At 65.1% G+C, this 56,259-nt stretch carries 54 protein-coding genes and 1 riboswitch (2 of these 55 running past the window's edge); of the genes, 24 read left to right on the top strand and 30 right to left on the bottom strand.

What is annotated here, in order from left to right; all coding sequences use genetic code 11:
- The 7 genes from rimI to F3W81_RS12615 all read left to right on the top strand — a co-directional run.
- Positions 1 to 156, top strand: the 3' portion of a protein-coding gene (gene rimI, locus F3W81_RS12585; RefSeq protein WP_193079501.1) for a ribosomal protein S18-alanine N-acetyltransferase. Its footprint begins 273 nt before the window's first position; the window shows 156 of its 429 coding nt (coding positions 274-429); the start codon falls outside the window, past its left edge; its stop codon occupies positions 154 to 156.
- Between the two features lie 156 nt (positions 157 to 312).
- Positions 313 to 1,320 (top strand): BMP family lipoprotein, encoded by a 1,008-nt coding sequence (locus F3W81_RS12590; RefSeq protein WP_193079502.1) that lies wholly within the window; start codon positions 313 to 315, stop codon positions 1,318 to 1,320.
- A 94-nt stretch (positions 1,321 to 1,414) separates the two neighbouring features.
- Positions 1,415 to 3,019 (top strand): ABC transporter ATP-binding protein, encoded by a 1,605-nt coding sequence (locus F3W81_RS12595; protein WP_193079503.1) that lies wholly within the window; start codon positions 1,415 to 1,417, stop codon positions 3,017 to 3,019.
- On the top strand, positions 3,012 to 4,106 hold the full coding sequence (locus tag F3W81_RS12600; protein WP_193079504.1) for an ABC transporter permease: 1,095 nt from the start codon (positions 3,012 to 3,014) through the stop codon (positions 4,104 to 4,106). Before F3W81_RS12595 ends, F3W81_RS12600 begins: the two co-directional genes overlap by 8 nt.
- 3 nt (positions 4,107 to 4,109) lie before the next feature.
- Positions 4,110 to 5,072: an ABC transporter permease gene (locus F3W81_RS12605; RefSeq protein ID WP_193079505.1), complete on the top strand. Its 963-nt coding sequence runs from the start codon at positions 4,110 to 4,112 to the stop codon at positions 5,070 to 5,072.
- Positions 5,073 to 5,237: 165 nt separating this feature from the next.
- Positions 5,238 to 6,152, top strand: coding sequence for a sulfite exporter TauE/SafE family protein (locus F3W81_RS12610; protein WP_193079506.1), 915 nt, complete (start codon positions 5,238 to 5,240; stop codon positions 6,150 to 6,152).
- Positions 6,152 to 6,928, top strand: coding sequence for a TIGR02186 family protein (locus F3W81_RS12615; RefSeq protein WP_193079507.1), 777 nt, complete (start codon positions 6,152 to 6,154; stop codon positions 6,926 to 6,928). Before F3W81_RS12610 ends, F3W81_RS12615 begins: the two co-directional genes overlap by 1 nt.
- Positions 6,929 to 7,034: 106 nt before the next feature.
- On the opposite strand, the gene F3W81_RS12620 is transcribed toward F3W81_RS12615, so the two are convergent.
- From F3W81_RS12620 to F3W81_RS12650, 7 genes are all read right to left on the bottom strand, one after another.
- Positions 7,035 to 7,904, bottom strand: a complete 870-nt coding sequence (locus tag F3W81_RS12620) for a lysophospholipid acyltransferase family protein (protein WP_193079508.1) — start codon at positions 7,902 to 7,904, stop codon at positions 7,035 to 7,037.
- A 74-nt stretch (positions 7,905 to 7,978) separates the two neighbouring features.
- On the bottom strand, positions 7,979 to 8,257 hold the full coding sequence (locus F3W81_RS12625; protein ID WP_193079509.1) for an HPr family phosphocarrier protein: 279 nt from the start codon (positions 8,255 to 8,257) through the stop codon (positions 7,979 to 7,981).
- A 6-nt stretch (positions 8,258 to 8,263) separates the two neighbouring features.
- A complete protein-coding gene (locus F3W81_RS12630; RefSeq protein ID WP_193079510.1) occupies positions 8,264 to 8,656 on the bottom strand; it encodes a PTS sugar transporter subunit IIA in 393 nt (130 codons plus the stop codon).
- A 32-nt stretch (positions 8,657 to 8,688) separates the two neighbouring features.
- Positions 8,689 to 9,591 (bottom strand): RNase adapter RapZ, encoded by a 903-nt coding sequence (rapZ, locus tag F3W81_RS12635; protein WP_193079511.1) that lies wholly within the window; start codon positions 9,589 to 9,591, stop codon positions 8,689 to 8,691.
- A 49-nt stretch (positions 9,592 to 9,640) separates the two neighbouring features.
- The gene (locus tag F3W81_RS12640) at positions 9,641 to 10,105 is read right to left on the bottom strand and encodes an HPr kinase/phosphorylase (RefSeq protein WP_193079512.1); all 465 of its coding nucleotides are present in this window, start codon (positions 10,103 to 10,105) and stop codon (positions 9,641 to 9,643) included.
- A 9-nt stretch (positions 10,106 to 10,114) separates the two neighbouring features.
- A complete protein-coding gene (locus tag F3W81_RS12645) occupies positions 10,115 to 11,728 on the bottom strand; it encodes a sensor histidine kinase (protein WP_193079513.1) in 1,614 nt (537 codons plus the stop codon).
- A 69-nt stretch (positions 11,729 to 11,797) separates the two neighbouring features.
- Positions 11,798 to 12,499 (bottom strand): response regulator transcription factor, encoded by a 702-nt coding sequence (locus tag F3W81_RS12650; protein WP_193079514.1) that lies wholly within the window; start codon positions 12,497 to 12,499, stop codon positions 11,798 to 11,800.
- A 388-nt stretch (positions 12,500 to 12,887) separates the two neighbouring features.
- On the opposite strand from F3W81_RS12650, the gene F3W81_RS12655 reads away from it, so the two are divergent.
- Complete coding sequence (locus F3W81_RS12655; protein ID WP_193079515.1) at positions 12,888 to 14,486, top strand: phosphoenolpyruvate carboxykinase; 1,599 nt, start codon at positions 12,888 to 12,890, stop codon at positions 14,484 to 14,486.
- Between the two features lie 327 nt (positions 14,487 to 14,813).
- A complete protein-coding gene (locus F3W81_RS12660) occupies positions 14,814 to 15,392 on the top strand; it encodes a DUF3859 domain-containing protein (protein WP_193079516.1) in 579 nt (192 codons plus the stop codon).
- Here F3W81_RS12660 and F3W81_RS12665 read toward each other — a convergent pair whose 3' ends face one another.
- Positions 15,393 to 16,166 (bottom strand): sulfite exporter TauE/SafE family protein, encoded by a 774-nt coding sequence (locus F3W81_RS12665; RefSeq protein WP_193079517.1) that lies wholly within the window; start codon positions 16,164 to 16,166, stop codon positions 15,393 to 15,395.
- Positions 16,167 to 16,312: 146 nt separating this feature from the next.
- Here F3W81_RS12665 and F3W81_RS12670 point away from each other — a divergent pair, with 146 nt between their 5' ends.
- Both F3W81_RS12670 and F3W81_RS12675 read left to right on the top strand, forming a co-directional pair.
- Positions 16,313 to 17,998: an acyl-CoA dehydrogenase family protein gene (locus F3W81_RS12670; protein ID WP_193079518.1), complete on the top strand. Its 1,686-nt coding sequence runs from the start codon at positions 16,313 to 16,315 to the stop codon at positions 17,996 to 17,998.
- A gap of 470 nt (positions 17,999 to 18,468) precedes the next feature.
- Positions 18,469 to 19,554 carry a Hint domain-containing protein gene (locus tag F3W81_RS12675; protein WP_193079519.1) on the top strand — a complete coding sequence of 362 codons (1,086 nt, stop codon included), beginning with the start codon at positions 18,469 to 18,471 and terminating at the stop codon, positions 19,552 to 19,554.
- 84 nt (positions 19,555 to 19,638) lie between these two features.
- Here the strand turns inward: F3W81_RS12675 and F3W81_RS12680 are convergent, their stop codons facing one another.
- Positions 19,639 to 20,214 carry a fasciclin domain-containing protein gene (locus tag F3W81_RS12680; RefSeq protein WP_193079520.1) on the bottom strand — a complete coding sequence of 192 codons (576 nt, stop codon included), beginning with the start codon at positions 20,212 to 20,214 and terminating at the stop codon, positions 19,639 to 19,641.
- Between the two features lie 185 nt (positions 20,215 to 20,399).
- A complete protein-coding gene (locus tag F3W81_RS12685; protein ID WP_226941673.1) occupies positions 20,400 to 21,023 on the bottom strand; it encodes a trimeric intracellular cation channel family protein in 624 nt (207 codons plus the stop codon).
- A 129-nt stretch (positions 21,024 to 21,152) separates the two neighbouring features.
- Between F3W81_RS12685 and F3W81_RS12690 the strand changes: the two genes are divergently transcribed.
- A complete protein-coding gene (locus F3W81_RS12690) occupies positions 21,153 to 21,986 on the top strand; it encodes a BKACE family enzyme (protein WP_193079521.1) in 834 nt (277 codons plus the stop codon).
- 145 nt (positions 21,987 to 22,131) lie between these two features.
- Here F3W81_RS12690 and F3W81_RS12695 read toward each other — a convergent pair whose 3' ends face one another.
- The 16 genes from F3W81_RS12695 to F3W81_RS12770 form a co-directional block, all read right to left on the bottom strand.
- Positions 22,132 to 23,004 carry an amidohydrolase family protein gene (locus tag F3W81_RS12695; RefSeq protein WP_193079522.1) on the bottom strand — a complete coding sequence of 291 codons (873 nt, stop codon included), beginning with the start codon at positions 23,002 to 23,004 and terminating at the stop codon, positions 22,132 to 22,134.
- Between the two features lie 11 nt (positions 23,005 to 23,015).
- Positions 23,016 to 24,806, bottom strand: coding sequence for a feruloyl-CoA synthase (locus tag F3W81_RS12700; RefSeq protein ID WP_193079523.1), 1,791 nt, complete (start codon positions 24,804 to 24,806; stop codon positions 23,016 to 23,018).
- Entirely contained in the window at positions 24,790 to 25,320 is a 531-nt protein-coding gene (locus tag F3W81_RS12705) for a MarR family winged helix-turn-helix transcriptional regulator (RefSeq protein ID WP_193079524.1), read from the bottom strand. The genes F3W81_RS12700 and F3W81_RS12705 overlap by 17 nt, the downstream gene beginning before the upstream one ends.
- Entirely contained in the window at positions 25,320 to 26,084 is a 765-nt protein-coding gene (locus F3W81_RS12710; RefSeq protein WP_193079525.1) for a crotonase/enoyl-CoA hydratase family protein, read from the bottom strand. Before F3W81_RS12710 ends, F3W81_RS12705 begins: the two co-directional genes overlap by 1 nt.
- Before the next feature lie 12 nt (positions 26,085 to 26,096).
- Positions 26,097 to 26,864, bottom strand: coding sequence for an SDR family NAD(P)-dependent oxidoreductase (locus F3W81_RS12715; protein ID WP_193079526.1), 768 nt, complete (start codon positions 26,862 to 26,864; stop codon positions 26,097 to 26,099).
- A gap of 105 nt (positions 26,865 to 26,969) precedes the next feature.
- Positions 26,970 to 28,292 carry a TRAP transporter large permease gene (locus tag F3W81_RS12720; protein WP_193079527.1) on the bottom strand — a complete coding sequence of 441 codons (1,323 nt, stop codon included), beginning with the start codon at positions 28,290 to 28,292 and terminating at the stop codon, positions 26,970 to 26,972.
- Positions 28,289 to 28,879 carry a TRAP transporter small permease gene (locus tag F3W81_RS12725; RefSeq protein WP_319022259.1) on the bottom strand — a complete coding sequence of 197 codons (591 nt, stop codon included), beginning with the start codon at positions 28,877 to 28,879 and terminating at the stop codon, positions 28,289 to 28,291. The genes F3W81_RS12720 and F3W81_RS12725 overlap by 4 nt, the downstream gene beginning before the upstream one ends.
- A gap of 124 nt (positions 28,880 to 29,003) precedes the next feature.
- Positions 29,004 to 30,038: a TRAP transporter substrate-binding protein gene (locus F3W81_RS12730; protein ID WP_193079528.1), complete on the bottom strand. Its 1,035-nt coding sequence runs from the start codon at positions 30,036 to 30,038 to the stop codon at positions 29,004 to 29,006.
- Between the two features lie 311 nt (positions 30,039 to 30,349).
- Positions 30,350 to 30,769 carry a hypothetical protein gene (locus tag F3W81_RS12735; RefSeq protein ID WP_407692444.1) on the bottom strand — a complete coding sequence of 140 codons (420 nt, stop codon included), beginning with the start codon at positions 30,767 to 30,769 and terminating at the stop codon, positions 30,350 to 30,352.
- Between the two features lie 126 nt (positions 30,770 to 30,895).
- Entirely contained in the window at positions 30,896 to 31,672 is a 777-nt protein-coding gene (gene cobM, locus F3W81_RS12740) for a precorrin-4 C(11)-methyltransferase (RefSeq protein ID WP_193079529.1), read from the bottom strand.
- 111 nt (positions 31,673 to 31,783) lie between these two features.
- Positions 31,784 to 33,583, bottom strand: coding sequence for a precorrin-3B C(17)-methyltransferase (gene cobJ / locus F3W81_RS12745; RefSeq protein ID WP_193079530.1), 1,800 nt, complete (start codon positions 33,581 to 33,583; stop codon positions 31,784 to 31,786).
- Complete coding sequence (gene cobI / locus F3W81_RS12750; protein ID WP_193083851.1) at positions 33,574 to 34,272, bottom strand: precorrin-2 C(20)-methyltransferase; 699 nt, start codon at positions 34,270 to 34,272, stop codon at positions 33,574 to 33,576. The genes cobJ and cobI overlap by 10 nt, the downstream gene beginning before the upstream one ends.
- 73 nt (positions 34,273 to 34,345) lie before the next feature.
- Positions 34,346 to 35,548: a precorrin-6y C5,15-methyltransferase (decarboxylating) subunit CbiE gene (gene cbiE, locus F3W81_RS12755; RefSeq protein ID WP_193079531.1), complete on the bottom strand. Its 1,203-nt coding sequence runs from the start codon at positions 35,546 to 35,548 to the stop codon at positions 34,346 to 34,348.
- Positions 35,545 to 36,183, bottom strand: a complete 639-nt coding sequence (locus F3W81_RS12760; RefSeq protein ID WP_193079532.1) for a precorrin-8X methylmutase — start codon at positions 36,181 to 36,183, stop codon at positions 35,545 to 35,547. Before F3W81_RS12760 ends, cbiE begins: the two co-directional genes overlap by 4 nt.
- A 76-nt stretch (positions 36,184 to 36,259) precedes the next feature.
- Complete coding sequence (locus tag F3W81_RS12765) at positions 36,260 to 37,411, bottom strand: sirohydrochlorin chelatase (RefSeq protein ID WP_193079533.1); 1,152 nt, start codon at positions 37,409 to 37,411, stop codon at positions 36,260 to 36,262.
- A gap of 5 nt (positions 37,412 to 37,416) precedes the next feature.
- A complete protein-coding gene (locus F3W81_RS12770; protein ID WP_407692445.1) occupies positions 37,417 to 37,656 on the bottom strand; it encodes a DUF6732 family protein in 240 nt (79 codons plus the stop codon).
- Between the two features lie 352 nt (positions 37,657 to 38,008).
- Here F3W81_RS12770 and F3W81_RS12775 point away from each other — a divergent pair, with 352 nt between their 5' ends.
- The gene (locus F3W81_RS12775) at positions 38,009 to 39,013 is read left to right on the top strand and encodes a glutathione S-transferase family protein (protein WP_193079534.1); all 1,005 of its coding nucleotides are present in this window, start codon (positions 38,009 to 38,011) and stop codon (positions 39,011 to 39,013) included.
- 69 nt (positions 39,014 to 39,082) lie between these two features.
- Here F3W81_RS12775 and F3W81_RS12780 read toward each other — a convergent pair whose 3' ends face one another.
- Positions 39,083 to 39,457, bottom strand: coding sequence for a DNA-binding transcriptional response regulator (locus F3W81_RS12780; protein WP_193083855.1), 375 nt, complete (start codon positions 39,455 to 39,457; stop codon positions 39,083 to 39,085).
- Positions 39,458 to 39,763: 306 nt separating this feature from the next.
- Here F3W81_RS12780 and F3W81_RS12785 point away from each other — a divergent pair, with 306 nt between their 5' ends.
- The 4 genes from F3W81_RS12785 (at position 39,764) to F3W81_RS12800 (ending at position 43,227) form a co-directional block, all read left to right on the top strand.
- Positions 39,764 to 40,138: a DUF1636 family protein gene (locus F3W81_RS12785; protein ID WP_193079535.1), complete on the top strand. Its 375-nt coding sequence runs from the start codon at positions 39,764 to 39,766 to the stop codon at positions 40,136 to 40,138.
- Positions 40,135 to 41,076: a threonine-phosphate decarboxylase gene (locus F3W81_RS12790; RefSeq protein ID WP_193079536.1), complete on the top strand. Its 942-nt coding sequence runs from the start codon at positions 40,135 to 40,137 to the stop codon at positions 41,074 to 41,076. The genes F3W81_RS12785 and F3W81_RS12790 overlap by 4 nt, the downstream gene beginning before the upstream one ends.
- Complete coding sequence (cbiB, locus tag F3W81_RS12795; protein WP_193079537.1) at positions 41,073 to 41,981, top strand: adenosylcobinamide-phosphate synthase CbiB; 909 nt, start codon at positions 41,073 to 41,075, stop codon at positions 41,979 to 41,981. Before F3W81_RS12790 ends, cbiB begins: the two co-directional genes overlap by 4 nt.
- Before the next feature lie 70 nt (positions 41,982 to 42,051).
- Positions 42,052 to 43,227 (top strand): lytic murein transglycosylase, encoded by a 1,176-nt coding sequence (locus F3W81_RS12800; protein WP_193079538.1) that lies wholly within the window; start codon positions 42,052 to 42,054, stop codon positions 43,225 to 43,227.
- 247 nt (positions 43,228 to 43,474) lie between these two features.
- Here the strand turns inward: F3W81_RS12800 and smc are convergent, their stop codons facing one another.
- On the bottom strand, positions 43,475 to 46,930 hold the full coding sequence (gene smc, locus F3W81_RS12805) for a chromosome segregation protein SMC (RefSeq protein WP_193079539.1): 3,456 nt from the start codon (positions 46,928 to 46,930) through the stop codon (positions 43,475 to 43,477).
- A 216-nt stretch (positions 46,931 to 47,146) separates the two neighbouring features.
- Positions 47,147 to 47,368: riboswitch (cobalamin riboswitch) on the top strand.
- 37 nt (positions 47,369 to 47,405) lie between these two features.
- Between smc and F3W81_RS12810 the strand changes: the two genes are divergently transcribed.
- The 7 genes from F3W81_RS12810 (at position 47,406) to F3W81_RS12840 (ending at position 55,428) form a co-directional block, all read left to right on the top strand.
- Positions 47,406 to 48,083, top strand: a complete 678-nt coding sequence (locus F3W81_RS12810) for an energy-coupling factor ABC transporter permease (protein ID WP_193079540.1) — start codon at positions 47,406 to 47,408, stop codon at positions 48,081 to 48,083.
- Between the two features lie 83 nt (positions 48,084 to 48,166).
- Positions 48,167 to 49,237 (top strand): cobalamin biosynthesis protein CobW, encoded by a 1,071-nt coding sequence (gene cobW, locus F3W81_RS12815; protein WP_193079541.1) that lies wholly within the window; start codon positions 48,167 to 48,169, stop codon positions 49,235 to 49,237.
- A complete protein-coding gene (locus F3W81_RS12820; protein WP_193079542.1) occupies positions 49,234 to 49,698 on the top strand; it encodes a GNAT family N-acetyltransferase in 465 nt (154 codons plus the stop codon). Before cobW ends, F3W81_RS12820 begins: the two co-directional genes overlap by 4 nt.
- 78 nt (positions 49,699 to 49,776) lie before the next feature.
- Complete coding sequence (cobN, locus tag F3W81_RS12825) at positions 49,777 to 53,496, top strand: cobaltochelatase subunit CobN (RefSeq protein WP_193079543.1); 3,720 nt, start codon at positions 49,777 to 49,779, stop codon at positions 53,494 to 53,496.
- Positions 53,497 to 53,982 (top strand): GNAT family N-acetyltransferase, encoded by a 486-nt coding sequence (locus F3W81_RS12830; RefSeq protein ID WP_193079544.1) that lies wholly within the window; start codon positions 53,497 to 53,499, stop codon positions 53,980 to 53,982. It begins immediately after the preceding gene.
- A complete protein-coding gene (cobO, locus tag F3W81_RS12835) occupies positions 53,979 to 54,587 on the top strand; it encodes a cob(I)yrinic acid a,c-diamide adenosyltransferase (protein WP_193079545.1) in 609 nt (202 codons plus the stop codon). Before F3W81_RS12830 ends, cobO begins: the two co-directional genes overlap by 4 nt.
- A 70-nt stretch (positions 54,588 to 54,657) precedes the next feature.
- Complete coding sequence (locus F3W81_RS12840; RefSeq protein WP_193079546.1) at positions 54,658 to 55,428, top strand: FadR/GntR family transcriptional regulator; 771 nt, start codon at positions 54,658 to 54,660, stop codon at positions 55,426 to 55,428.
- Between the two features lie 104 nt (positions 55,429 to 55,532).
- On the opposite strand, the gene F3W81_RS12845 is transcribed toward F3W81_RS12840, so the two are convergent.
- Together F3W81_RS12845 and F3W81_RS12850 are read right to left on the bottom strand one after the other, a co-directional pair.
- Entirely contained in the window at positions 55,533 to 56,108 is a 576-nt protein-coding gene (locus tag F3W81_RS12845; RefSeq protein ID WP_193079547.1) for a F0F1 ATP synthase subunit B, read from the bottom strand.
- A 5-nt stretch (positions 56,109 to 56,113) separates the two neighbouring features.
- Positions 56,114 to 56,259: the 3' end of a F0F1 ATP synthase subunit B' gene (locus F3W81_RS12850; protein WP_193079548.1), read on the bottom strand. 400 nt of this gene lie beyond the right edge of the window; 146 of the gene's 546 nt are visible here — the last part of the coding sequence; the start codon falls outside the window, past its right edge; the stop codon is at positions 56,114 to 56,116.

Genomic DNA, 56,259 nt, shown 5'->3' on the forward strand with positions numbered 1-56,259 from the left:
GAAAATGCCTTTCTTGAGGTCGCAACCGACAACACAGCCGCCCGCGCGCTCTACCGCGCAGCCGGATTTGAGGTGAGGGGCCGGCGCCCGCGCTATTACCGCACCCCGGAAGGCATCTTGAAAGACGCTGAAATCATGGGCAAAGTAATCGCATGACGCTGCGAAACCACAGGGTTTTCTCTACCAAACGGTCAGAGAATGCTATTGACCGGCGTCTGACCCTCTGTCCTAACTCGGTCTGATCATTCCGATCTGCAATGCCAATGGCCGCCGGACTAATCAACGAACGGCCAAGCAACTGGGAGACCCCGCATGACCCTGATGACCAAATTTCTGAGCGCGGCTGCAACCGGCCTCGCGCTGGCGGCAACCTCTGCCGTCGCCGACCCTGCCCTGATTTACGATCTCGGCGGCAAGTTCGACAAATCCTTCAACGAAGCGGCCTTCAACGGCGCGACGAAATGGGCCGAAGACACCGGCGGCTCGTTCAAGGACATCGAAATCACCTCCGAAGCTCAGCGTGAGCAAGCGCTGCGTGGCTTTGCCGAGAAGGGCTTCAACCCGGTCATCACCACCGGCTTCTCCTTCTCGACCCCGATCGCGAACGTCGCGGCCGACTACCCCGATATCAACTTCGTCACCATCGACGGCTTTGTCGATCCGGCGGAACACCCCAACGTGCTGTCGGTGCTCTTCTCCGAGGCCGAAGGCTCCTACCTCGTCGGCATGCTGGCCGGCATGGAAAGCAAGACCGGCACCGTCTCCTTCGTCGGTGGCATGGACATTCCGCTGATCCGCAAGTTCGCCTGTGGCTACGCGCAGGGCGCCAAGGCCGTGAACCCGGACATCAAGGTCATCTCCAACATGACCGGCACCGATCCGAGCGCATGGAACGACCCCGTCAAAGGCTCTGAGCTGACCAAGGCGCAAGTCGATCAGGGCTCTGACGTGATCTTCGCTGCCGCTGGCGCCACCGGCCTCGGTGTGCTGCAAACCGCTGCTGACAACAAAGTCTTCGGCATCGGCGTCGACTCCAACCAGAACTACCTGCACCCCGGCAACATGCTGACCTCGATGCTGAAACGCGTCGATCTGGCCGTGGCCGATGCCATGACCGCAGGGGCTGATCTGGAAACCGGCGTGCACGTGCTGGGTCTGGCGCAGGACGGCGTTGGCTACGCGATGGACGAATACAACGCGGATCTGATCACGGAAGAGATGAAGGCCGCCGTGGAAGACGCGAAAGCCAAGATCATTTCGGGCGAAATTCTGGTGCACGATTACACCGCGGACGACACCTGCCCGGCTCTCAGCTTCTGATCCGACTGCGCGGGGCCGCACTGGCCCCGCACCCCTTTGCAGGGGCCGCGCCGGTCGCGGTCCCTGTTTCCATTCGCACTTCGGGACTCCCCTCATGACAGATTCCGCCCCCGCCATTGAACTCAAGGGGATTTCCAAGGCCTTCGGCCCTGTGCAGGCGAACAAGGACATTTCGATCCGCGTGATGCCCGGCACGATCCACGGCATCATCGGTGAAAACGGCGCTGGCAAGTCGACGCTGATGTCCATCCTCTACGGCTTCTACAAGGCCGACGCGGGCGAGATCTGGATCAACGGCAAGAAGACCGCCATCACCGACAGCCAGAGCGCCATTGCCGCCGGTATCGGGATGGTCTTCCAGCATTTCAAACTGGTCGAAAATTTCTCGGTCGTGGAAAACGTGATCCTCGGCGCCGAAGACGGCGCCTTCCTGCGTCCCTCCATCGCCAAGGCCCGCAAGAGCCTGAAGAAACTGGCCGATGAATACGAACTCTCCGTCGATCCCGATGCGCTGATCGAGCACCTCTCTGTCGGGCACCAGCAGCGGGTCGAGATCCTGAAAGCGCTCTATCGCGAAGCCGATATCCTGATCCTGGATGAGCCGACAGGCGTGCTGACCCCGGCCGAGGCCGACCACCTGTTCCGCATCCTCGACAACCTGCGCAAAGAGGGCAAGACGATCATCCTGATCACGCATAAACTGCGTGAGATCATGGAGATCACCGACACCGTCTCCGTCATGCGCCGCAGCGAGATGACCGCGACCGTGAAGACATCTGAGACCTCGCCCGAGCATCTGGCCGAGCTGATGGTGGGTCGCAAGGTGCTGCTGCGCGTCGACAAGGTACCCGCAACGCCGGGCGAGACGGTTCTGTCGGTCAAGGATCTGCGCGTCATCGACGACAAGGGCGTCGAGCGGGTCAAGGGCATCTCCTTCGACATCCGCGCGGGCGAGATCCTCGGCATTGCGGGCGTCGCCGGCAACGGCCAGTCCGAAGTGATGAACGTCCTCGGCGGCATCATGGACGCCACCGGCACGATCACCATGAACGGCAAGCCGGTTCCGCTGTCGGGCAAGGCCGCTGACGGTCAGTCGCGCCGCGCCATCGGCATCGCCCACGTCCCCGAGGATCGCCAGCGCGAAGGCCTGATCATGGAGTTCACCGCTTGGGAGAACACCGTTTTCGGCTACCACCTTGATCCGCAATGGCAATCCGGCCCCCTGATGAACAACGCCGCGATCCAGAAGGAAGCGGCGGGCAAGATGCAGCGGTTCGACGTCCGACCGCCCGACCCCAACCTCAAGGCCAAGAACTTTTCCGGCGGCAACCAGCAAAAGGTGGTTTTGGCGCGTGAGATCGAGCGGAACCCCGATCTGCTGCTGGTCGGTCAGCCGACGCGCGGCGTCGATATCGGCGCCATCGAATTCATCCACCAGGAAATCGTCCGCCTGCGCGACCAGGGCAAGGCGATCCTGCTGGTCTCGGTCGAGCTGGACGAGATCATGTCGCTGTCCGACCGCATCGCTGTGATGTTTGACGGTAAGGTCATGGGCTTCCGCGAACCTGCCACCACGGATGAACGCGAACTCGGCCTGATGATGGCCGGGATTTCCGGCGAACCCGGCACCGAAGACTGGAAGGCGGTCGACGAAAACCTGACCGCCCTCGAACATGGAGAGACCCCGACACATGGATAGGATGCCCGCCTGGGCCGACGTGGTCCTGATCCCACTGATTTCGCTGATACTGGCGGCAATCCTTTCGGCACTGGCGATCCTCGCCATCGGGGAAAGCCCTGCCGAAGCCTTTTACCTGATGGTTGACGGGGCGCTGATGCGTTCCTCCGGCTGGGGCTATACGCTCTATTACGCGACCAACTTCATCTTCACCGGCCTCGCCGTCTCGGTCGCCTTCCATGCCAAGCTGTTCAACATCGGCGGCGAAGGTCAGGCGGCGCTCGGTGGTCTCGGCGTGGCGCTGGCCTGTCTCTATATCCCCTGGCCGCACTGGTCGCTGGCCCTGCTCGGCTCGGCTGTGGGCGCGGCGGCCTTCGGCGCGCTCTGGGCGCTGATCCCGGCCTACCTTCAGGCCAAGCGCGGCAGTCACATCGTGATCACCACGATCATGTTCAACTTCATCGCCGCCGCTCTGCTGAACTACCTGCTGGTCAACGTCCTGCGCCCCGTCGGCGCGATGGAGCCCGCCTCGGCCAGCTTTGCCGCCGCGACGCACCTGCCGACCTTCCAGTCGATGTTCTCGTCCGAGGGCAATACGCTGTTCCGTGGCTCGCCTGCCAATATCACCTTCTTCATCGCACTGATCGCCTGCGTCTTTGTCTGGCTGCTGATCTGGCGCTCCAAGCTCGGCTATGAGATCCGCAGCCAAGGCTACTCGGAAAGCGGCGCGAAATATGCCGGCATCTCGCCCTCGCGCATCATCATCATCGCGATGCTGATCTCCGGCGCGCTGTCGGGCATGATGGGCGTCAACGCGACCCAGGGGGCCGCCGGTCGCCTGATCCTGAACTCGGCCGAGGGCGCGGGCTTCATCGGCATCGCCGTGGCGCTGATGGGGCGCAACCACCCCTTCGGCGTGTTGCTGGCCTCGCTGCTGTTCGGCTTCCTCTATCAGGGCGGCGCGGAACTCGCGATGTGGACCTCGATCCCGCGCGAGCTGATCATCGTCATTCAGGCGCTGGTGATCCTGTTTACCGGCGCGCTCGACAACATGGTGCGCTGGCCGCTTGAGGCGCTGTTCGCCCGACTGCGCAAGAAGGAAGCCTGAGCCATGGATCTCAACACCATCCTGCAAGTCCTCGATTCCACCGTCCGCCTCGGCACGCCCCTGCTGCTGATGTGCCTCGCGGGTCTGTTCTCTGAGCGCGCCGGCATCGTCGACATCGGGCTTGAGGGCAAGGCGCTGGTCGCCGCGTTCTTTTCCGCCGCCATCGCCTATAGCACCGGGTCGCTGATGCTGGGGCTGCTGGCGGGCATTCTGTCGTCGCTGGTGCTGTCGCTGATCCACGGCGTCGCCTCGATCACCTTTCGCGGCAACCAGCTGATTTCCGGCGTGGCGTTGAACTTCCTTGCCTCTGGTCTGACGGTGCTGATCGCACAGGACTGGTTCGGTCAGGGCGGGCGCACCCCCTCGCTCGGCGATGTCCGCTTTCACGAACTGACCCTGCCCTTCGCCGAGGCCCTGCGCCCCGTGCCTGTGATCGGCCCGATCTATTACGACCTGATTTCCGGGCATTCGATCCTGGTTTATGTCGCCTTCCTCTGCGTGCCCGTCACCTGGTGGGTGCTCTACCGGACGCGCTTCGGGTTGCGTCTGCGCGCCGTGGGGGAAAACCCCGCCGCCGTCGACACTGCCGGCATCTCGGTCGTGCGGTTGCGGTTCTCGGCGATCATCATCGCCGGTGTGCTCTGCGGTCTGGCGGGCAGCTACCTTGCCACCGCGTTGCAGGCAGGCTTCGTCAAGGAAATGACAGCGGGACGCGGCTATATCGCCCTCGCCGCGCTGATCTTCGCCAAGTGGCGGCCCTGGTATGCGCTCTCGGCGACGATGCTGTTCGGCCTGCTGCAAGCGGTGGCGCTGCGGTATCAGAACATCGACCTCGGCGGGTTCATCATCCCCGTGCAGTTCATGAACGCCCTGCCCTATATCCTGACCATCGTGATCCTGGCCGGTTTCGTCGGCGCCGCGAACCCGCCCCGCGCCGGCGGAGACCCCTACGTCAAGGAACGCTGAGCACTCTTTGCCCACCCGGGCCATTGCAGACCCTAAATCGGCCCGAGGCGCTTGCCCCTCGGGCCGATTTGCGTTTGATGTATTTGCGAATGCAATTAATGCCGCGCAAGCAAAAGCGCGCTAGGCTGGCGTTGCGGCAAATCGGCTATCCCGCTAGGATTACCCATGCAAGTCTACCTTCCGATCGCAGAAATCTCGGTCAACGTCTTCCTCCTGCTGGGCTTGGGCGGCATCGTCGGCGTGCTGTCGGGCATGTTCGGGGTCGGTGGCGGTTTTCTGATCACGCCGCTGCTGTTCTTTGTCGGCATCCCCCCCGCCGTGGCCGTGGCGACCTCGGCCAACCAGATCGTTGCGTCCTCGGTTTCGGGCCTGTTCGCGCATCTCAAACGCAAGACCGTCGACATGCGCATGGGCGGGATATTGCAGCTCGGCGGGCTCTGCGGAGCCGCCGTCGGGGTGGCGTTGTTCAACTGGCTGCGTCAGCTGGGGCAGGTCGATCTGCTGGTCAACCTGTGCTACGTCGTCTTCCTCGGCGCCATCGGGATGCTGATGTTCGTCGAAAGCCTGAACGCCATCCGCCGCGCAGGCAAACCGCAGACCGGAAAGCCACGGCGCAAGCAGCGCGGCTGGGTCCAGACCTGGCCGCTGAAGATGCGCTTTCGCACCTCGGGCCTCTATATCTCGGTGATACCGCCGATCCTTGTCGGCTTCAGCGTGGGTATTCTCTCGGCCGTCATGGGCGTCGGCGGCGGCTTCATCATGGTGCCCGCGATGATCTACATCCTGCACATGCCCACCAAGGTCGTGATCGGCACCTCGCTGTTCCAGATCATCTTCGTCGCCGCCTTCACCACCTTCCTGCACGCGGTGACCTTTCACACGGTGGATATCGCTCTGGCGCTGTTCCTGTTGATCGGCGGCGTCATCGGTGCCCAGTTCGGCACCCGCATCGGCGCCAGGATGAAGGCCGAACAGCTGCGCATCCTGCTGGCCCTGCTGGTGCTGGCGGTCTGCGGCAAGCTCGCCTTTGACCTGATCGCCCGGCCCAACGACCTCTATTCCATATCGGATCTGAACTGATGCGCGCCCTCACCCTTCTCGCCGCACTGGTTATCACCCTGCTGCCCGCCACCCGCTCGATCGCGCAGGAAGAAGAGGTCGTCCTCGGCCTCAGCCAGAACCGTGTCGCGATCAACGCCAACTTCGACGGCTCCGAGATCCTGATCTTCGGCGCCGTCAAACGCGATTCCGTCCCGATCCACCCACAGCTCGACGTCATTGTCACCGTCGCCGGCCCGAACGAGCCGCTGAACGTCATGCGCAAGGAACGCCGCGCCGGGATCTGGGTGAACACCGCGCAGGTCACCATCCGTCAGGCCCCCAGCTTTTACGCCGTCTCGACCACCGGCCCGCTGAGCCACATCCTCACCCAGACCGAGGATCTGCGCCACCGCATCTCGATCCCGCGCGCAATCCGCTCCATCACCTCCTCGGACGAGGTGCTGGACGAGGATAACTTCGTCAACGCCCTGATCCGGCTGCGCGAAAAGCAGGGCACCTATCTGCTGCAGGAAAAGGCCGTGCGGCTGGACGAACAGACCCTGTTCAACACCCGCGTCGCCCTGCCCTCGAACCTGACCGAGGGCGTCTACCGCGTCGATGTCTACCTGCTGCGCGGGGGCAATGTGATCACCAGCTACGAGACCTCGCTGCGCGTCGGCAAGGTCGGGCTGGAGCAATGGCTCTACGATCTCTCCCATGAACAGGCGATCGCCTACGCGCTGCTGGCGATCTTCATCGCTGTCATTTCCGGGTGGGCCGCGTCCGAGCTGTTCCGCATGATCCGCAACCAGTAGGGCGGATCAGCGGCAATGGGGCCAAGGGGCGGCAACGCCCCTTGTGAAAGAAATGGAATGCGCCGCAGGCGCGCCATCGGATCACGCCCGCCGGGGAGAGACGCCGCTACAGGCTCAGGGTATGCTCGCGCAGCCAGGCCATGAAGCCCCGCGGATCGCTCTTCAGCTGCTCCATCTGCGCTTCGCTCAGCGGATCACCGACCACCGGCGCCTGAGGGGCATTCAGCGAATGCACGATCTCATGCAGCAGCAGCCCCTGGCGCAGCGTTGCCGACACCCGGTTGGCCATCTGATACCAGCGCGAATTGGCGCCCGTGAAATGGATCGGCACCACCCGCGCACCAGAGCGGCGGATCATCTGCGCGGTAAAGACATTCCATTCCGCCTCGATCGCCGGGCCGAACATGGTCTTCGACGCCGCCACCACACCCGAGGGGAACAGGGCCACAAGCCCACCATCCTTGAGATGCGACATCGCCTTGGCGCGCATCTCGACGCTCTTCCTCTGGGCGTCGCCGTCGTGGGGAAAGGGCACCGGGATCATGTAGCTGGAAGCAACCTCGTCGATGCCCGTCAGGATCGAGCGGGTCAGGATCTTGTAATCCAGCCGTCTGCGCCCGATCAGCTCGGCCATGACCATGCCGTCGACCATGCCGTGGGGATGGTTTGCCACCACCACGACCGGCCCGTCCTGGGGGATCTTGTCCAGCTGGTCCTTCGGCGTCGTCACGGGAATGCCCATGACATCCAGACAGGCCTTCCAGAAGGCCTGACCCTGCGGCGCACCCTGCTTTTCGAATTTCCGGATCAGACGAAGGATCGTCACTTTCCCCGACATCCACTCGATGGTGCGGATCAGGTTGCGCTGTAACGGATCGTCGAAGCTCGAGGAATAGGTCAGAGACCGGCGGTCGTAATGGGTGTAGCTGACCGGCTCGCCCGTCGTTTTGCCGTCGTTATGCGTACTGTCCACCAATGGAACGTCACCCGTATTTCCCGCCTGTTGTCATACGACGGGGCTCAAGGGATCCGTCGCACGATAGCGTCACATTACATCTCTTCTCCGAAGCGATTGGCAACCAACGCCTGCAGGGCGTCAGCCAGCGCTGCCGCATCCGGGCCCGAGGTTTCAACCTCAATAGTGCTTCCGTTGGCGGCTGCCAACATCAAAAGCCCCATAATACTGTCGCCACCGGTCGACATGCCATCCCGGCTGACTTCCGCTCGGGCATCAAAGCCTTCGACGACTTCCACGAATTTTGCCGAGGCACGGGCATGGAGGCCCTTTTGATTGATGATCGTCAAGGTCCGCGCGACGCTCTCGCTCATGCCCTGTCAGCCTCCACTCAAATTTCGGCTGTCGATATATTTGCGACCCGCTTCGGTTGCATCCCGCACAGCCTCAGGAAGAGACTTATGGCGCGACTTTGCCAGTTTGATCAAGGCCGGAAGGTTGACGCCATACAGAATCCGCCGGTCATCGGGGCGACAGGCCAGCAGCGACAGGTTGCTGGGCGATCCGCCGAACATATCAGTCACCACGACGACGCCCTGCCCCTGATCCACCGCATCGGCGGCGGTGCAGATCTCGCGTTCCTTGCCGGCACGGTCGTCATTGCTGTCAATCGAGATGGCTTGCAGACCCGGCTGAGAGCCGACGACATGCTCGACCGCCGCCTTGTACTCACGCGCCAAACCGCCATGTGCGACGATCACTATTCCGATCAATGCCGGGCTTCCTTCCGCTGGCCGGACGATGCTCATGATACACCACCCGCGGCTTTGCGCCGCTCCTGCTCACGGTGCCTAATTGACACCTGCCAGCCCTCTTCCGCAAGGGCTCGTCCCAGCCTTTCCGCCAAAGTGACGGAACGGTGTTGTCCCCCGGTACAGCCGAACCCGATGGCCAGATGCGACTTGCCCTCTTCCAGGTAGGCGGGCAGCAGCATCAGCGTCAGATCCGTGACCTTCGCGAGGAATCCGGCAAAGCGCGGATCGCCCGCGACATGCTCCTGTACCGCGCTGTCGAGCCCGGTCAGCGCGCGCAAATCTGGTGCCCAGTAAGGGTTTCGCAGGAACCGCACGTCAAACACCATGTCGAGGCCGCGCGGCAGGCCGCGCTTGTAACTGAACGAATGCAGCGACACCGCCAGACCCTGCCCGGTGACCGGTGCAAACAGCCGGTCCATCTCGGCGCGCAGGTCATGCACCGTCATTTCCGAGGTATCGACCAGTACATCGGCGCGCTCACGCACTGCGCTCAGCAGATCAAATTCTCGTGCAATGCCGTCCTCGGGGGTCTCTGCCGGGGCCAGAGGGTGCCTGCGACGCGTCTCGGAATAGCGCCGCGACAGCACATCGGCGCGACAATCGAGGTACAAGAGCTCCAGCGACAGCCCCTCGATCGCGCCCATCCGGTCCAGCGCCTCCAGCAGCGCCGCGGTCGAGAAATCCCGGTTGCGCGTGTCCAGCCCCAGCGCCAGCGGGCGGCGCAGCGGCGGCCCGTCCAGCAGGCGCGGCAGCAGCGACAGCGGCAGATTGTCGATCGCCTCAAAGCCAAGGTCCTCCAACGCGCGAATGGCGGTAGAGCGGCCCGCACCGGAAGGCCCGGTCACAAGGACAAGGCGCGGGGTCAGGCTGGCGAGGTCAGTTTCATGGGGCATGAGGGCGGTCAGGTTAAGGGTTCGGGGGCGGACTTCGCGCATAGCGTGTTCATGCGCTGCGCCCTTCCCGCAAGCATTGCAGAATCGCGGCAGCAAAGGCCGCAGTCCCAGTATTGTGAAGTAATGGTAAAGAAACCCCCAGCAAAATAGTGCTGCGCTGCGGCGGAAGTCGTTCCAATTCGTCCTTTCCCAGATCCACGACCAGCGTGACCGGGCTCGGTCCGGCGTACGCCGCCTTCAGGATGCCGACGCCGCGCGCCTCGATCAGCCCCTGCAGCGCGGGGGCTGGCGTCGCGATCAGCGCCGCGCCGTCGCGTGCCAGCACCACGCGGTCATCGGCCACCAGCCCGGCCCCGCGCGACAGCATCTCCAGCACCAGCGACGACTTGCCAGCGCCCGACGGCCCCAGCACCAGAACCGCGCGCCCGGCCAGCGCCGCACAACTGGCATGCAGGATCACCGGCCCCGCCTCGCGCGCCGCCGCCTCTGCCGTGATGGTGCCTTTGGCCTGCATATCCGCCCCCTAGACCGGCAATCCGACGACGAAGCGCGCGCCCAGCGGACCCTCCGTGGGGTCTGTGCCCGTCGCGCGCATGTTCTCGGCCCAGATGACGCCGCCATGGGCCTCGACGATCTGCTTGCTGATCGCCAGACCGAGGCCCGAATGCGTGCCGAACTCCGACGCGGGGCGGTGCGAATAGAACCGGGCAAAGATCTTCTGCAGCGCCTCTTCGGGGATGCCCGGCCCGGTGTCCTCAACCACCACCAGCACCCGCGCGCCGCGCCTGCGCACCCAGACACGGATCGCATCGCCCGCCTGACAGAAGGACATGGCGTTGGTGATCAGATTGACAAAGACCTGCGCCAGACGCGGTTCCAGCCCGCGCAGAGTGATCTCTCCCTCGGGCAGATCCGTCATGAAATCAATGCCTTGCTTTTCTGCCTGCCCGCCGAGATAGCCCGTCAGACTGCGCAGCAGCGCCAGCAGGTCAAAGGCCTCCTCCTCCTCCCGGACCAGCTCACTGTCGAGCCGCGAGGCGTTGGAGATATCGCTGACCAGCCGGTCCAGACGCCGCACGTCATGTTCGATCACCTCCAGCAGAGTGGCGCGGTGATCGTCGCGTTTGGCCATCCGCAGGGTCCCGACAGCCGAGCGCAGACTGGCCAGCGGGTTCTTGATCTCATGCGCGACATCGGCGGCGAACTGTTCGTTGGACTCGATACGCTCATACAGCGCCGCGACCATGCCGCGCAGCGCGCCCGACAGCCGCCCGATCTCGTCCGAGCGCGCGGTCATATCGGGGATGCGCACCCGCGCCGGCGCGGGCCGCTGCGGGTCGCGCTTGCCCCCGACCTCAGCCGCCGTCGCCAGCGCCGTCAGCGGCCGCGCGATGGTCGAGGCCAGCAGCAGGCTCATCAGCGTCGAGACCAGCGTGGCGAGGGCAAAGATCCGCAGCGCCCGCTCCTGCCGGGCGCGCGCCATGGCGTCCAGCGGCGCCAGCGGGCTGATCAGCGCCACGGCGCCCAGCACCCGGTCCTGCGGCGCGATGGCCATCAGCGTTGTGACAAAACGCCCCGTCGCGCCCTCCGCGATCCGGCTGAGCGGAGCGCCCGGCTGCAAACCGCCCATCATGGCGCGCGCCTGACCAAGCGGATCCTGGCCCTCCGGCAGGGGCCCATCGCCCAGAAACACCCCGCTGAAGACGCGCCAAAATCCCCCCAGCGCATCCAGAACATAGGTCCGTGACGCCTCGGCCTGCGCCCCGGCGTCGCCAGATCGCCTGCCCAGCACGGCCCCATCGGGCGCCAGCACCAGCAGCTCCAGACCCGGGCTGAGCGTGATCGCCTCCAGCCGCTGCGCTACAGCGCCGGGCGACAGCGGCGCGGGGTCCACTTCAAGGACATTGCCGATCAGCGCCGCCTCGACGCCCATCCTCTCGCGGTACTGGGTCAGCGGGCTGTCGCGCCCGCCCCCGAGGTAGAGCACCCCGAGCACCAGAAGGTTCAACGCAACCAGATTGAAGACGACGATCCTGCGGGTCAGCGACGACAGACCTCCCCGTCCGGCCTGCGCGCCGGGGCCGTCGAAAGCGGCCTGCCGATGCGGCGCCGCGCGTCTGCTCCGCTCATCGCGCACGCTGGTCCTTTCGGCGAAATCTCACTGGGGCGAGGGTGGGTCGGGGGTCTATTGCAGGCATGGGACGCGTCAGTCTTCGTTGTACCTGTAGCCGATCCCGTAGAGCGTCTCGATGGCGCAGAAATCCTCGTCCGCGCTGCGCAGTTTCTTGCGCAACCGCTTGATATGGCTGTCGATCGTGCGGTCATCGACATAGATCTGCTCGTCATAGGCCACGTCCATCAGCTGATCGCGGCTTTTCACGAACCCGGGGTGCTGGGCCAGTGCCTTGAGCAACAGGAATTCGGTCACCGTCAGGGTCACGGCCTGCCCCTTCCAGGTCACCAGATGGCGCAGCGGGTCCATCCGCAGCTCGCCACGCTCGATCACGCGGGTCTCTTCGGTTTCGGGGATCATCTCGCCTGCGACAGCCTGCTGACGCCGCAGCAGGGCGCGGATGCGAGCCACAAGCAGACGCTGGCTGAAGGGTTTTTTCACATAGTCATCCGCGCCGAGGCGCAGGCCCAGAACCTCGTCGATCTCATCGTCCTTCGAGGTCAGGAAGATCACCGGCATCTGGGTTTTCTGGCGCAGCCTCTGCAGCAGGTCGATACCGTCCATGCGGGGCATCTTGATGTCCAGAACGGCCATGTCGGGCAGACGCTTTTCAAAGGCCTCAAGTGCGGCCTGACCATCGCTGTAGGTCTCGACCTCAAAGCCCTCGGCCTCCAGCATGATGGCGACGGACGTCAGGATATTCCTGTCATCGTCCACAAGGGCGATTTTCGACATCGGGCCTATCCTCGTCCTGCGCAAACTGCCTTCATTTTTCCCGTCAGTATTCCCCTTTTAGGACTTTACAAGCAACGCCAAACACGATTCGCCCCGGCGGCTAAAGACTTTGTGGCGAAAATGTCTTATGATCTCCTGAATTTGCTGGAAACCGTATGTGTCCAAACGGGTGCCGGCGTCCGGGCCGCTCTGGCATGTGCAACATTCCGCAGGTGGTTGCGCTAAACCAAAATTGGTTGCGCTAACCTTCCCCAGCGACCTGTTCACAATCGGAACAAGCGTGCTAAGGACCCCTCTATCGAGACGTTTCGCCTCGGTTCCGGGCCCCCACCGCGTCGCCCGGAAAAGGAGGATCGCCGCAACGGAGCGGCGCTACAGGAGTTTGAAAATGGCATTAGGACGGGTCAACCCGCACTTCCGGCTCGAAGATCAAGGCATCAACGGCCTGGGCAATGTCTATTACAACCTGAAGGAGCCCGCGCTTGTCGAAGCCGCCGTGAAACGCAGCGAAGGCACGCTCGGCAAGGGGGGTGCGTTTCTGGTCACGACGGGGAAATACACTGGCCGCTCTCCCAAGGACAAACACGTCGTCAAAACGCCCGATGTCATTGATAACATCTGGTGGGAAAATAACGCGGCCATGTCGCCGGAAGGCTTTGATGCCCTCTATGCCGACATGCTCGCTCACATGCAGGGCAAGGACTATTTCGTCCAGGATCTCATTGGCGGCGCTGACCCGGCCTATGCGATCAATGTCCGCCTGGTGACTGAACTCGCCTGGCACAACCTTTTCATCCGTCACCTGCTGCGCCGCCCCGATCTGGCCGCGCTGGACGGCTTCGTTTCCGATTTCACAATCATCAACTGCCCCAGTTTCAAGGCAGACCCGGCCAAACACGACTGCCGCACCGATACGGTCATCGCGATGAACTTCGCCAAGAAGATCATCCTGATCGGTGGCACCGAATACGCCGGCGAAAACAAGAAATCCGTCTTCACGCTGCTGAACTACCTGTTGCCCGAAAAAGGCGTCATGCCGATGCACTGCTCGGCCAACCACGCCAACGGCAACCCGGTCGACACCGCAATCTTCTTCGGCCTGTCGGGCACCGGCAAGACCACCCTGTCGGCAGATCCGTCGCGCACGCTGATCGGCGATGACGAACACGGCTGGTCCGATCGTGGCACCTTCAACTTTGAGGGCGGCTGCTACGCCAAGACGATCAACCTCTCTGCCGAGGCCGAGCCGGAGATCTACGCCACCTGCTCGATGTTCGGCACCGTGATCGAGAACATGGTCTTCGACAAGGAAACCTTCGAGCTTGATTTCGAAGACAGCTCCCTGACCCAGAACATGCGCTGCGCCTACCCGCTGGAGTTCATCCCGAACGCCTCCGAAACCGGTCTGGGCGGCCACCCCAAGAACATCATCCTGCTGACCTGTGACGCCTATGGCGTCCTGCCGCCGATCTCGCGGCTGACCCCGGCGCAGGCGATGTACCACTTCCTGTCCGGCTTCACCTCGAAGACCCCCGGCACAGAACGTGGTGTGGTCGAACCCGAGCCGACCTTCTCGACCTGCTTTGGTGCGCCCTTCATGCCGCGTCGGCCTGAAACCTACGGCAAGCTGCTGCAGGAAAAGATCGCCAAGCATGGGGCCACCTGCTGGCTGGTGAACACCGGCTGGACCGGCGGCGCCTTCGGCACCGGCAAGCGGATGCCCATCCGGGCCACCCGTGCCCTGCTGACCGCCGCGCTTGACGGATCGCTGAACGAGGCTGAATTCCGCAAGGACGCCAACTTCGGCTTCGATGTGCCCGTGGCCGTGCCGGGCGTCTCTGACGTCCTGCTCGATCCGCGCCGCACCTGGTCCGACCCTGCCGCCTACGACAAGCAGGCCACGAAACTGGTCGGCATGTTCTCCGAGAACTTCGAGCAGTACCTGCCCTATATCGACGAAGACGTGAAAGCCGCCGCCATCGGCTAAGGCGCTCCACGGCTCAAGTCATCGCAAACGCCCCGCCCCACCCGGCGGGGCGTTTTGCGTCTGATGGCCCCTGCTCCGCCCTCAGACCCGTCATTCATTAAAGTTTTAGGGAAAACATCCCGCCATTCCGGTCAGAATGGCCCATATCCTCACGTGACAGTGGCACAAGCGCTTGACGCAAAGGTCACCACGCCGCATGAAATGGGCGGAGAAAGCGTCATGGGTCACCATGGCCCCCGGAACAGATCATGCGCCCCCGCAGAACAGGGCGACAGGGCAGGCAAAGCCGCCGCCCTCTGGTCGCCGGGAAGGGGAGGGATGAAAGACATGACACCTGTCGCCGCGGCAAGACTTGCAGTGCTGCTCAGCACGCTTGCGCCCACCATAGCCCTGTCACAGGGTTTGGCCGAGGTCGCCTCCTCTGCCACCAGCCGCGACTTCATCCGCGCCCCGCTTGAGATGGAAGAGGCCGGGATCTACTGCCCCTCCGCCCATGTCGGCACCGAACCCGCCCCCGAAACCGAAAGCGGCTACATCCTGCTGATGGCCGGCGATCAGCGCGTCGCCCTGAACAGCCGCACCGTGCCCGCGCATCTGGGGATTTCCTTCGGCGTGCGCATCCGTCTCGCGCCCGGCAGCGAGGCCAGCGATTACCGCATGGTCGTGCTGCATCCGCCCTATGGCCCGATGGACATCACGCAGGAAAGCTGGGACCCGAACCTGCGCGATGACTGGGGCGTGCGCAGTTTCCAGTTCGAATACGAGCGCGAGATGCAGCCCGGCCTCTGGGCGTTCGAGGTGCATCGCGGCGATGAGGTGCTCATGCGCCAGAGCTTCACCGTCGTCCCCATGGCCGATGCGCCCGAGGCCGTTGACCTCTGCTTCGGCGGCACCTTCCTGTCCTAGTTACAGGCCAAGCCCCTGCCGCAGCAGATTGCCGCCCGCGATCAGCAGCACCACCAGAGTCGCGCGCCGGAACATCACCTGATCAATCCGGTCGTGGACTCGAAACCCGATCCACATGCCCACCAGCGCAACAGGCACCAGAGCCGCCGAAAACGGTGCGGTCGTCGTGCTCAGCACGCCCGACCCGATATGCGCCCCCAGCAGCGCCACCGCGCCAAGGCCATAGATGACGCCCTGCAGCTGCAACTGATCGCGCTTCGGCGTCTCCAGCGCGGTCAGATAGGCCACCGTCGGCGGCCCCCAGACGCCCGAGAACCCACCGATTCCGCCCGCCAGCATTGCCACCCCCACCTCGACCCGGCGCGGCGGCGGCGAGCCGAGCTTGAGCGGATAGGCCAGCAGCTGGCTCAGCGCGAAGGCGACGATGGGCAGGCCGATCATCACCTGCATGGCGCGCGCCGGCAGCACGCTGACCAGCTGCGCCGACAGGATCAGCATGACAAAGGCCACCGCCAGAAACACCCGAAACCGCACCACGGCCTGCCAGACGCCCCGCGGGCCGGCCCGCATCGCCTGCCAGCCGTTGGTGCACAGCGTCGGCAGGATCAGCCCCGCCAGCGCCCACTCCGGCCCGACGATGCTGCCCAGCCCGCTCACCATGATCATAGGCATGGCGAATCCCACCATGCCCTTCACCACCCCCGCCACCAGCGCGACGGCGAAACAGCCCAGCAGAGCCACCAAAGTCAGAGAGTCCGGCAAAAACATGTCCATGCGCCAGACCTATCACCCCCGAACCGCAGCGCCAGCCAAAATTCGTCACGTAACTTTACTTCACGCATGCGCATCCCAGCGCATTTATATTGCGCTGCACCTGCAAAGCCTCTATGCCGACCTCAAGCGAGAGAGAGGAGTTTCCCATGGCACACGACGGCACCCACACCCCGAGCGCAGACAGCGCGATCCTGCCCGATCTGCTGATCCTGACGGCCGAGGCACTGGCCCCGGCGGAATTCCTGCTCGAAACCGCCCGCCAGATGACCCGCGCGCTGGTCGAGGACGATGGCCGCGTCTCCACCCGCAAGGTCGAGGAACATCAGACCGCCACCCACGGCCTCGCCTGGCTCGCCACCTATGTCGAGGCCCTGCGCCAGATGCAGAAGTGGGCCGAAAACCTGTCGTCCCAAGGGAATTTCACCGAACTTGACACCCTGCTGCACCAGATCGCCTTTGGCGAATACCTGTCGCAGATGACCGGCGGCATTCAGATGTCGCAAAGCGAGATCGTGCGCCCGCAGGACCTCGGCCTGACCCGCGACAACATGCGCATGATGGAAAACGCCGCCGTCGTCACGCTCTGCGATCACGGCAACACGCAAGCCGCCCGCACCCGCCTCGCCGAACTGATCGTCCAGCAGCAGGGCAACGTCACCTACGGCACCACCGGCCTCGACGCCGAGCTTGAAATGATCCGCGACCAGTTCCGCCGCTATTCGGTCGAAAAGGTCGCCCCCTTTGCCCACGACTGGCACCTCAAGGACGAGCTGATCCCGATGTCCGTCATCGAGGAGCTGGCCGAAATGGGCGTCTTCGGCCTGACCATCCCCGAGGAACACGGCGGCTTCGGCTTTTCCAAGGCCGCCATGGTCGTCGTCTCCGAAGAACTCTCGCGCGGCTACATCGGCGTCGGCTCCCTCGGCACCCGCTCGGAAATCGCGGCAGAACTCATCCTCTGCGGCGGCACCGAGGCGCAAAAGGCCCACTGGCTGCCCAAACTCGCCTCAGGTGAGATCCTGCCCACCGCCGTTTTCACCGAGCCGAACACAGGCTCCGACCTCGCCGCCCTGCGCACCCGCGCCAGCAAGGACGGCGACAACTACCGCCTGACCGGCAACAAGACCTGGATCACCCACGCCGCCCGCACCCATGTGATGACCGTGCTGGCGCGCACCGATCCCGACAGCACCGACCACCGCGGCCTGTCGATGTTCCTCGCTGAAAAGACCCCCGGCACCGACGCAGATCCGTTCCCGACCCCCGGCATGAGTGGAGGCGAGATCGAGGTCCTCGGCTATCGCGGGATGAAGGAATACGAACTGGCCTTCGACAATTTCGCGATCAAGGGCGAAAACCTGCTCGGCGGGGAAGAGGGCAAGGGCTTCAAACAGCTCATGCAAACGTTCGAGAGCGCCCGCATTCAGACCGCCGCCCGCGCCATCGGCGTTGCACAGGCCGCGCTCGACACCGCCCTGCAATATGCCCTCGATCGCAAGGCCTTCGGCGGACCGCTGGTGAATTTCCCCCGCGTCTCCGGCAAACTGGCGATGATGGCGGTCGAGATCATGGTCGCCCGCCAGCTGACCTATTTCGCCGCCTACGAGAAGGACCACGACCGCCGCTGCGACCTGGAGGCGGGCATGGCCAAGCTGCTCGGCGCCCGCATCGCCTGGTCCTGCGCCGACAACGCCCTGCAGATCCACGGCGGTAACGGCTTTGCGCTGGAATACACCGTCTCTCGCCTGCTCTGCGACGCCCGCATCCTGTCGATCTTTGAAGGCGCTGCGGAAATTCAGGCGCAGGTCATCGCACGACGCCTCCTCGGCTAGGGCCAAAGCGTTCACGCGCCAGTACCCCTCCTGACCACCCGGTAAACGGCGCAGAAACGGGCAGGAGCGCTGCGCTCTGCCGCCCCGGTGATCACCTCACCCCGCCGCGACGGCCCGCCTCGGCCCCGCATTGACTTTCAATTCCGCAAAACCTCAGGCTGATCCGGTGGCGTCTCTTCCCCCGCAGAGGCTTCCCTTCCCCCTGTGTGCCACCGCGCGGCCCGTCCCCTCCCGTCCTTCCCTGCGGGAAGTGCCGCGCGACGGCAGCGCCACGTCCTTGCCGGTACCGGCCGAGGCGTCCCAGGTGGCCGAAAGAACGCCTCTGTTCTTTCGGCCCGGCCCACCCCAACCGCTGGAAAGCCGTACAAACGCGTGCCGCCTGAGGCAGCCTGACACGAAAATAATCCGCGTCGCCCGCGTAAAATGTGCTACTGCAAGGTAGGATTAACCAATGCGAAGCGTTGTTGCCCATGCCCGTCTTCATTCAGGCATTCAAGACGACCGTGGCCAATGGGATCGCGTCGAGCGAGTCCCAGCTGGTTACCATTGCGCTCTATGGCCCGGGCGAAACCATCAACACCTCCGACGGTGCCGCCCTGCGGATCGTCGATACCAATGGCGACGGGCTGATCAGCCCGAAAGAGTTCCGCGATGCCGTGGGCGGCGGTGGCCTTGGCCTCGACAGTGGCGGCACCCAGCTGCTGTTTGACGGCATCCCCCCCGCCAACGGCAACAACGGCACGCTCTACAGCCCGGCGCCCGTGATCAGCGGCGCGGATTTGAACAGCTATATCGACGCGCTCGACAAGAACTTTCCGCCCGTCGCCCCGACGTCGGTCGAAACCGCCAACCCCGATCAGGTGCCCGGCACCGACCCCACCAACAGCACCCCGGTCTGCTTCGCGCGCGGCACCCGCCTGCTCACCGACACAGGCCTGCGCCGCGTCGAGAGCCTGCGCGCCTGCGCTCTTCTGATGACGCTGGACCATGGTCTGCAACCGATCCGCTGGATTGGCGGGTGGAAACTCCACCCCCAGACCCTGCGCAACCGGCCCGCCCTCAGCCCGATCCGCATCGCCGCCCACGCCCTTGGCGACGGCCTGCCAGAGCGCGCGCTGATCGTCTCGCCCCAGCACCGCATCCTCGTGCGCTCCGTCATCGCCCAGCGCATGTTCGGCGTGCCCGAAGTGCTGATCCCGGCCTGCCTTCTGGCCAGCTTGCCCGGCATCACCTCCTGCGGCACGACCGAGCCCGACGCGCCGCTGCCCGCCGCCCGCCCGCTGGAATATTTCCACCTGCTTCTCGACCGCCACGAGGTCGTGCATGCCGAAGGCGCGCTCAGCGAAACCTTCTACACCGGCGCCTTCGCCCTCGAAAGCATCGGCCCGAACGCCCGCGACGAGGTGGCAAGCATCCTGACCCGCCACACCGGCCACCCCGCCCACCTCAGCCCGGCGCGCCCCCTGATCAAAGGTCCCCGCGCCCGCCAACTGGCCGAACGCCACAGCCTCAACGGCAAACCCCTGTTCAGCGCAGAGCTGCCACAACCCGCCTGAAGCCTCGGGACATGCGAAAAGGGCCGCGCATCGCACGGCCCTCTCAACGCATCAACCAGGCTCGAAACCCTGGCGAAGCGGTCCTCAGCCCGCCTGACCAGCCGGCAGCATGACCCGGTCGATCACATGCACGACGCCATTCGACTGGTCGACATCGGCGATGGTCACAGTCGCGACACGGCCATTCTCATCCTTCAGCTTCAGCGCGCCATCTTCCATATAGGCCTCCAGCTTGCACCCACCGAGGGTCGGCACCACATGCATGCCGCCATCATCAGAAATCATGCCCGCGATATCGGTCGAAAACGCCTCGGCGCCGACAACATGGCAGGTCAGGATCTGCGTCAGCTGCGCCTTGTTCTCGGGCAGCAACAGCTTGTCCAGCGTGGCCTTGTCGATCATCCCGAAGGCGTCATCGGTCGGCGCGAATACGGTGAAGGGCCCCTCCCCCATCAGCGTCTCACCCAGACCCGCTGCCGTCACGGCCGCGACCAGCGTGCTCAGGTTCGGCGCCATGCTCGCATTCTCAACGATGGTCTTGTCCGCCATCATCGCAGCACCGCCCACCGAAGGGTTCTCCCCCATATCGTGTGACGAGGCAAAGGCCGCGCCGGCACTGGCAACACACACGACACTGGCAAGGGCTACACGTTTCAACATAGTCATCTCCTCCAAGATTTCCCCAGCACCTTTTCGGCCCGGGTTACAGACAACTACGGACCACCTCCCCGCTTGGTTTCAAATTTCCTCAGGTTTTTCTCACCACCTGCACCCCCGCTCTCTCATCTTGCCCGAAATACTTCGGGGGGCGCGCCCGGCGCGCGGGGGCAGAGCTCCCTCTGCCTTCACCGCTTGCGCGCCCTCGGCACCTGCCAGCCGCGATAGACACTGACGATCCGCCAGGCGCTCGCCAGCGCCGCACCGCACACCGCCGTCAGCCCCGCAGGCCATCCCGCCCCATGCCCCAGCACGACGATCAGCGCCCCCAGCAGCGCCGCCAGCGCATAGATCTCCTCGCAAAGCACCCTCGGCACCTCCGCCACCAGCACATCGCGCAGCGCGCCGCCACCGCAGGCCGTCAGCACGCCGATCCAGATCGCGCCCATCGGCCCCAGATCATAGGCCAGCGCCTTCTGCGCACCGGTCACCGCAAACAGCCCCAGCCCCAGCGCATCCAGCACCATGACCGGGCGGGTCAGCTTCTCGATCTGCGCATGGCCGAAAAACACCACCACCCCCGCCAGCAGCGCCGCGACGAAATACCTCTGATCGCTCAGAAACGCCGCCGGAGTCGCCCCGATCAGCATATCCCGCAGCGCGCCCCCCGCAGTTGCCGCCACCAGCGACAACACCAGAATGCCGAACAGATCCAGATCCCGCCGCACCGCCAGCATCGCGCCACTCAGCCCGAAGACAAAGGTGCCCAGCAGGTCCATCGCCCCCACAATCGTCGTAATTTGTCCCAGCATTTTGCCTGCCCCCGCTGTTACCGCTCCCCCGATGACAGACACCACAGACGCCGCCCTGACAATGCCCGCAGTCGCCCGCCCTGCCGCAGCACAGTTGACACGCGCGCGGCCACGGGCAAACTCGTCCCCATGACAAAACCCTGCATCATCTGCGTCGCCATCACCGGCTCGCTGCCCCGCAAGGCCGATAACCCGGCCGTTCCCGTCACCATTTCCGAACAGATCGAATCTACCCACGCGGCGTTCGAGGCCGGGGCAACCATCTGCCACGCCCATGTGCGCAACGAAGACGAGAGCCCCTCCTCGGACCCCGACAAGTTCGCCGCCCTCAAGGAAGGCTTGGAAAAGCACTGCCCCGGCATGATCATCCAGTTTTCCACCGGCGGGCGCTCCGGCGCGGGGGCGACGCGCGGCGGCATGTTGCCAATGAAACCCGACATGGCCTCGCTCACCGTCGGGTCGAACAACTTCCCGACCCGCGTCTATGAGAACCCGCCAGACCTCGTCGACTGGCTTGCCTCCGAGATGAAGACCTACGCCATCCGCCCCGAGATCGAGGCCTTCGACCTCTCCCATATCCACCACGCCGCGCTGATGTACCGCGACGGTCGCCTCACCCAGTCGCCCTATGTGCAGTTTGTCATGGGCGTGAAGAACGCCATGCCGGTCGACCGCGATGTCTTTGACTACTACCGCGCCACCGTGGCCCGCCTGCTGCCCGACAGCGAATTCTGCGCCGCCGGCATTGGCCAGCACCAGCTGACACTGAACAAATGGTGTGTCGAGACCGGCGGCCACGCCCGCTGCGGACTGGAGGATAACATCCGCCTCGACCGCGACACCCTCGCCCCCTCGAACGCCGCGCTGGTGAAACGCGTCACGGACCTCTGCGAACAGGCCGAACGCCCCGTCGCCACATGGTCACAGGCGCGTGAAATCCTCGACCTGCCCCTGCCCGGCTGAGGCGGTTTTTCGCACCGTTCAGTTACCGTTCAGATACCGACGCAATACCGACGTTCCGATTTCGCCATTTCAAAGCCCTGGCGCAATCTTCAGAAACCAAAAAGCCCCCGGCGCAAATCTGCACCGGGGGCTTTCGTTTGCCGCCTCAGACGAGGCCCAGAAGCCGCGCCGCATTGCCCTTGATGATATCCTCGCGCAGCTCGTCCTTGATGGCGATCTGCTCAAAATCCGACAGCCAGCGCTCCGGTGTGATCATCGGCCAGTCGGACCCGAAAAGGACCTTCTTCTTCAGGATCGAATTGCAATATTTCACAAGGATTTCAGGGAAGTACTTGGGCGACCAACCCGACAGATCGATATAGACGTTTGGCTTGTGCTGCGCCACGGCCAGCGCCTCTTCCTGCCAGGGAAAGCTCGGGTGGGCGAGGATGATCTTCATCTCGGGAAAGTCCACCGCCACGTCATCCATATACATCGGATTGGAGTATTTCAGCCGCATCCCGTTGCCCCCCGGCATGCCGGAGCCAACGCCCGTCTGCCCGGTGTGGAACAGGGCGATCCCGCCCTCCTCCGCAATCGCCTCATAGAGACCATAAGCCATTCTTTCGTTTGGATAAAAACCCTGCATGGTGGGGTGAAACTTGAACCCCTTGATGCCGAAATCCCGCATCAAACGCTTCGCCTCACGCACCCCCATCTTGCCCTTGTGTGGGTCGATCGAGGCGAAGGGGATCAGCACATCGTCGTTCTCTGCTGCCAGCGCGGCGACTTCCTCGTTCTTGTAGCGGCGATAGCCCGTCTCGCGCTCGGCATCGACGGGAAAGATCACAGCCGCAATGTTCTGTTCTCTATAGTGTTTTGCCGTTTCCGCCACTGTCGGCGGGTGGTTCCAGGGCGCGCGAAAGTACTTCGCCATGGTGCTCTGCAGATCGTCATATCCGTCGTCGGAATGGCAGCCGCAGGGCTCCTCCGCATGGGTGTGGATGTCGATCGCGCGGACCTTGCTGATATCAACCATATGATTCTCCTTCAGATTTCCACGACAGCCGGATCGGCCCCGGCATAGAGCCGCTCAACCAGATCCGCGCGCCGGGTCAACAGCTTGCGAATATTGATGTTTCCCTTGGCCGTCATCTCGGCCTGCGTCAGGCTCGGCGGCTCGGCCATGACCAGAGCGCGCCCCACACGGGTCGAACTTCCGGTCGATTGTGCCGCGAGGTTAGCCAATCCTTCACGAATTTTCGCCAGCATGTCAGGATCGCTCACGACGTCCCCTTCAGCGCCGTTCACAGGCACCACCGGCACCAGCAAGACACCCAATTCGCTCCGGTCATGGCCGGTGATGACAACATCCGACACCAGCCCCTGCAGCGCGGTCATCACGCCCGCCCGGATCGCCGCCACGCGCACCCATGTGCCCGAGGTCAGCTTGAAGTCTTCCGAGATCCGGCCATCAAAGGCCAGCCCGCGATCGGGATCCTCCCGATCGACAAAGCGCACTGCATCGCCGGTGATCAGATAGCCTTCGTCATCGAAACTTTCCGCTGTCTTTTCAGGGGCATCCAGATAGCCGGGCATGATGTTGGGTCCCTTGACGCGCAGCTCATACCGGTTCTCTTCTTCCCGGATCAGCTTCACCTCGACCTCCGGCACCGGTACCCCGATGATGCCAGAGCGGCGCACCCGCTCATGCACCAGCACCGTGCAGGGCGAGGTTTCGGTCATCCCCCAGGAGGAGATGAAATAGGGCGCCTCGCCGTTGACCTCCAGCCCCATGTCCTCCAGCCCCTGCCAGACCTCCTGCGGCAGCGACGCCCCCGCATAGAACATCAGGTCGAGGCCGGAAAAGAACTGGTCTCTCAGCACCTTATCCGCCTTCAGTGCGTCATTCAGCTTGGCGTAGCCAATCGGCACATTGAAGCTCAGCGTGCCGGTCTTGAGCCGCAAATTCTCCAGCGTGCGGGCAAAATGGGCGTCCGTTGGCTTGCCGTCGTCGATGTAGATCGAGCCGCCGTTGGCCAACATCATGTTGAAATTGTGCGACCCGCCAAAGACGTGGTTCCAGGGCAGCCAGTCGACAATCACATGCACCTTCTGCGTCAGCAGCGGAAAGGCCGCCGCCAGCTGCGCTTGGTTCACGCACATCATCCGGTGCGTCGTCATCACGGCCTTGGGCTGCGAGGTTGAGCCGGAGGTGAACAGCACCTTGGCCAGCGTTTCTGGGCCCACAGCCGCGTGGGCTGCATCGACTCCCTCGGTGCCATGCGCCGCCGCGTCGGCAATGATGCCCACGTCGCGCCCGCCCGCGTCGCTTGCCAGCACCGGAATCCCCTGCAGCGCCTCAAGATCGAGAGCGGCCGCGTAACGTGCTGCATCATCGACATAAATCAGCGCGGGCCTGGCCGTTTCCACGACATGCGCCAGCCGCTCATGGGCGCCAGGGATCAGGCTGTATTGCTCGGCCACCGAAGTCGAGGCGAGGCCGATATATTGCGCCGCCAGCACCAGAAGCCCATGATCGACGCCATTGGCCGACAGGCAGGCGACGATCTGGCCGCGCTGAAACCCCTGCGCCAGCAGCCAACCCGCCAGCCCGCGCACCTGCGCACGCGCCTCGGCGTAGGTGACCTCGCGCCAGTCATCCCCCTGACGCTCCGCGATAAAGACCCGGTCCGGCGCGGCCTCGGCCCAATGGTCCAGCCACGCCCCGGTCGTCTCGGCGTAAGGCGCGAGCGTGTCGAGCGAGCGCATCAGGATCGCGCCATCCGCCCGTGTTTCCAGCTCTACCGCGTGGGGTGCAAATCTAGTCAGGTCTCTCATGCCGGTGTCCTCCCTCCGGATGATCCGCAGCCCCCTGCTCTGAGAATGCCGAGCCGTCGATCCGCCGCAGCAGGTCGATCATCAGCTGGCGTTCCTCAGCACTCAGGGCTGTCAGAAGTCTGTTCTCATGCGCCTCCAGCACGCGCGTCGCCTCTTTGTGCAGGCGGCGTCCCTGCGGCGTCGCCCGCAGTGCGTAGGAGCGTCGGTCATTCGGCACCCGGTGCCGCGCAATCAGGCCCGGTTGCTCCAAAGCATCAATGATTACAACGGTATTGGACCGCTCGATGCTGAGGATTTCGGCCAACTGGCTCTGGCGCAGATCGGGGTTGTCACAGATCACCGCCAGCGCCGAATAGGTCGAAATCCGCAGGCCAAGCGGGTCGAGCACGCGCATCGCATCGGCCTGAATCAGGTGATAGGCCCGCTTCAGACTATAGCCGACAAAGCCGCGCAGGTTGCGGTCCCCGATGACGGGGACCTCCTGTTCAGCCTCTTTCACGACGCGCAGAGCCATCAGCGAAACTCCGGCGCGCGCTTTTCGAGGAAGGCACTCAGGCCCTCCTTCGCGTCCTCACTTGTCTGGGCAATCGCGGCCGAGAGGCTCTCGGTAAAGAATCCATCCGCGCGCGACATGTCGTTGATCCGGGAAATGGCGTTGATCATGATGTAGTTGGAAAGACTTGCGTTTTTCGCAATCTTTGCCGCCAGATCCAGTGCCAGATCCAGCGCCTCGCCCTCGCCCACGGCATAGTGGCACAGGCCCAGACGCAGGCCCTCCTCTGCGCCGTACTTGCGCCCGGTCAGCATCATCTCGGTCATACGATCCGCCCCGAGGATACGGCCCACGCGCACCGTCGCCCCGCCCCCGACGAAGATCCCGCGCCGCCCTTCGGGCAGCTGAAAGATCACCGAAGGCTCGGCAATGCGCACATGGGTCGAGGTCGCCAGCTCCAGCCCGCCGCCGATCACCGCGCCGAACATGGCCGAGACGACCGGCAGGCCCGAGAACTGGATCCTGTCCATCACCCCATGCCAGCCGCGCGAATGCTTCAGCGTGCCTTCGGCATTGCGCGCGACGTGCTCCGAGAGGTCCAGCCCTGAGCAAAAGTGCCCCGCCGTCCCGGTCAGCACGACGACCGTCACCCCCTCGGGCGGACTGGAGAAAAAGCCATCCAGCGCCGCCAGCAGCGTGTCGTTCATCGCATTGCGCTTGTCGGGGCGGGTCATCGTCAGCACCGCAATCGGGCCCTGAAGATCGATGGACAGGACGTCACTCATGACTGGTCTTCCTTATTTTGGCGGCAACCGCACCGCGCCGTCCAGGCGGATGACAGTACCGTTCAGCATCGTGTTTCGAATGATCTGCTCGGCCAGCGAGGCATAGTCCGATGGGCTGCCGAAGCGCGGCGGAAACGGGATCGTCGCAGCGATGCTGCGCTGCGTTTCTTCGGGCAACCCGTCGACCATCGCGGTCTGGAACATGCCCGGCGCGATCCCCATGACCCGGATGCCGGACCGCGCCAGTTCTCGTGCGACAGGCAAGGTCAGCGAGGCGATACCGCCCTTGGAGGCCGCATAGGCCGCTTGCCCGATCTGGCCGTCCTGATAGGCGACCGAGGCGGTGTTGATGATCACGCCGCGCTCATTGTCGGGGCCAACAGGCTCCAGCTCAGCCATGGCGCGGGCGGCGTAGGAGAGGGTGATGTAGCTGCCGATCAGGTTCACATCCAGCGTGCGCCGGAAGGCGTCGATGGAGAGCTTGCCCTCGCGGTTCACCACCCGACCGGCGGTGCCGATCCCGGCGCAGTTCACCAGCACACGCGGCGCCGCACCATTCCAGGCGATGAAATCGTCAAAAGCGGCGGCGACCTGGCCCTCGTCCGCGACGTTCACCGGGCAGGCAAGGCCACCGATTTCCTCAGCCACCGCCCGCGCGCCAGCTTCGTTGAAGTCAAAGACGCCGACCTTGGCGCCCATGCTGGCGAGGTGGCGCGCCGTTGCTGCCCCCAGCCCGCTGCCGGCACCCGTCACGACGGCGCCGATCCCTTTGATATCCATTCAGTCCTCCTCCCGAGAGTTAGTCATGATGACAAATAGCTATAGATCATAACAAAATGAAACACATAATTTCAGCAGCTGCCCCGAAGGGACAGCCGTCTCACATCAATGAAAAATCCGCAGCATGAACAGCGTGATACCCGGAAAGATCACCAACAGAGCAACCCGCACGATGTCCGAAGCGACAAAGTACATCACCGCCGAATAGGTCTGTGAAATCGGCGTCTCGCGGTCCATCGAATTGATGACGAACAGGTTCATGCCCACCGGCGGCGTGATCAACCCGACCTCGACCACGATCAGAATGATGATGCCGAACCAGATCGCCAACTCCTCCGGCGTCAGGCCGAAATCGAGCACCGAGATGATCGGGAAAAAGATCGGCACCGTCAGCAGGATCATCGACAGCGAATCCATGATACAGCCCATCACGAGGTAGAGCACGAGGATGATGATCAGCACCGTCCAGGCCCCGAAGCCCTGATGGACGACCCATTCCGACAGCTCCTGCGGGACCCGCGTCTGCGCCAGAAAGCCGTTGTAGAAGCCCGCGCCCAGCACGATGAAAAAGATCATCGCCGTGGATTTCGCGGTGGCGTAAAAGCTCTGCGCCCAGGCCTTACCGCGCAGGCCGCCGTTGACCCAGGCGATCAGGCCCGTGCCGAAGGCGCCAACCGCGGCGCCCTCCGTCGGCGTGAAGAACCCGAGGTAAATGCCGCCGACCACCGCCAGAAACACCAGCATCACCGGCCAGACGTCGATCAGTGCGCGGAACCGCTCGGCCAGCGGCATCGGGGGCCGCGTGCCTGCGCTTTCGGGGTGCAGACGCACATAGATCGAGATCGTGAGGATATAGCCGAGCGCCGCCAAAATCCCCGGCACGAAGGCCGCCATGAACAGCTTGGCAATGTTCTGCTCGGTCAGGATGGCGTAGATCACCAGAATGACCGAGGGCGGGATCAGGATGCCCAGCGTGCCGCCTGCGGCCAGCGTCGCCGTGGCAAAGCCCCCGGAGTAGCCATAGCGGCGCAGCTCTGGCAGGGCGACCTGGCTCATCGTCGCGGCCGTGGCCAGCGACGACCCGCAGATCGCGCCGAACCCGGCGCAGGCTCCGATCGCCGCCATGGCGACCCCGCCCTTGCGATGCCCGAGAAAGCTCTCGGCGGCCTTGAACAGCGCCTGGCTCATCCCGCCAAGTGTCGCGAAATGCCCCATCAGCAGGAACATCGGCACGATCGACAGCGAATAGCTGGAAAACGTCGAATAGGTCTCGGATTTGAGCTTCGAGAGCGCGACCAGCATGCCCCCCGTCACCATGTCGAGGCCAAGAAACCCGACCGCGAACATCGCCAAACCAATCGGCATCCGCAGGAAGATCAGCACCAGCAGAAGCGGAAAGGAATACAGCCCGATTTCAAAGTCGCTCAATGTCCCGCCTCCCCGGTGTCGGGCAGAATGGCACGGGCGCTGGCCAGTTCGACCATCCGCGCAAGTGCCGTGTAAATCGTGACAATCGCCGCCACAGCTGCCGCCCCGAACGAGGCCGCATAGGCCCACCAGACCGGGAACTGCAGCAGAAATGTCGTCTCGTTATAGCGCATCTTGCCGAGCATCCCGTCGTAGAGCCGCCAGGCGATCACCACCATGGCGATGGCAAAGATCACCTCCCAGAAGGCGATCAGGACGCGATTGGCCGTGACCGGCAGAGCCGAGGTGAACACATCCACCGTCGCATGCGAGCCCGTGATCTGCGTCAGTGGCAGAAAGGCAAAAATGGTGAAGGCAATTCCCGCCTCGACCAGCTCAAAATCCCCCAGCACCGGGCCAATCCCGGCGTCCAGCAGGGCCTTGGTGCCGCCGGGGGCGAGCGTCTCCAGCCACTCCCAGTGCAGAATGCCATTGAAGGTGCGCCCGATCACGGAAACCACCGTCAGCAGGATCAACGCCGTCAGCACCAGTCCACCGAGGATGGCCATGATCCGGGCAAGCGTCATGAAAATCGAATGAATGCGCACGAGTCTCTCCCCTCAGAGGCGTGTCGTCTGAGCCCGCGGCCTGCGGGCTGCCGCGCCATCACCTGGCCACGGACTTGTGCACCCCCTGCGCGAAGGAGCTCCCCTGCGCGCAGGTGCGCTTGTCTTACTTGGTGTACTTGGCGATCAGATCGCGGGCCTGTTGCACCATTGCGGCGCCGTCCATGCCCTTGCCATCCATCTCGGCGATCCAGTTTTCCTCGACCGGGGCGCCTGCGGCCTTCCAGGCCTCAACCTGCTCCGGGCTCAGCTGGATGATGTTGTTGCCGTGATCGACAGCCATCTTGCGGCCAATCTCGTCACCCTGCGCCATGACATTGCCAGCGAAAGCCGAGAATGCGAGACCGGAGTTATCGTCGATCACCTTTTTCAGATCATCAGGCAGCGACTCGTACTTCGCTTCGTTCATCGCAAAGATCATCGTCGCGACATAGAGCGTGGCATCGGGGAATTCGGTGTGGTTGTTCACCAGTTCCGCGATCTTCAGCGAGGTCGTGACCTCCCACGGCAAGACGGTCGCATCGATCACCCCCTTGGACAGGGCTTCGGGCACCGCAGGCACCGGCATCCCGATCGGGGTCGCGCCCAGCTCGCCAAAGTATTCATTGGTAACGCGGGTCGGCGCGCGCAGTTTGACGCCGTTCAGGTCCTCGATGGTCTGGATCGGCTCTTTCGAGTGAATCACGCCGGGGCCATGCACCCAGGCCGCCAGAAGATGCATGCCCGCCAGCTCGGTTTCGAGCATGTTTTCCTCGGCATATTCATAAAATGCCTGCGAGGTCGCTTCCGGATCGCTTGCGATGAACGGCAGCTCGAACACCTCGCTTGAGGGGAACCGGCCCGGCGTATAGCCCGGCAGCGTCCAGACGATATCGGCGACGCCATCGACCACCTGCTCGGCCAGCTGTGGCGGCGTACCGCCCAGCTGCATCGACGGAAAATGCTGGATCTTGATCCGGCCGTTGCTTTCAGCCTCGACCTTGTCCGACCAGACCTTCAGCGCCATTTTCGGCACAATCGCTTGTTCTGGCAGGAAGTAATGCATTTTCAGCGTCACGTCCTGCGCCAGGCCTGCAACAGTCGTACCCGCAAGGATCGCAGTGGCGGCGAGCCCGCGGAGAGCGGTCTTGAATAGTGTCATATCGGTCCTCCCTACATGCGACATCTGCCCTGTTGGTCAGTGTCGGCATACGGGTCCGCGCGACGATTCAACATCAGCGCGGCTCCTCCCCGTCGGTCCGCGTCGGGCAGACCATGCCGACACCCCACAAAAGGCGTCACGCAGTGGAAAGATGCAACGGCACCTACGACTTGTCAAACATTGTTATGGCGAATAACAATTTTATTGAGATGTCCGCCTTCTCCGATGAAAACCATCATATGAGACAGGGGTGAGGCAACACGACGCTTCGCGATATCCATCACCAGCCGCAGAGCCACACCCTCGCCCCCTCAGGCCCCAGAAGGCAGGCCTGAAAAATCACCCAGCAATGCAACCGGAGCCTCTTCTTCCTGCTGAAAATCCAGCGGAGCCTGATCCCGTGCTGCGGTAGAGCGTTTGAACTCATACTGCATTTCGCCGTCTTCCTCAGCAGCGGCGACGATAAGACAGGAGGACAGAAAGGTCGCCCCCTCGAACAGCTCGACCAGACCACGCAACCGAGGCGCCACATCTGCCTCGACCGAGAAGCCGTTCTGCCAGCGCCGCAACACCTTGTAGCTCTTGCCATCCACTTCGACCCGCAAACGCGAGGCTTTGCGCTGCGCCAACTTGCGGGCCGCGATCAGTCCGTCCGTGATGTCTTTCGGCAAATAGGTCGTCATGTCATCCCCCGCCCTGACCAGATCCTGACCCGAGCGACTCACATCCATGACAGCGCCCGGTCCCTCTCAGAATGAACCGCCAGTTATTTACGTCAAGTGAAGGCTCACCTCTCGCTTATGACAGCCCCCGCGCTGTTCCCCGCGCGCGACACTTGCCAGATCACTTAGCGCTGCCTAAACTTTAGCCCCTGCAACCTTAGGCCTCAGCACATGCGGCATCTGCGCATCATAAAGCGCTGAGTCGCGGAAATCGCGCACCTCCCCCAGCACCGGCCCCACCAGGATCAACGCCGTGCGCGTGATCTTCTCGGCCCGCACCCTGGCATGGATATCGGCCAGTGTGCCACGGATGAACATCTGGTCCGGCCAGCCGACGCGATAGGCAACCACCACCGGACAGTCAGCCCCGTAGTAAGGCGTCAGCTGTCGCTCGATCTCACGCAGATTGCGCACCCCCAGATGGATCGCCAAGGTCGCCCGGCTGCGGGCAAAATTCTCCAGCGTCTCATGCTCGGGCATCGAGGTGCTCTTCATGCTGACCCGCGTCAGCACGATGCTCTGCGCCACCTCCGGCACCGTAAGCTCCTGCCCCAAAGCAGCAGCGGCAGCAGCATAGGCCGGCACCCCGGGAATGATCTCATAAGCGATATCATCTGCGCGTAACCGTCGGATCTGCTCCGCAATCGCCCCATAGAGCGACGGATCCCCCGAATGCACCCGCGCCACATCCTCGCCGCGCGCCCGGGCCTGCAGAATTTCCCCATGCGTCTCGTCCAAGGTCATCGAGGCGGTGTCCATCACCCGCGCCCCCTCAGGCGCCCCCGCAACAACCTCAGCCGGCACAAGCGAGCCTGCATACAAACAGACCGGACAGGCCCCGATGATCCGCTGCGCCTTCAGCGTCAGCAATTCGGGATCCCCCGGCCCCGCCCCGACAAAATAAACCTTCATACCGAAATCCCCATGTCCCGCATCCAACAGCCAGGCACCGCCCAAGCTGTTTCCCTGTTCAAAATATCCCGGGGGAATCGCGCCCCGCGCGATGGGGGCAGCGCCCCCGCTTCACCGCGAAACCGACAGATCCCCGTCGATCCGGCGCGCATACCCCCGCGGCGTATACATCCGCGGCCCCTCGCCCAGCATCGCCAGCTTTGAGTTGCTCGACCCCACCAGCACCACCGTCAGCATATCCACCTCATCCACCTCCAGCGCATCCAGCCGGCGATAGCGCACCAGCTCATCCGCACGCCCGAGGTTGCTTGCCAGCATCACCGGCGTATCGGCCGGGCGATGCTGCAACAGGATCTCGCGCGCCTCCGCCAGCAGGGTCCGCCGCGTCTTCGACACCGGATTGTAGAAGGCGATGACAAAATCCCCCTCCGCCGCCGCGCGCAGACGCCGCAGAATATCTTCCCTCGGCGTCAGAAGATCGCTCAGCGAAATCGCACAGAAATCATGCCCCAGAGGCGCCCCGGCCCGCGCCGCCGCCCCCTGCAGCGCGCTCACCCCGGGCGAGCAGACGACCTCGACCCGCCGCGCCGCCTCACTCACGCCCATCTCGCCCTCAGAGCGGTCCATCAGCTCGAACACCAGCGCGCCCATGGCATAGATCCCGGCGTCCCCTGAACAGACCAGCGCCACGTTGCGCCCCTCGCCCGCGCGCTCAAGCGCATAGCGACAGCGCGCCTCCTCGCCCCCCAGAGGGAAGTCGCTGCGCGTCTTGCCCACCGCGAGCGGCCCCAGCAGATCAATATAAAGCCCGTATCCCACAAGCTCCTCGGCCTCGCTCACCAGCCGCGACACCTCCGGCGTGCGCCAGCTCGCCTGCCCCGGCCCAATCCCGACGACGGACAACCGCCCCCGCGCCCGACCCCGCATCTCGGTAATGACACCGTCAGCCTCGGCCAAAGCACAGGTCGCCATGGCACTCTTGCGCTTCGGGCAAACCAATGCGCCCTCGCCAACGCCCGCCAGAGCCGCCCCTTCCGATACCCCATGGCAGCCGACCTCGGCAAAAACCACCTCCGATGGCGTCGCCAACCGCCCCGCCTCGGCCTCCAGCTCCTCCGCCGAAAACACCCGCAACGGCAGATCCCATTTCGCCGCCAGCGCCAGCACCGCCGGCTCATCCGCCTTCACGTCCAGCGTGAACAGCCCCGCCAGCGCGCCCGGCGCCACCCCGGCCTCGGCCAGCATCCCCGACACCAGCGCCTCCAGTTCCTCCACCGGACAGCCCCGCGAACAGCCAACCCCCAGCGCAAAGCGCTGCGGATGAAACGTCAGCACACCCTCTTCAGGCGCGCCGACCCCAGCCACGATCCGCATCTCGCCCTCAGGCAATCCCGCCAGCCAGTCGGCAGCCCCCTCAACCCGCGCCCCCTCACCGGCCAACAGACGCGCCATCGCGTCCTGTGCCAACTCCGGCGTGCCCAGACGCCAGCCCACCGGCGGCTCATCCAGCGCCAGCCCCAACGTCACATCGCCCGCCGTCGTCACCGCCGCCACAGCCTCCAGCGCACCCGCGATCTCGCGCGCCAGCCGGTTCGCCCCCCGATGCCCGCCGAGCAGAGGCACCACCACGGCGCCATCATCACTCACCGACACCACCGGCGGCTCGCTCCGCTTGTCGCCCAGCAAAGGCGCCACCGCCCGGATCAGGATCCCGCTCGCGCAGACCCCGATCACCGGCCGCCCGGCGGCAAACATCTCGCGCGCAAACTCCAGCGCGTTGGCAAAGGACACATCCGCCCCCGGCACCCGCCCCACGCGCCCATGCAAAGGCACAGACAGCGCCTCAGCCACCCGCCGCGCCACAGCCTCACCCGCGCCCGAGACGCACATCACCACCGGAGTTACAGCCAAGGATCAGCCCCTTTTGTCACCAAAATCATCGAAAAATATGGCGCCGCCTCCGGCGCCTCGGCCAAGGGCAAAATCACTTCCTCCGCCAACCCGGCCCGCTCGACATAAACCGCCCGCGCCTCCAGCCCGAGGGCCGCAATCACGCCCCGGATCTTGCCCAGATGCCGCCCGACCTTCATGATCGCCACGCTCGAAGCGCCCTCGATCCCGGCGCGCAGCTGGTCCTCGGACAGGGGCCCCGGCAAGACCACAAACCGCTCATTGCGCGCCACCAGCGGCAAGCCTGCCCGCGCCGCACAAGCCGACACGGAGGTCACCCCCGGCACGACCTCCACATCGAACCGCCCCGACAGGCGCGCAAACAGATACATGAACGAGCCATAAAAGAACGGATCCCCCTCACAGAGGCAGACCACATCGCGCCCATCCTGCAACACCTCTGCAATCCGCGCCGCCCCGCCGTCATAAACAGCCTGCGCCGGCGCACGATCCACCGCCATCGGCACCGCCATGACGATTTCCTCGGCACCAACCGGGATCAGCCCCGCCGCAATCGACCGGGCAAAGCTCTCCCCCCCGGCCAAAGCGGGATAGGCCACAACCCCCGCGCCCGAGATCAGCCGCGCCGCCTTCAGCGTCATCAGCTCCGGATCCCCCGGCCCCAACCCGACACCGTAAAGCACCCCCATCCTCACGCGCCGCTCCCTGTCATCTTGCTAAAAATACTTCCGCCGGAGGCATCCCCGATCCCAGCCATCACCGTCATCGCTTGACCAGAGACCACTGCGTCACCGGCATCAACGGCCGCCACCCGGTCCGCGTGCCGACAGGCGACGCGCGATTGACCGACAGCTTCACCAGCTCCCCGCCATGCCGCTTATGCAGCGCAACCAGCACCGCCTCGCTCTCCAGCGTCACGCAATTGGCCACCAACCGCCCCAGCGGCTTCAACGCCGCCCAGGCCACATCGAACACCGCCTCACTCAGACCGCCGCCAATGAACACGGCATCGGGCCGCTCCAGCCCCTCCAGCGCCTCGGGAACCATCCCGTCCACCAACTCCAGCCGAGGCGTGCCGAGCGCCAGCGCATTCGCCGCCGCCAAGGCCCGCCGGTCGGCGCGCGGCTCGATCCCGATCGCACGGGCATAGCGTGCCGCGCGCATCCACTCGACCGCGACAGAGCCACAGCCGGTGCCGATGTCCCACAGCAAGGCGCCGCGCATCGGCATCAGCTTGGCCAGCGTCACTGCGCGCACCTCGCGCTTGGTCATCGTCCCGTCGTGCTGGAACAGATCGTCCGGCAACCCAGGCACCCGCGGCAGCAACGCCGCACCCGGCGCCGCGATGCACTCGACCGCCAGCGTATTGAAGGGCGGCACGGTGTGATCCCAGCTTTCGGCCAGCCCATCGAAACGCGCCTCTCCCTCACCGCCCATATTGGCAAGCACTGTCATGTTTGAGGCGCCAAAGCCCCGCTCGCTCAGAAACCGCGCGATCTGGCCCGGAGTCTCGGCCCCCGTTGTCAGGATCAACAGGCGGGCATCGGGCTGGATGAAGGCGATCATCTGCTCGACCGGGCGACCATGCACCGTCAGCGTCTCGAGGTCCGCCATCGACCAGCCCATCCGCGCGCTTGCCAGCTGAAACGCCGAGAGCTGGGGATGAAAGGTGATCTCCGCCGCCGGGATCGCCCGCCCGATCCGCGCACCAACGGAATACCAGAGTGGATCGCCGGTCGCGAGGACGACAACCCGGCGGCCCCGCAGGCCCTGCAACTGATCGATCAGCGCGTTGAAAGGTGACGGCCAGGCGAGACGCTCGGCGGTGATCGCATCCGAGAGCGCATGATGGCGCTCACCACCGATGATGACCTCCGCCGCCTCGACCACCGCGCGGGTGGCGGGCAACAGACCGGCCATGCCGTCCTCTCCGATGCCGACGATGTGCAGCCAGGGCTCGCTCATGTGCGCTCCTCCGGCAGGCCCGCCGCGAGGGCATTCACGGCCGCTGAGGCCATGGCCGAGCCGCCGCGCCGTCCGCGCAGCGTCACGAAATCGCAGCCCCTCGGGTCGGCAGCAAGCTCGGCCTTGCTCTCGGCCGCGCCGACGAACCCGACCGGAAAGCCGAGGATCACGGCGGGTTTCGGAGCGCCAGCTTCCAGCATCTCGAGCAGATGGAACAGAGCGGTCGGCGCGTTCCCGATGGCGACGACAGCGCCGTCGAGATGGTCGCGCCAAAGCTCAACCGCCGCGGCCGACCGCGTGGTGCCAAGCTCAGCCGCCAGTGCCGGGGTACCAGGATCATTGAGCGTGACGATGACCTCGTTTTCGGCGGGCAGGTAGCGCCGGATCACCCCGGCCCCGGCCATTTCGCAATCGCACAGGATCGGCGCGCCCGCCTGCAGGGCGGCCTGGCCAGCGGCAAAGGCATCCGGCGAAAATGCCAGACGATCCGCGATCTCGATCATGCCGCAGGCGTGGATCAGGCGGACCGCCATCTGTTGCAGACCCGCAGGGAAGCGCTCCAGCCGGGCCTCGCGGCGGACCGTGGCGAAGCTTTCGGCGTAAATGGCGGCGGGGTCCTTGAGATAGGGGCGCATGGGTCAGACCTTCGGGGCGAGCGGCGGCTGCGGGAGCCTCCGGCGGAAGTATTTCGGGCAAGATGAGAGAGCGGCGTCAGGCTTTGTGCTTGCGCGCGCTTTCGGGGCCATGCGGGTGTTTGGCGTGCGGATATTCGGGGTGGGCGTGGCCATGGTCATGATCGTGGGAATGGCTGTGGCCGTGGTCATGTGCATGGTCGTGCCCATGGCCGTGTGCGTGGTCGTGGGGATGATCATGTGCATGGTCATGAGGGTGATGGACATGGTCATGCGTGGCCTGCAGGCGGCACTCGCCAGTGCAGAAGGTGGCGCAGAGCTGGCAATCCTCGACGTTGGAGCCGGGGGCGCTGGCGCCCTGCCCCTCGACGTGGTGGTGGTGGCTTTCCTGCACGGCGCCGACCTCGGCCTCGAAGCCGAGCACCTGGACGCGGTATTTGCAGGTGGCGCAGTTGGGGGGCGGGATTTCCCCGACCTGTTCGGTGACGCGTTCGGCGAAGGTGGCCAGCACCTGGGCATGATCGTTGAGGTAACCCGCCTTGACGAACTGAATGTCCGGGTGCTGCGCCGCCACCTGATCGGTGAAGCCATAGATGCGGTCGATCAGGATGCCGGTAAAGAGGAAATACGGGAAGACGAGGATGCGCTTGTAGCCCAAGCGGGTCGCGTGGGTCAGGCAGGGTTCGACCAGCGGGAAGGTGACGCCGGAATAGCCGACCTCCATCCAGCCGAAGCCGAGGCCTTCCTGCAGCATCCGTGCGATCTTGGAGACGTTGCCGTTGGCGTCCGGATCAGACGCGCCGCGACCGATGACGACAAGGCAGGTTTCCTCGTAGGGCACTGTCCCGTGCTCGGCGTCGGCTGCCGCCATGGCATCGCGGACCCGCGCCCCGGCGGCGGCGATCATCTTGGGGTCGACGCCCAACTCGCGGCCATAGGAGATCTCGATCCCGTGCTTTGCGGCATAGGTGTTGAGCACCGTGGGGATGTCGTTCTTGGCGTGCATCGCCGCAAACAGCATCCCCGGCACCGCAAGGATGCGTTCGCATCCAGCCTCGCGCAGGCGGTCGAGGCCGTCGCGGATCACCGGATTGGCGAACTCCAGATAGCCGTAGTCGACCATCCAGTCGGGCGGCAGCAGGGCGGGCAGCTTTTGGGCAAGCACAGCGAATTCGTCGACAGCCGCCTGGCTGCGCGAGCCATGGCCGCAGATCATCACACCGGTTTTCATATGGGTCAGGCCTCTTGCAGATCTTCAGCGTCAGCGTCGGTTTCAGCGTCCGGGTCGCGGTCCTTGCGATCCGCATAGGCTTTCCACAGCCCGATGGCGATGGCCGCCCCAAGCGCCGCTGCCCCCAGCCAATGGCCATGGCCTGCGACATCCGCGAGGTGGCCGGGATGGGCCGCAGCCGGCATCGGTGCGACAAAGCCCGACATCAGGGCCGCAAGCGCGGCGACGGGTCTGAGTTTCAACATGATCTTCACATCCTTTCCTGGTCGGGCTTCGCCCGGCACGCGTGCAGGAAAGGCGCTGCGGTCACGGGTGTTGCACCGCCGACCGCGCATCCAGACGACGCACCCCCTGGCCCCCTGTCTGGGTCAGCCACAGCGGCGCACTCCTTTCCGGCCCGTGTCGGGCTCGTCTCTCTTCTTGCATAGCCGAGGCCCCCCCCTGACGCAATCCGCCAAAGCCCGGAACCGGGGAAGCCCGCCGTCGATGTGCAGGGTCGCACGAAGACTGCGCGCCTGTCGGGATTGGTCAGTGGCGACATCCGCCTTACCTGACCCCCAACAGACATTGACTTCACACGACGCGGAGGAGCGCAGGATGGGCCTACTGGTTGACGGCAAATGGCAGGACAAATGGTACGACACCAAGGAAACCGGCGGTAAATTCGTCCGCTCGGCGTCGCAATTCCGCAACTGGGTGACACCGGACGGCAGCGCCGGGCCGACCGGCACAGCCGGCTTTGCCGCCGAGAGCGGGCGCTATCACCTCTATGTCTCCTACGCCTGTCCCTGGGCGCACAGGGCACTGATCTTTCGTGCGCTGAAAGGGCTGGAGGATCACATCTCCGTCTCGGTCGTGCATCCGGACATGCTGGGGGAGGGCTGGGAATTCCGCACCGATTTCGACGGCGCGAGCGGCGACACGCTGATGGGCCTGCGCTATATGCATGAGGTCTACACCAGCGCACAGCCCGATGCCTCGACCCGCGTCACCGTGCCTGTGCTGTGGGACAAACAGACCGGCACCATCGTCTCGAACGAAAGCTCGGAGATCATCCGCATGTTCAATTCGGCCTTCGACGGGCTGACCGGCAACCGCGATGACTATTGGCCCGAACCGCTGCGCGACGAGATCGAAGCGATCAATGACCGCGTTTACGACACGATCAACAATGGCGTCTACAAGGCCGGTTTCGCCACCTCTCAGCAGGCCTATGACGAGGCCGTGCGCCCGTTGTTCGACAGTCTGGACTGGGTCGAGGCGATGCTGAGCGAGAACCGCTATCTGCTGGGTGATCGCGTGACTGAGGCCGACTGGCGTCTGTTCACCACGCTGATCCGCTTCGACAAGGTCTACCACACCCACTTCAAGTGCAACTTCAAGCGGATCGTCGACTACCCCAACATCTGGGACTATGTGCGCGAGCTTTACCAGCGGCCCGGCGTCGCGGCGACGGTGAACTTCGATCACATCACGCGGCACTATTACTACAGCCACGACACGATCAATCCCTATCGCATCCTGCCGATCACGCCTGACCTCGACCTCTGGGCACCGCATGGCCGGGACCGTGCCTCGCTGCAAAGCCTGCCGAAAAGCTGACCTGCGGCGCGGGTGGGCTCTCTGGCCTGCCCGCTCCCCTCTGGCCCGCTCCCCTCTGGCCCGCCCGCCTCAGGCGGTCTGACTTGAGAATGCGCCGAAATGCTCAACCATGGCTGCCAGATCCGACGGCGGCGCATCGGAGTTCACCATCGCACAGGCGTTGGTGGCATGCTGAAAGATCGACCCGTCAGAAAAGAAACAGGTGTTGGTGACAAAGATCACCTTTGCCTCGGGCCGGCGGTAATTGGCGAAATCGGCAACCGCCAGCGCGGAGCCCTTGGTCAGCACCAGATCCAGCACGATGACCTGAAAATCCTCGTTGCGCAGGCATTCGATGGCCGCGTCCTGACCATGCACAAGGCTCGTCTCGCAGCCCTGCCGGTCCAGATGGCGCTTCCAGACCCAGCCCAGCCGAGGCTCGCTCTCCACAACCAGAACCCGCATCTGCCGAGGCTCGCCCTGCCGATCCCCCGGCCGGGACATGCCCCAAGATCTCTCGTGGATATCACCCAAGGCACTGCCCTTCATGAACGACCCTCAGCGGATACGTCGACGTTAAGTCAAGATTTCTTAAATATGACTATCAGACTCAATTGATAACAAATCCTTAACAACTCCTTGCCGAGCCCCCGGCGCGGTTAACGGTTTGCAATTTTCCGCCGACTGCGATGAAAGCGGCGACAGCGGCGCGCGGACAGGCTACCTCGGGCCGGGCGGACGCTTACAGACATTGGCAGGCAAGGGCACCTCATGACAACCTGGATCACCATCTGCGACACCTGCAAGCGCGAAGGTTGGGATGCCGCCGCCGCGCAAAAGACCGATGGCGAAGTGCTGGCCGAGCGGATCGAGCCCCTCGCCGCCGCGCTTGGCGTCGCGACCCGCCGGGTGTCCTGCCTGATGGGCTGTGCGCATGGTTGCAACGTCGCGATTCAGGCGGCGGGCAAGCTCTGCTACACCTTGGGCCGCTTCGAGGGCACGGAGGAAGACGCCGCCGCCATCGCCGACTACGCCGCCCTGCACCAGGACAGCGCCAGCGGACAGGTCCCCTTTCGCCAGTGGCCACAGGGGGTGAAGGGTCATTTCGTCACGCGCCACCCGCCCCTGCCGGACGCCGCCGAATGAGCGACCAGCGCGATCACGGCGGCAACCTCGACGCGGCGATCCTGCGCCACGGCGGCAGCCGCGCCGACTGGGCCGACCTCTCCACCGGCATCAACCCCGTGCCCTACCCGCTGCCCACCCTGCCGCCCGAGGCATGGACTGCCCTGCCCGACCGCACCGCGCATGATGCCCTGATCGCCGCCGCCCGCGCGGTCTGGAACGTGCCTGAAGGCCGTGCCATCCTGCCCGTGCCCGGGGCCTCCTCTGCCATCGCCCATATACCCGCGCTCGCCCCTGCGGGCCGCGTCCATATCCCCGGCCCGACCTATAACGAACACGCCGCCGCTTTCGCCCGCCTCGGCTGGCAGGTCGATGCCCTTGCCGCGCCGGGGCAGAGCGCCACCGTCCTCGTCCACCCCAACAACCCCACCGGCGCGTTCCACCACACCCTGCCGACCAGCCCCCTCACCGTGCTGGACGAAAGCTTCTGCGACGTGGCGCCAGATCGCTCCCATGTCGCCTCAGCGCCCGACACCACGCTGATCCTCAAAAGTTTCGGCAAGTTCTGGGGCCTCGCCGGTCTGCGCCTCGGCTTCGTCATCGGCGCGCCAGAGCGCCTCGCAAGACTGTCGGACATGCTCGGCCCTTGGCCCGTGGCTGGCCCCGCCCTGCACATCGGCACCTGTGCACTCAGTGATACCGCATGGGCCGAGGCCACCCGCGCCCGCCTGACAGCGGACGCCGCCCACCTAGACACCCTGATGACGCGCCACGGCGCCACCCTGACCGGCGGCACCCCGCTGTTCCGCCTCTACACAGTGCCCGACGCGGCGGCCCTGCAAACCCGCCTCGCCCGCCACCATATCTGGAGCCGGATCTTCCCCTATTCCCCCACCTGGATCCGCCTCGGCCTGCCCGCCCCGGACCGCTGGGCGCACATCGGGGCCGCCCTCGCATGAGCCATGCCGCCATCCTCACCCTCGCCCTGCTGCTCGACGCGGCTCTGGGCGAGCCGCGCTGGCTCTGGTCGCGCCTGCCGCATCCCGCCGTCCTGATGGGCCGCCTGATCGGCTGGGCGGACGAGCAGATGAACCACGGCCAATATCGCCGCCTGCGCGGCGTCGCCCTGACGCTGGTGCTGGTACTGATCGGCTGGACCCTCGGCAGCGCCATCGCCGCCCTCGGCTGGCTGCCGCAACTGATGCTGGCCGCAATCCTGCTGGCGCAGCGCAGTCTGGTCCAGCACGTCGCCGCCGTCGCCCGCGCGCTACGTATCTCCCTGCCCGAGGCGCGCCGCACCGTCGCCATGATCGTCGGGCGCGACACCGCCCAGATGGATGGCCCCGCCGTCGCCCGCGCCGCGATTGAGAGCGCCGCCGAAAACGCCTCCGACGGAGTCGTCGCCCCGGCTTTCTGGTTCCTGATCGCGGGCCTGCCCGGTCTGCTGATCTACAAACTGATCAACACCGCTGACTCGATGATCGGCTACCGCACACCCCGACATGAGAGCTTTGGCTGGGCCGCTGCACGCCTTGATGATCTGCTCAACCTGATCCCCGCACGCCTCTCGGCCCTCGCCCTCGCCGCGCTCTCAGGTCACCTCAACGACTGGCGCGCCATCGTGACCGAGGCCAACCGCCACCGCTCTCCCAACGCCGGCTGGCCCGAAGCGGCCATGGCCCGCGCGCTGGATGTCGCCCTGTCCGGCCCGCGCGCCTACGACGGAGAGCTGCGCGATTACCCCTTCGTTCACCCCACCGGGCGCCACTTCGCCAGCGCCCGCGATATCGAGGCCGCCTGCACCCGCCTCTGGCACCTCTGGGGCTGCCTGCTGGGCGTTTCTCTGCTGGTCTGGATCCTCTGATCCGGCGTCATTGCCGTTTCGCGCCCGCCTGCGTAGGTTTCGCCGAACCCTGACGCCAAGGATATGCCCGATGACCCTGCGCCCCCTGCTGACCTCGCTCGCCCTGCTGGCCCCGCTCCCGGCGCTGGCACAAACCTGCGGAGGCCCCTTCGGCAGCTTCGTCCAAGGGCTGCAGCAGGAGGCGATCGCCAAGGGCCACGCCGCGGCGCAGGTCAAAGCCTTCTTCGCTTCAGCCAACTACACCCAGTCGGTCATCGACGCCGACCGCAAGCAGGGCGTCTTCCAGCTCGATTTCACCAGCTTCTCGCGCCGCCTGATCTCGCAGAACCGCCTCGACAACGGCGCGCGCAAGGCCAGGCAATACAGCGACACCTTCGCCCGCATCCAGTCGGGCTACGGCGTGCCGCCGGGTATCCTGCTGGCCTTCTGGGCGTTCGAGACCGACTACGGCGGCTTCCAGGGCGACTTCAACACCCTGAACGCTCTGGTCACCCTCGCCCACGACTGCCGCCGCCCCGAGCTGTTCCGCCCGCAGATCTTCGCCGCACTGAAGCTCTACGAACAGGGCGATTTCTCTCCCACAGCAACCACCGGGGCATGGGCAGGCGAGATCGGCATGGTGCAGATGCTGCCCGGCGACATCCTTGAGAACGGTGTCGACGGCGATGGCGACGGCCATGTCCGTCTCAAGACCTCGGCCCCCGACGCACTGATGTCCGGAGGCAAGATGCTGCGCGGCCTCGGCTGGGCCGCGAACCAACCCTGGCTGCAGGAAATCACCCTGCCCGCAGAAATGGACTGGTCCCAAACGGGACTGCGCACCACCCAGACCCCGGCCAAGTGGCAATCCCTCGGGGTCCAGCCCCGCTCAGGCCAATGGCAAAGCGCCAACCTGCCCGCCTCGATCATTCTGCCTCAGGGACGCCACGGCCCGGCCTTCCTCGCCTACCCCAACTTCTCGACATTGTTCGAGTGGAACCAGAGCTTTACCTACGTCCTGACCGCCGCTTATTTCGCGACCCGCCTGAGCGGTGCTCCGCTGTTCGATCCGCGCACACCCGACACAGGCCTGACCGGGCCACAGCTGAAGTCCCTGCAACAAAAGCTGCAAGCAAAAGGCTTTGACGTCGGCGGCGCCGACGGCATCCTGGGTGAAAAAAGCCGCGAGGCTGTACAAACCGTGCAGCAGCAGCTTGGCCTGCCCGCTGACGCCTGGCCCACCCCCGAGCTGCTGAACCGGCTCTGAACAACACAGCGGAGGAGGGGCGCTGCCCCTCCCGGGCCTGCGGCCCTCCCTCCCCGGGATATTTTCAACAGGGAAACATGTCGGGGAGGCTCTTTGTCATCTTGCCGGAAATACTTCCGCCGGAGGCATCCAACGCTGCGAGCCTCCATGACTTCCATGCGGGGAGACCCCGGCGAAAAAATCATAAATTGCACCGTTCAGATACCGTCTTGAATACCGACCGGATACCGACGTTGGTTTACCGGCCTCAGGCGACCATCTGCTCAGCTTTCTTGAGATCGACCGAGACCAGCTGACTGACCCCCTGCTCCTGCATCGTCACGCCGAAAAGACGGTCCATTCGCGCCATCGTCACTGCGTGGTGCGTAATGATAAGGAATCGCGTGTCGGTGCGCCGGCACATTTCATCCAGCAGATCGCAGAACCGTGTCACGTTGGCATCATCCAGCGGCGCATCGACTTCGTCCAGCACGCAGATCGGGGCGGGATTGGCCAGAAAGACTGCGAAGATCAATGCCATAGCGGTCAAGGTCTGCTCGCCGCCTGACAACAGGCTCAGTGTCGACAGCTTTTTGCCCGGGGGCTGACACATGATCTCGAGCCCAGCGTCAAGGGGATCCTCGCTCTCCACCAGCACCAAGTTGGCCTCACCGCCATTGAACAAATGCCTGAAAAGAAGGGAGAAGTTGCTGTTCACCTGTTCAAACGCAGTCAGCAGGCGCTCGCGACCCTCGCGGTTCAGGCCGGAAATTCCGTTGCGCAGCGCACGGATCGCCTCTTCCAGATCGGCCTTTTCCGACACCAGGGTGTCATGCTCCTCGCGCACCTCCTTGGCGTCTTCCTCAGCGCGCAGGTTGACGGCGCCGAGTGCCTCACGTTGGCGTTTCAGGCGATTCACATCGGCCTCGATCTGCTCGGAGGCCGGCATCTTTTCCACTTCGATATCAAGGCTTTCCAGCAATTGCTTCGGCGTCATTTCCTGCGCCTCAGCGATCCTTTCGGCCGCATAACTCACGGCTTCGGACGCCGCATCGCCCCGCGCCTCGGCCCGGGCGCGCGCCTCTCGGGCTTCGCTTGCCGTGCGTTCGCTGTCGCGTTCGTTCGCCACCGCTTCGCGCAGCTGCGCCTCGGCCTCGGCCAGCAGGTCCGCAGCCCGGGCGCGCCGAGCCTCGGCCTCCTCGATGGCCTCGCTCAACTCTTCGCGGCGGGCCTCCAGTTCCTCGGGTTCGGCCATGGCTTCGCCCAGCTGGTCCTCAGCCTCGTCCCGGCGTGCGTCGAGTTCGGACATACGCCGATCCGCGCTTTCCAGCCGATGACGCCAGCCGCTTGTTTCCTTTGTGATTTCCTGGGATCGACGGGTGCGCGCCTCGCCTTCGCGGCGGATCTCGTCATGCCCGGCCCGGCGTGAGATCATAGCCATCCGCGCGGCCTCAACGGTCATGCGCAGCTGCTCGATTCCGGCGCGGGCATCGTCGAGATTTTCCAGATCCCCGACGCCTGCCTCGGCTTCCCTGAGCTGGACACGCCCTGCCAAAGCATCTTCTTCGTGGCGTGTGACGGCGAGCCCGAGGGCCTCAAGCTTGCTCTCTGCCATATTGCGCTCGGCGTCGGCGCGGCTCATCCGGCGGGCGGCTTCGGCGAGCAGACGATCGGCATCGACACGCGCCTGACGCGCCGCTTTATCTGCGGCGGACAAAGCACTTAGCCGTTCGGTCAGCACCTCGTGGGCATCCCGGACGACCTCAGCGCGGCTCTCTGCCTGTTCCAGCTCGGCGCGCAATTCTTCCAGCCGGTTCAGCTGCTGAAGGCGCAGCGCCGCGGCAGAGGGTGCATCCTCGGCCCAGGCGCGAAAGCCGTCCCAACGCCAGAGGTCGCCCGCCACCGTGACCAGCCGTTGACCCGGTTGCAGCTGCGCCTGCAGATCAGCCGACTGGCCTGCCTCGACCAGACCGATCTGAGAGATCCTGCGCTGCAAAACCGCGGGCACCGTGACGAAATCCGACAGGGGTACCGCGCCAAGCGGCAGCGGCTGTGCCAGATCATACGCCGGCAGCGTCACCCATCCGGAGGGCCCATCCCCCGCCACGACGGGCGCACGCAGGTCATCCGCAAGTGCCGCGCCAAGTGCCTTCTCATAGCCCGGCGCGACCTTGAGCACGTCAAGCACCTGACCGCCCTCGGAGGTGTCGCGCTGCACCAGTTTCGACAGCCCGCGCACCTCTGCATCCAGCGCATTCACCTCGCCCTCCGCCGAGGAGCGCGCGGCGCGGGCGTCGGTTTCCTCAGACTGCGCCTGCGCACGGGCGGCCTCGGCCTCGGCAAGAGTATCCTCGGCGGTCTCCACCGTGCCGCGTGCGATCTCTTCAGCCTCGACAGCGCCCTCGAACTCCTCGTCAGCACGTTCGGAAATTGCCCGGGCCTCAGCCACGGCAGCAAGGGCCTTTTCGGCCTCGGCTTCGCTGCGGGCCAGCGTCTTGCGGCTGTCATCCAGCAGGCGATGTGCCGACTGGTGACGCGCCGCGAGACGGGCAACGTCTTCTGTCAATTGCGAAAGATCCGCCTCACGATCCGTCAGGACCGAGGCGGCTTCGACAGACAACTCAGCCGCTTCGGAGAGGCGATCCGCGTGGCCGTCATGGGCCTTGGCGATTTCGCGCGCCTCCCACTCCAGCCGCTCGATCGTCTCGTTTGCGTCGCGGTTCAGCCCCGCCTCACGCTCGCGGTCCTTCACCAGCTGCTCGATCCGGTTCCTCAGCGTCATGATCGTCTGCATGGCGCGGGTCTGCTGATCGGCCAGCGCGTCACGCTGCACCACGAGGCGTTGCAGGACGGCGGCCGCAATGGCCTCTTCCTCGCGGCGGGGCGGCAGGGTCTCTTCCAGCTCGGTGCGCACACGGGCCGCGTCACGTGCATTGCGCTCTGCCTGAGAGGCCAGGGTCGCCCGTTCGCGCAACTCGGCCAGCGCCACGTTGCGCGCCTCATCCGCCTCGCGCCAGCGCCGGTAGAGCAGCAGCCCCTCGGCCTGACGCAGCTCTCCACCTATGGCGCGATAGCGGGCGGCCTGACGCGCCTGACGCTCCAGCGCTGCCAGTTGCTGGGCCAGCTGCTCGACCACGTCATCGACGCGGGTCAGGTTCTGTTCGGCACCTTTCAGCTTCAGCTCAGCCTCATGGCGGCGCTGATAAAGGCCGGAGATCCCGGCGGCCTCTTCCAGAATGCGACGGCGGCTTTTCGGCTTGGCGTTGATCAGCTCGGAAATCTGCCCCTGCCGCACCAGCGCGGGCGAATGCGCGCCGGTCGAGGCATCGGCGAACAGCATCTGCACATCGCGCGCCCGCACGTCACGGGCGTTCGCCTTATAGGCGCTGCCGACGTCGCGGGTGATGCGGCGCACGATCTCGACCTGATCCTCGTCGTTGAAACCGGGGGGCGCGAGGCGGTCATGGTTGTCAATATGCAGGCAGACCTCGGCAAAGTTGCGCGCGGGCCGGGTCGAGGCACCGGCGAAGATCACATCCTCCATGCCGCCGCCGCGCATAGCAGTGGGGCGATTTTCGCCCATGACCCACCGCAGCGCCTCCAGCAGGTTCGACTTGCCACAGCCGTTCGGCCCGACAACGCCGGTCAGACCTTCGCTGATGATCAGGTCGGTCGGGTCGACGAAGCTCTTGAAGCCGGTCAGCCGTAATCTGGAAAAGCGCATTGCCTGTGCCTTTCAGGGGCGAGGGGTGATTCCTAGTGTGCTCGAAAGACTGCGGGTCAGGGGCATCGGTGTCAACGATAACGCCGCAGGATATGGGACGCCTCCTTGGGTTTTCCACAAGATATTGCGGCCATACAGGCAAAGCCCCGCCGCTCTCACGTCAAAATCGACGCAATGCCGCCTGCAATGGCGCTTGACGGCAAGGGGGCATCCACGGCACTCCTGTCCGGGTACGGTTCCCCCGCGTCGGTGCAAAGCATCCAGGGGGTGAAACGGGAATGCGGAAAAGGGTGACCCACACAGGGGCCCGAACGCCGCAGCCGCCCCCGCGACTGTGACGCGGCAAGCAGCGCCTGACATGCCACTGGGTCCGCCCGGGAAGGCCAGGACTGCGCCAGAGCCGCCAGCCAGGAGACCGGCCGTGCAGGAACGTAACCCATCGGGCCGTCGGGTGTGACGGCCAAGGAGACCCGAAATGCATATCGAACCCGGCTTGCTTGATCCGGCCAAAATGGTCCTGTCCTACGCCACCGCCGCAGGGGCCGCCGCCTATACCGTGAAACTGGGCGTAACCGCCCTGCGCGAAAAGGGCCTCGGCTCGCTTCTGGCGCGCATCGGGGTGGGTGCTGGCGCCGTCTTCACCTTCTTCCAGCTGCTGCCGCACTTCCAGGTCGGCATCTCCGAGGTGCACTTCATCCTTGGCTCGACGCTGTTCCTGCTGCTGGGTGCCGCGCCTGCTGCCGTCGCCCTCGCCCTCGGCCTGCTGCTGCAGGGCGTCTTTTTCGCGCCCTTCGATCTGCCGCAATACGGCGCCAACGTCACCACCCTGCTGGTGCCGCTGTTTGCCGTCAGCGCGCTGGCGAACAAGCTGATTTCCAGCGACACGCCCTATGTCGACATCAAGTACCGCGACGCCCTCGCCCTCTCGACCGCCTATCAGGGCGGTGTCGTGCTCTGGGTCGCCTTCTGGGCCTTCTACGGTCAGGGCTTCACCGCCGCGACGACCACTTCGGTCTTCACCTTCGGTGGCGCCTACATGATGGTCGTCCTGATTGAGCCGCTGGCCGACCTCGCCGTCCTGGCCGGGGCCAAGTCGCTGCGCGGGCTGTCGAAATCCGGCCTGACCACGCCGCGCCTGTTCAACCGCGCCTGATCTGACACTATCGCGACACGGCGCGCCGGGGGGCCTCCCTCCGGCGCCGCTTTGCTTTTCAGCCACTCCGCAGGAGCCTCCCCATGCCCGCAAAAATCCCCGCAACCGTCATCACCGGCTTCCTCGGCGCCGGCAAGACGACGCTGATCCGCCACATGCTGACCCACGCCAAGGGCAAGCGGATCGCCCTGATCATCAACGAATTCGGCGACCTCGGTGTGGATGGCGACATCCTCAAGGGCTGCGGCGACAGCGCCTGCCGGGATGAGGACATCATGGAGCTGTCCAACGGCTGCATCTGCTGCACCGTCGCCGAAGACTTCATCCCGACGATGGAGGCCCTGCTGGCCCGCCCCGACAAGCCCGACCATATCGTGATCGAAACCTCTGGCCTTGCGCTGCCGCAACCACTGATCCGCGCCTTCAACTGGCCCGCGATCTCGACGCAGGTGACCGTCGATGGCGTCGTCACCGTGGTCGATGGCCGCGCCGTGACCGAGGGTCGCTTTGCTCATGACGAGGCAGCCGTCTCCGCCGCCCGCGACGCCGATGACAGCATCGACCACGAAACACCCCTGTCGGAGCTCTTTGAAGACCAGCTCGCCTGTGCCGACATGATCGTCGTCAACAAGGCCGACCTGCTCTCCGAAACCGAACTGGCGCTGACCATGGACGCGCTGAAAACCGGCGCGCGCCCCTCCGTACAGGTCGTCTCTTCCGCCATGGGTGTGCTGCCCGTCGACGTGCTTCTGGGCATGGGCATCGGCGCCGAATCCGACATGGAGGCGCGTCACGAAGTCCACCATCACCACCACGATGATGAGGATGATCACGACGACGAGGACGAGGACGATCACCACCACCACGATCACGATGAATTCGAGAGCTTCGTCGTCACCCTGCCCGAAATCACCGACCCCAAGGCCTTCTCGGCAAAGGTCTCGGCCATCATCGCCGAACACGACATCCTGCGCCTCAAGGGCTTCGCGGCGGTCACCGGCAAACCGATGCGCCTGACCATCCAGGCCGTCGGCCCGCGCATCGACAGCTATTTTGACCAGCCCTTCGGCACCGGGCCGCGCGAAACCCGTCTCGTGGTCATCGGTCAAACAGGCCTCGACCGCGCCGCAATCGAGACGGCCCTCGCCGCATGATTGTCGTCGAAGCCTCTGCTCCCAACACCCCCGAAGCAACCCGCCTGCTCGACGCCTCACAGGCGCTGATGCGCCGGCTCTACAACCCCGAGGAAAACCACTTCCTCAGCCACGATGCCCTGCTGGCCGACGACATCCGCTTCTTTATCGCCCGCATCGGCGATGAGGTCCTCGGCTGCGCCGCCCTGCAGATCAAGACAGGCTACGGCGAGGTCAAGAGCTTTTACACCGACGAAGCCGCCCGTGGCCGCGGCATCGGGGCCGCTCTGCTGCGCCAGATCGAAGACCAGGCCCGCGCCGAAGGCCTCCCCCTGCTGCGCCTCGAAACCGGCGACGCACTCGCTGCCGCCTGCCGCCTCTATGAGCGCCACGGCTATACCCGCTGCGGCGTCTTCGGCGACTACCCCGACAACGGCGTCTCTGTCTTCATGCAAAAGCCGCTCACGTCCGCCCAAGGCTGACGGCTCACTCATCTTGCCCCAAATACTTCCGCCGGAGGCCCTGCCCCGCAGCCCTCCGGCGCCCTGAAATGAGGCCCCATGCATCTTCTCGCCGCCACCCCCGGACGTATCGACGACGGTGTCGAGGCCGTGGACCTCAGCCAGACCCCCGCCGATGTCGTGCTGATCTCCGCTGCTGATACCGAGCTTGCCGCCCTCTCCCAGGCCCGCGCGGCCATGCCAGAGGCCCCCTCGCTGCGCCTCGCCCAACTCTCCAACCTGACCCACCCGATGTCGGTTGACCTGCACCTCGACGACTGCGCGACGAAATCCCGCCTCGTCATCGCCCGCGTGCTCGGCGGCACCGGTTACTGGCGCTACGGCATCGAACAGTTCTCCGCCCGCCTGCACGCCGCGGGAGTCCCCTTCCTCGCCCTGCCCGGCGACGACAAGCCCGACCCCGAGCTGCGCGCCCTCTCCACCCTGCCCGACGCCGACTACGACGCCCTCTGGGCCTACCTGGTCGAGGGCGGCCCGGCCAATGCCACCGGCTTCCTGCAGTATTGCCGCGCGCTGATCGAAGACCGCGAAAAGCCCAGCCCCGCCACACCGCTGCTGCGCGCGGGCCTCTACTGGCCCGGCACCAGCAAACCCACGCTCGACACTCTCCAAGCCCACTGGACCAAAGACGCGGCAACCGTCCCCATCGTCTTCTACCGCGCGCTGGTGCAGGGCGCCGGACTCGCCCCCATCGACGGCCTGATCCGCGCTCTCCGAGCAGAAGGCCTCAACCCCCTGCCCGTCTTCGTCGCCTCGCTGAAAGACCCGGTCTCCGCCGCCACCCTCGACCACCTCTTCTCGCAGACCCACCCCGAGGCGATCCTGAACTGCACCGCATTCGCCACCGGCTCGCCGCACGGCGATGCGGGCGACCAGAACCCCTTCGCCAAAGCATCGGCCAACACCGCCACGGTCTTCCAGGTGGTCCTCGCCGCCTCGTCCGAGGCCGCCTGGGCCGAGGGCCTCTCCGGCCTCTCCGCCCGCGACATCGCCATGAACGTCGCCCTGCCCGAAATCGACGGTCGCATCCTGTCGCGCGCCATCAGCTTCAAGGGCCAGAGCCACTTTGACGCCGCCACCGAATGCCCCATCGCCGTCTATCAGGCCCGCCCCGACCGTATCGCCTTCACCGCCAAACTCGCTGCCAACTGGATCCGCCTGCGCCGCACCCCTGCGCCCGACCGCCGCGTCGCCCTGATCCTGGCCAACTACCCCAACAAGGACGGCCGCCTCGCCAATGGCGTCGGCCTCGACACGCCCGCCGCCACCGTCCACGCCCTCAACCTGCTGGCGCGCAACACCTACACCGTCGAAAATATACCCACCGACAGCGACGCGCTGATGCAGGCGATCCTCGCAGGCCCCACCAACTGGCTGACCGACCGCGCCACCACAGCCGGCGGCGTCACCCTCTCCCTCGCCACCTACCTGAACCACTTCAACGCCCTGCCCGAAGACATCCGCCAAAAGGTCACCGACCGCTGGGGCCCACCCGAAGCCGACCCCTTCTTCTTGCCCGCAATACTCCCCCCGGAGGGTCGCCCCACCAGCAGCGCCACGCCCGGCTTCAAGCTCTCCGTCCTCCAACACGGCAATGTGGTCATCGGCATACAGCCCGCGCGCGGCTACAACATCGACCCGACCGAGACCTACCACGCCCCCGACCTCGCCCCGCCGCACAACTACCTCGCCTTCTACATCTGGCTGCGCGCAGAGTTCGGCGCCCACGCGCTGGTGCACATGGGCAAACACGGCAACCTCGAATGGCTGCCCGGCAAGGCCGTCGCCCTGTCCGAGAGCTGCTTCCCCGAGGCGGTCTTCGGCCCCATGCCCCACATCTACCCCTTCATCGTCAACGACCCGGGCGAGGGCACGCAAGCCAAGCGCCGCACGCAGGCCGTCATCGTCGACCACCTGACCCCACCGCTGACCCGCGCCGAAAGCTACGGCCCCCTGCGCGACCTCGAAGCGCTGGTCGATGAATACTACGAGGCCGCCGGCGTCGATCCGCGCCGCATCGCCCACCTGTCGCGCGAGATCCTGTCGCTGACCTCGGTCACCGGCGTCGACAAGGATGCGGGCTTCACCGGCGACAAGGACGGTGACCTTGCGAAACTCGACGCTTGGCTCTGCGAGCTGAAAGAGGCACAGATCCGTGACGGTCTGCATGTCTTCGGCCAGTCGCCAGAGGGGCGGCTGTCGCGAGACCTCCTCCTCGCGCTGACACGCATCCCGCGGGGCGCAGGCAAGGGCAAGGACGCCTCTCTGCCCCGCGCCCTCGCCGCCGATTTCGCGATGACATTCGATCCGCTGGACTGTGAGATGGCCGCCCCATGGGCCGGCCCCCGCCCCGAGGTGCTGGCCCAGCTCGACACCAGCCTCTGGCGCAGCAACGGCGACACCGTCGAGCGGTTGGAGCTGTTCGCCGCCGCGCTGCTGGACGGCGCAGCGCAGGCCCCCGGCCCCGCATCCCGCGTGGTGCTGGACGAGATCACCCAGACCATCGCCCCCACTCTGGCTGCCTGCGGCCCCAGCGAAGGGGCGGGCCTCCTCACCGCCCTTGCAGGGCACTTCCTCGCCCCGGCGCCATCCGGCGCGCCCACCCGCGGCCGTCTCGATACACTGCCAACCGGGCGCAACTTCTACTCCGTCGACAGCCGCGCCGTGCCGACCCCCACCGCCTGGGCTCTGGGCTGGAAAAGCGCCACCCTGCTGATCGAACGGCACCTGCAGGACCAGGGCGACTGGCCCCGCACCCTGCTGCTGACCGCATGGGGCACCGCGAACATGCGCACGGGGGGCGACGACATCGCCCAGGCCCTCGCCCTGATGGGCGTCAAGCCGCAATGGGACGCCGCCAACCGCCGCGTGACGGGCTTTGAGATCCTGCCCCTGACCACCCTCGACCGGCCCCGCGTCGACGTGACCCTCCGCATCTCCGGCTTCTTCCGCGATGCCTTCCCGCAGCTGATCGCGCTCGTCGACAGCGCCTCCCGCGCCGTTCAGGCACTGGACGAACCCGACGACATGAACCCCGCCGCCGCCCGCGCCCGCGCAGGCGAGGCACAATCCCGCGTCTACGGCTCCAAACCCGGGGCCTATGGCGCAGGCCTGCAGGCGATGATCGACGAACGCCTCTGGAACGAGCGCGCCGACCTCGCGGAGGCCTACCTCGAATGGGGCAGCTATTCCTACGGCGCAAAGGACGAAGGCACCCGTGACGCGAAAGGTCTGCGCGCCCGCCTCGCCCAGACCGAGGGCATCGTGCAAAACCAAGACAACCGTGAGCACGACCTTCTCGACAGCGACGACTACTACCAGTTTGAGGGCGGTGCCGCTGCCGCCGTCGCCTCCCTGCGCGGGGCCGACGTGCCGCTCTACCACAACGACCACTCGCGCCCCGAACGCCCGGTCATCCGCACGCTGGACGAGGAGCTGTCCCGCGTCATCCGGTCCCGCGTGGTGAACCCCAAGTGGATCGAGGGCGTCAAACGCCACGGCTACAAGGGCGCGTTCGAGATCGCGGCGACCGTCGACTATCTTTTCGCCTTCGCCGCCACGACCAATGCCGTGAAGAACCACCATTTCGACCTTGTCGAGGCTGCCTTCCTAGAGGACGACGAGACGCGCCAGTTCATAGCCGACCACAATGCCCCCGCGCTGGCCGAGATCGCGCAACGTCTGCAAGAGGCGATCGACCGTGGCCTCTGGACCCCACGCTCCAACTCCGCCCGAGCCCGGATCGAGGCGCTGATCTGAATGCGACCGAAACGCCTCACCCCTACGGATGACTTCACCGCACTGCACCAGCTGCTGGTCACGGCCTTCGCCTATATGGAGGGCCGGATCGACCCGCCTTCCTCCCTGCACCGCATGACCCCGCAAACGCTGGCGAGAGACGCCGCGCAAGCCGAGGTCTGGGCGCTGCACGACGCCGATACCCTCCTGGCCTGCATGATCCTGACGCCAAAACCGGACCACCTATACCTGGGCAAACTGGCCACCGCGCAGGGTCATCGCGGCAAGGGCCTCGCCCGCCAGATGATTGCCCACGCCGAGGCCCGTGCCCGCGCGCTCCACCTGCCAACGATCCAGCTGCAAACCCGGATCGAGCTGACCGAAAATCACACCACCTTCCAGCGCCTCGGCTTTCGAGAGATCGCGAGCACCGCCCATCCGGGCTATGATCGGCCAACCTCGCTGACCTTCGCCAAGCCCCTCACGCCTCAAGGAGACCACCCATGACCGACGACAGTGCCCGCCACGCGGTAAAGATGGCCAAGAAGAAGGTCGCCCGTGACAAGATCATGGCAACCAAGACCGACCAGAAGGGCCTGATCATGGTCCACACCGGCAAGGGCAAAGGCAAAAGCTCCGCCGCCTTCGGCATGATCTTCCGCTGCATCGCCCACGACATGCAATGTGCCGTCGTCCAGTTCATCAAGGGCGGCATGAGCACGGGCGAGCGCGATCTGATCCTCAAGCACTTCCCCGACACCTGCGCCTTTCACACGATGGGCGAGGGCTTCACCTGGGAAACTCAGGACCGCGACCGCGACACCGAGATGGCCCAAGCCGCCTGGGAAAAGGCCAAGGAGCTGATCCGCGACCCCGCCAACCACATGGTCCTGCTCGATGAAATCAACATCGCCCTGCGCTATGACTACATCGACATCAACGAGGTCGTGTCCTTCCTCCAGACCGAAAAGCCCGAGATGACCCATGTCGTTCTGACGGGGCGCAACGCCAAGGACGAGCTGATCGAGGCCGCCGACCTCGTCACGGAAATGGAGCTGATCAAGCACCCCTTCCGCTCCGGCATCAAGGCGCAGATCGGCGTCGAATACTGACGCCACACGCCCACCTTGCCCCCGGCGCCGCCTGGTCATAAAATCTGACCAAACAGCACAGGCGGCGCCCATGCCCTTCCAACCGATCCAGCCCGAAAAACGCGCCGACGCAGTGATCCGCCAGATCGAGCTGCTGATCCTGCGCGGCATCCTGCGTCCCGGCGAACGCCTGCCGGCCGAACGCGATCTGGCTGAGCGCATGGCCGTCTCGCGCCCCTCGCTGCGCGAAGCCCTCTCCACTCTGCAGGACCGAGGCCTGCTGGAACCGCGCGCCGGCTCAGGTGTCTACGTGGCAGACGTACTGGGCGATGCCTTCTCGCCCGCGCTGGTCTCGCTGTTCCAGCGCCATGAGGAGGCTGTCTTCGACTACCTCTCCTTCCGCCGCGATCTTGAGGGGCAGGCCGCCGAACGTGCCGCCCGTGACGGGCTCGCGGCCGACCTCGCCCTCGTCGATACGGTGATGCAAAAGATGCAGCGGGCCCACGACGCCAATGACCCTGCTGAGGAGGCCCGCCTCGACGCCGAATTCCACATGGCGATTTTGGAGGCGAGCCACAACACCGTCCTGCTGCATATGATGCGCTCGATGTTTGCCTTGCTGCGGCAAGGCGTCTTCGACAACCGCGAAATCCTCTTTGCCCACTCGGCCACCCGCGAAAGCCTGCTCGCACAACACGGCGCTATCAATACCGCCCTGCAAGACCGCGCGCCCGCACGCGCCCGCGCCGCGGTTGAAACCCACCTCGACTTCGTGCGCGCCGCCTACCAGGCCCACCTCGCTGCCGAACGCCATGCCGAGATCGCCCGCATGCGCCTGCATCAGGAACAACGGCGCGACTGAACCTTCTTCTTGCTGCAATATTCCCGCCGGAGGCTCCGCACCCTCAAAACGAAAAAACCCGGCCAAGGCCGGGTTCATCGTCAATTTAGTGCAAGGGCAAAGCCTCAGTTCAGGCGCGCCTTGACCGTATCGATCGAGCTGTCGATCAGACCATCGGCCTGCTCTTTTGTCAGCTGCTTGGCGATCACGTCGCGCGCAGCAGCCACGGCCACGATCACGGCACGGTCGCGGACTTCCTTGACAGCAGCCTTCTCAGCCGACTCGATCTGTTCCTCTGCGGCCTTCAGACGACGCGCAATGGAGACCTTCAGATCGGCCTTCGCCTGATCAGCAGCAGCATTCGCATCCGCCCGTGCGGCGTCGACGATGCGATCCGCCTGTGCCTGAACTTCCTTCTGCTTGCGCTCATAGGAGGCCAGCAGGCTCTGGGCTTCGTCGCGCAGCGCGCGGGCTTCGTCCAGCTCGGACTTGATGCCCGAGGACCGCTTGTCCAGCAGGCCACCGATCAGCCCGGGAACCTTGAAATAGACAAGGATCCCGATGAACAGGATGAAAGCCAACAGCACGATGAAGTTCGTGTTGTGCAGCGAAAAGAACGGGCCCGTCGCGGCGAAGGCCGGGCTGGCGACAAGCGCCAGACCAACAGTTGCCGGGGCGAGGGTCATTGCAGACTTGCGCATAACACTCATCCTTTCAGCTTTTCGGTGACGGCACTGTCGATGGCGTCGGGGGCTGCGGTGAACCCGAAGGCCGCGACGATCTCGGCAGCGGCATCCTTGGCAACGACTTCAGCCGCTTCCAGCGCACCGGCACGGATCTCCGCGATGGCTT

The sequence above is a fragment of the Pseudooceanicola spongiae genome (genome assembly GCF_014899185.1).
Lineage (GTDB): Bacteria > Pseudomonadota > Alphaproteobacteria > Rhodobacterales > Rhodobacteraceae > Pseudooceanicola > Pseudooceanicola spongiae.

What these genes read in the sequence shown, in the direction of transcription:
- F3W81_RS12830 (WP_193079544.1), top strand. Translation starts at nt 53,497, where the DNA reads ATGCGACCGAAACGCCTCACCCCTACGGATGACTTCACCGCACTGCAC.
- F3W81_RS12610 (WP_193079506.1), top strand. Translation starts at nt 5,238, where the DNA reads ATGCAAGTCTACCTTCCGATCGCAGAAATCTCGGTCAACGTCTTCCTC.
- F3W81_RS12640 (WP_193079512.1), bottom strand. Translation starts at nt 10,105, where the DNA reads ATGCAGGCCAAAGGCACCATCACGGCAGAGGCGGCGGCGCGCGAGGCG.
- F3W81_RS12800 (WP_193079538.1), top strand. Translation starts at nt 42,052, where the DNA reads ATGACCCTGCGCCCCCTGCTGACCTCGCTCGCCCTGCTGGCCCCGCTC.
- F3W81_RS12665 (WP_193079517.1), bottom strand. Translation starts at nt 16,166, where the DNA reads ATGGACATGTTTTTGCCGGACTCTCTGACTTTGGTGGCTCTGCTGGGC.
- F3W81_RS12690 (WP_193079521.1), top strand. Translation starts at nt 21,153, where the DNA reads ATGACAAAACCCTGCATCATCTGCGTCGCCATCACCGGCTCGCTGCCC.
- F3W81_RS12785 (WP_193079535.1), top strand. Translation starts at nt 39,764, where the DNA reads ATGACAACCTGGATCACCATCTGCGACACCTGCAAGCGCGAAGGTTGG.
- rapZ (WP_193079511.1), bottom strand. Translation starts at nt 9,591, where the DNA reads ATGCCCCATGAAACTGACCTCGCCAGCCTGACCCCGCGCCTTGTCCTT.
- cobN (WP_193079543.1), top strand. Translation starts at nt 49,777, where the DNA reads ATGCATCTTCTCGCCGCCACCCCCGGACGTATCGACGACGGTGTCGAG.
- cbiB (WP_193079537.1), top strand. Translation starts at nt 41,073, where the DNA reads ATGAGCCATGCCGCCATCCTCACCCTCGCCCTGCTGCTCGACGCGGCT.
- F3W81_RS12790 (WP_193079536.1), top strand. Translation starts at nt 40,135, where the DNA reads ATGAGCGACCAGCGCGATCACGGCGGCAACCTCGACGCGGCGATCCTG.
- F3W81_RS12655 (WP_193079515.1), top strand. Translation starts at nt 12,888, where the DNA reads ATGGCATTAGGACGGGTCAACCCGCACTTCCGGCTCGAAGATCAAGGC.
- F3W81_RS12845 (WP_193079547.1), bottom strand. Translation starts at nt 56,108, where the DNA reads ATGCGCAAGTCTGCAATGACCCTCGCCCCGGCAACTGTTGGTCTGGCG.
- F3W81_RS12625 (WP_193079509.1), bottom strand. Translation starts at nt 8,257, where the DNA reads ATGAGCGAGAGCGTCGCGCGGACCTTGACGATCATCAATCAAAAGGGC.
- F3W81_RS12775 (WP_193079534.1), top strand. Translation starts at nt 38,009, where the DNA reads ATGGGCCTACTGGTTGACGGCAAATGGCAGGACAAATGGTACGACACC.
- F3W81_RS12780 (WP_193083855.1), bottom strand. Translation starts at nt 39,457, where the DNA reads ATGCGGGTTCTGGTTGTGGAGAGCGAGCCTCGGCTGGGCTGGGTCTGG.
- F3W81_RS12650 (WP_193079514.1), bottom strand. Translation starts at nt 12,499, where the DNA reads ATGTCGAAAATCGCCCTTGTGGACGATGACAGGAATATCCTGACGTCC.
- smc (WP_193079539.1), bottom strand. Translation starts at nt 46,930, where the DNA reads ATGCGCTTTTCCAGATTACGGCTGACCGGCTTCAAGAGCTTCGTCGAC.
- F3W81_RS12685 (WP_226941673.1), bottom strand. Translation starts at nt 21,023, where the DNA reads ATGCTGGGACAAATTACGACGATTGTGGGGGCGATGGACCTGCTGGGC.
- cobO (WP_193079545.1), top strand. Translation starts at nt 53,979, where the DNA reads ATGACCGACGACAGTGCCCGCCACGCGGTAAAGATGGCCAAGAAGAAG.
- F3W81_RS12595 (WP_193079503.1), top strand. Translation starts at nt 1,415, where the DNA reads ATGACAGATTCCGCCCCCGCCATTGAACTCAAGGGGATTTCCAAGGCC.
- F3W81_RS12710 (WP_193079525.1), bottom strand. Translation starts at nt 26,084, where the DNA reads ATGAGTGACGTCCTGTCCATCGATCTTCAGGGCCCGATTGCGGTGCTG.
- F3W81_RS12590 (WP_193079502.1), top strand. Translation starts at nt 313, where the DNA reads ATGACCCTGATGACCAAATTTCTGAGCGCGGCTGCAACCGGCCTCGCG.
- F3W81_RS12600 (WP_193079504.1), top strand. Translation starts at nt 3,012, where the DNA reads ATGGATAGGATGCCCGCCTGGGCCGACGTGGTCCTGATCCCACTGATT.
- F3W81_RS12605 (WP_193079505.1), top strand. Translation starts at nt 4,110, where the DNA reads ATGGATCTCAACACCATCCTGCAAGTCCTCGATTCCACCGTCCGCCTC.
- F3W81_RS12735 (WP_407692444.1), bottom strand. Translation starts at nt 30,769, where the DNA reads ATGGATGTGAGTCGCTCGGGTCAGGATCTGGTCAGGGCGGGGGATGAC.
- F3W81_RS12675 (WP_193079519.1), top strand. Translation starts at nt 18,469, where the DNA reads ATGCCCGTCTTCATTCAGGCATTCAAGACGACCGTGGCCAATGGGATC.
- F3W81_RS12715 (WP_193079526.1), bottom strand. Translation starts at nt 26,864, where the DNA reads ATGGATATCAAAGGGATCGGCGCCGTCGTGACGGGTGCCGGCAGCGGG.
- cobM (WP_193079529.1), bottom strand. Translation starts at nt 31,672, where the DNA reads ATGAAGGTTTATTTTGTCGGGGCGGGGCCGGGGGATCCCGAATTGCTG.
- cbiE (WP_193079531.1), bottom strand. Translation starts at nt 35,548, where the DNA reads ATGAGCGAGCCCTGGCTGCACATCGTCGGCATCGGAGAGGACGGCATG.
- F3W81_RS12615 (WP_193079507.1), top strand. Translation starts at nt 6,152, where the DNA reads ATGCGCGCCCTCACCCTTCTCGCCGCACTGGTTATCACCCTGCTGCCC.
- F3W81_RS12765 (WP_193079533.1), bottom strand. Translation starts at nt 37,411, where the DNA reads ATGAAAACCGGTGTGATGATCTGCGGCCATGGCTCGCGCAGCCAGGCG.
- F3W81_RS12705 (WP_193079524.1), bottom strand. Translation starts at nt 25,320, where the DNA reads ATGGCTCTGCGCGTCGTGAAAGAGGCTGAACAGGAGGTCCCCGTCATC.
- cobW (WP_193079541.1), top strand. Translation starts at nt 48,167, where the DNA reads ATGCCCGCAAAAATCCCCGCAACCGTCATCACCGGCTTCCTCGGCGCC.
- F3W81_RS12680 (WP_193079520.1), bottom strand. Translation starts at nt 20,214, where the DNA reads ATGTTGAAACGTGTAGCCCTTGCCAGTGTCGTGTGTGTTGCCAGTGCC.
- F3W81_RS12840 (WP_193079546.1), top strand. Translation starts at nt 54,658, where the DNA reads ATGCCCTTCCAACCGATCCAGCCCGAAAAACGCGCCGACGCAGTGATC.
- F3W81_RS12695 (WP_193079522.1), bottom strand. Translation starts at nt 23,004, where the DNA reads ATGGTTGATATCAGCAAGGTCCGCGCGATCGACATCCACACCCATGCG.
- F3W81_RS12660 (WP_193079516.1), top strand. Translation starts at nt 14,814, where the DNA reads ATGACACCTGTCGCCGCGGCAAGACTTGCAGTGCTGCTCAGCACGCTT.
- F3W81_RS12700 (WP_193079523.1), bottom strand. Translation starts at nt 24,806, where the DNA reads ATGAGAGACCTGACTAGATTTGCACCCCACGCGGTAGAGCTGGAAACA.
- F3W81_RS12820 (WP_193079542.1), top strand. Translation starts at nt 49,234, where the DNA reads ATGATTGTCGTCGAAGCCTCTGCTCCCAACACCCCCGAAGCAACCCGC.
- F3W81_RS12810 (WP_193079540.1), top strand. Translation starts at nt 47,406, where the DNA reads ATGCATATCGAACCCGGCTTGCTTGATCCGGCCAAAATGGTCCTGTCC.
- cobI (WP_193083851.1), bottom strand. Translation starts at nt 34,272, where the DNA reads ATGGGGGTGCTTTACGGTGTCGGGTTGGGGCCGGGGGATCCGGAGCTG.
- F3W81_RS12670 (WP_193079518.1), top strand. Translation starts at nt 16,313, where the DNA reads ATGGCACACGACGGCACCCACACCCCGAGCGCAGACAGCGCGATCCTG.
- F3W81_RS12760 (WP_193079532.1), bottom strand. Translation starts at nt 36,183, where the DNA reads ATGCGCCCCTATCTCAAGGACCCCGCCGCCATTTACGCCGAAAGCTTC.
- F3W81_RS12730 (WP_193079528.1), bottom strand. Translation starts at nt 30,038, where the DNA reads ATGACACTATTCAAGACCGCTCTCCGCGGGCTCGCCGCCACTGCGATC.
- F3W81_RS12770 (WP_407692445.1), bottom strand. Translation starts at nt 37,656, where the DNA reads ATGTTGAAACTCAGACCCGTCGCCGCGCTTGCGGCCCTGATGTCGGGC.